This is a genomic window from Pantoea sp. GM_Pan_3 (assembly GCF_026541045.1).
GTDB classification, from domain to species: Bacteria; Pseudomonadota; Gammaproteobacteria; order Enterobacterales; family Enterobacteriaceae; genus Pantoea; species Pantoea anthophila.
In genome coordinates this window covers 1,025,135-1,081,418 of the sequence record NZ_JALNVA010000001.1, presented here as the reverse complement: position 1 = coordinate 1,081,418, position 56,284 = coordinate 1,025,135, and the positions used below count along the sequence as shown (strand labels likewise).

General features: G+C 57.3%; 56 protein-coding genes (2 of these 56 cut by a window edge). 26 read left to right on the top strand and 30 right to left on the bottom strand.

All coding sequences use genetic code 11. The annotated features are described in order from the left end of the window. Window positions 1-684 carry the 5' portion of a diguanylate phosphodiesterase gene (locus OXR04_RS05120; protein WP_267369390.1) on the bottom strand. Its footprint begins 528 nt before the window's first position, so only the first 684 of its 1,212 coding nucleotides appear in the window; the start codon lies at window positions 682-684; the stop codon falls past the left edge of the window. A 100-nt stretch (window positions 685-784) separates the two neighbouring features. Beyond that, complete coding sequence (locus OXR04_RS05115) at window positions 785-1,306, bottom strand: GNAT family N-acetyltransferase (protein ID WP_009090443.1); 522 nt, start codon at window positions 1,304-1,306, stop codon at window positions 785-787. Window positions 1,307-1,602: 296 nt separating this feature from the next. On the opposite strand from OXR04_RS05115, the gene OXR04_RS05110 reads away from it, so the two are divergent. Beyond that, entirely contained in the window at window positions 1,603-1,839 is a 237-nt protein-coding gene (locus OXR04_RS05110; protein ID WP_009090441.1) for a hypothetical protein, read from the top strand. 96 nt (window positions 1,840-1,935) lie between these two features. On the opposite strand, the gene OXR04_RS05105 is transcribed toward OXR04_RS05110, so the two are convergent. Genes OXR04_RS05105 through OXR04_RS05095 form a run of 3 tightly spaced genes read right to left on the bottom strand, consistent with a single transcriptional unit; the run spans window position 1,936 to window position 3,797 of the window. After that, window positions 1,936-3,096 carry an MFS transporter gene (locus tag OXR04_RS05105; protein WP_267369389.1) on the bottom strand — a complete coding sequence of 387 codons (1,161 nt, stop codon included), beginning with the start codon at window positions 3,094-3,096 and terminating at the stop codon, window positions 1,936-1,938. Beyond that, entirely contained in the window at window positions 3,096-3,635 is a 540-nt protein-coding gene (locus tag OXR04_RS05100) for a TetR/AcrR family transcriptional regulator (RefSeq protein ID WP_267369388.1), read from the bottom strand. The genes OXR04_RS05105 and OXR04_RS05100 overlap by 1 nt, the downstream gene beginning before the upstream one ends. A gap of 3 nt (window positions 3,636-3,638) precedes the next feature. Beyond that, entirely contained in the window at window positions 3,639-3,797 is a 159-nt protein-coding gene (locus OXR04_RS05095) for a hypothetical protein (protein ID WP_267369387.1), read from the bottom strand. 381 nt (window positions 3,798-4,178) lie between these two features. On the opposite strand from OXR04_RS05095, the gene OXR04_RS05090 reads away from it, so the two are divergent. Beyond that, a complete protein-coding gene (locus OXR04_RS05090; protein WP_009090436.1) occupies window positions 4,179-4,451 on the top strand; it encodes a hypothetical protein in 273 nt (90 codons plus the stop codon). 98 nt (window positions 4,452-4,549) lie between these two features. Here OXR04_RS05090 and OXR04_RS05085 read toward each other — a convergent pair whose 3' ends face one another. From OXR04_RS05085 to treZ, 4 genes are all read right to left on the bottom strand, one after another. Then, window positions 4,550-5,314, bottom strand: coding sequence for an SDR family oxidoreductase (locus tag OXR04_RS05085; RefSeq protein WP_009090434.1), 765 nt, complete (start codon window positions 5,312-5,314; stop codon window positions 4,550-4,552). A gap of 120 nt (window positions 5,315-5,434) precedes the next feature. After that, window positions 5,435-7,510 carry a glycogen debranching protein GlgX gene (gene glgX / locus OXR04_RS05080; RefSeq protein ID WP_267369386.1) on the bottom strand — a complete coding sequence of 692 codons (2,076 nt, stop codon included), beginning with the start codon at window positions 7,508-7,510 and terminating at the stop codon, window positions 5,435-5,437. Between the two features lie 50 nt (window positions 7,511-7,560). After that, window positions 7,561-10,089: a malto-oligosyltrehalose synthase gene (treY, locus tag OXR04_RS05075; RefSeq protein ID WP_267369385.1), complete on the bottom strand. Its 2,529-nt coding sequence runs from the start codon at window positions 10,087-10,089 to the stop codon at window positions 7,561-7,563. After that, complete coding sequence (treZ, locus tag OXR04_RS05070) at window positions 10,086-11,870, bottom strand: malto-oligosyltrehalose trehalohydrolase (RefSeq protein ID WP_009090428.1); 1,785 nt, start codon at window positions 11,868-11,870, stop codon at window positions 10,086-10,088. Before treZ ends, treY begins: the two co-directional genes overlap by 4 nt. Before the next feature lie 413 nt (window positions 11,871-12,283). Here treZ and OXR04_RS05065 point away from each other — a divergent pair, with 413 nt between their 5' ends. After that, the gene (locus tag OXR04_RS05065; protein WP_009090426.1) at window positions 12,284-12,577 is read left to right on the top strand and encodes a hypothetical protein; all 294 of its coding nucleotides are present in this window, start codon (window positions 12,284-12,286) and stop codon (window positions 12,575-12,577) included. Between the two features lie 36 nt (window positions 12,578-12,613). On the opposite strand, the gene OXR04_RS05060 is transcribed toward OXR04_RS05065, so the two are convergent. Next, a complete protein-coding gene (locus OXR04_RS05060; protein ID WP_009090423.1) occupies window positions 12,614-13,870 on the bottom strand; it encodes a mechanosensitive ion channel domain-containing protein in 1,257 nt (418 codons plus the stop codon). Window positions 13,871-14,084: 214 nt separating this feature from the next. Between OXR04_RS05060 and OXR04_RS05055 the strand changes: the two genes are divergently transcribed. Continuing rightward, window positions 14,085-15,743 carry a methyl-accepting chemotaxis protein gene (locus OXR04_RS05055; RefSeq protein WP_150029975.1) on the top strand — a complete coding sequence of 553 codons (1,659 nt, stop codon included), beginning with the start codon at window positions 14,085-14,087 and terminating at the stop codon, window positions 15,741-15,743. Window positions 15,744-15,828: 85 nt separating this feature from the next. Here the strand turns inward: OXR04_RS05055 and katE are convergent, their stop codons facing one another. Next, complete coding sequence (gene katE / locus OXR04_RS05050; protein WP_140028490.1) at window positions 15,829-18,093, bottom strand: catalase HPII; 2,265 nt, start codon at window positions 18,091-18,093, stop codon at window positions 15,829-15,831. A 410-nt stretch (window positions 18,094-18,503) separates the two neighbouring features. Between katE and zinT the strand changes: the two genes are divergently transcribed. Next, window positions 18,504-19,130 (top strand): metal-binding protein ZinT, encoded by a 627-nt coding sequence (gene zinT, locus OXR04_RS05045; RefSeq protein WP_230200820.1) that lies wholly within the window; start codon window positions 18,504-18,506, stop codon window positions 19,128-19,130. Between the two features lie 79 nt (window positions 19,131-19,209). Here the strand turns inward: zinT and OXR04_RS05040 are convergent, their stop codons facing one another. Beyond that, on the bottom strand, window positions 19,210-19,575 hold the full coding sequence (locus tag OXR04_RS05040) for an MmcQ/YjbR family DNA-binding protein (RefSeq protein WP_267369384.1): 366 nt from the start codon (window positions 19,573-19,575) through the stop codon (window positions 19,210-19,212). Window positions 19,576-19,676: 101 nt separating this feature from the next. Here OXR04_RS05040 and OXR04_RS05035 point away from each other — a divergent pair, with 101 nt between their 5' ends. Next, window positions 19,677-20,681 carry a UV damage endonuclease UvsE gene (locus OXR04_RS05035; protein ID WP_267369383.1) on the top strand — a complete coding sequence of 335 codons (1,005 nt, stop codon included), beginning with the start codon at window positions 19,677-19,679 and terminating at the stop codon, window positions 20,679-20,681. Here the strand turns inward: OXR04_RS05035 and OXR04_RS05030 are convergent. From OXR04_RS05030 to OXR04_RS05020, 3 genes are all read right to left on the bottom strand, one after another. Further along, window positions 20,678-21,541: an SDR family oxidoreductase gene (locus OXR04_RS05030; protein ID WP_058956549.1), complete on the bottom strand. Its 864-nt coding sequence runs from the start codon at window positions 21,539-21,541 to the stop codon at window positions 20,678-20,680. The genes OXR04_RS05035 and OXR04_RS05030 overlap by 4 nt on opposite strands. Window positions 21,542-21,612: 71 nt before the next feature. Then, window positions 21,613-22,461 (bottom strand): manganese catalase family protein, encoded by an 849-nt coding sequence (locus OXR04_RS05025; protein ID WP_167428248.1) that lies wholly within the window; start codon window positions 22,459-22,461, stop codon window positions 21,613-21,615. A 279-nt stretch (window positions 22,462-22,740) separates the two neighbouring features. Then, window positions 22,741-22,998: a biofilm development regulator YmgB/AriR family protein gene (locus OXR04_RS05020; RefSeq protein ID WP_033736266.1), complete on the bottom strand. Its 258-nt coding sequence runs from the start codon at window positions 22,996-22,998 to the stop codon at window positions 22,741-22,743. A gap of 551 nt (window positions 22,999-23,549) precedes the next feature. On the opposite strand from OXR04_RS05020, the gene OXR04_RS05015 reads away from it, so the two are divergent. Then, window positions 23,550-23,774 (top strand): hypothetical protein, encoded by a 225-nt coding sequence (locus OXR04_RS05015; RefSeq protein WP_009090413.1) that lies wholly within the window; start codon window positions 23,550-23,552, stop codon window positions 23,772-23,774. Window positions 23,775-24,423: 649 nt separating this feature from the next. After that, a complete protein-coding gene (gene umuD, locus OXR04_RS05010) occupies window positions 24,424-24,843 on the top strand; it encodes a translesion error-prone DNA polymerase V autoproteolytic subunit (protein WP_009090412.1) in 420 nt (139 codons plus the stop codon). A 160-nt stretch (window positions 24,844-25,003) separates the two neighbouring features. Here the strand turns inward: umuD and OXR04_RS05005 are convergent, their stop codons facing one another. Continuing rightward, window positions 25,004-25,930 carry a LysR family transcriptional regulator gene (locus OXR04_RS05005; protein WP_033736264.1) on the bottom strand — a complete coding sequence of 309 codons (927 nt, stop codon included), beginning with the start codon at window positions 25,928-25,930 and terminating at the stop codon, window positions 25,004-25,006. 159 nt (window positions 25,931-26,089) lie between these two features. Here OXR04_RS05005 and OXR04_RS05000 point away from each other — a divergent pair, with 159 nt between their 5' ends. The 12 genes from OXR04_RS05000 to OXR04_RS04945 all read left to right on the top strand — a co-directional run bounded on the left by OXR04_RS05000 (window position 26,090) and on the right by OXR04_RS04945 (window position 39,497). Continuing rightward, entirely contained in the window at window positions 26,090-27,178 is a 1,089-nt protein-coding gene (locus OXR04_RS05000; RefSeq protein WP_140925235.1) for a 4-oxalomesaconate tautomerase, read from the top strand. 79 nt (window positions 27,179-27,257) lie between these two features. Continuing rightward, window positions 27,258-28,499: an MFS transporter gene (locus OXR04_RS04995; protein WP_140925237.1), complete on the top strand. Its 1,242-nt coding sequence runs from the start codon at window positions 27,258-27,260 to the stop codon at window positions 28,497-28,499. A 74-nt stretch (window positions 28,500-28,573) separates the two neighbouring features. After that, complete coding sequence (locus OXR04_RS04990) at window positions 28,574-29,437, top strand: fumarylacetoacetate hydrolase family protein (RefSeq protein WP_267369382.1); 864 nt, start codon at window positions 28,574-28,576, stop codon at window positions 29,435-29,437. 55 nt (window positions 29,438-29,492) lie between these two features. Then, a complete protein-coding gene (gene citC, locus OXR04_RS04985) occupies window positions 29,493-30,566 on the top strand; it encodes a [citrate (pro-3S)-lyase] ligase (protein ID WP_267369381.1) in 1,074 nt (357 codons plus the stop codon). A gap of 24 nt (window positions 30,567-30,590) precedes the next feature. Next, complete coding sequence (citD, locus tag OXR04_RS04980; RefSeq protein ID WP_009090400.1) at window positions 30,591-30,884, top strand: citrate lyase acyl carrier protein; 294 nt, start codon at window positions 30,591-30,593, stop codon at window positions 30,882-30,884. Then, complete coding sequence (gene citE, locus OXR04_RS04975; RefSeq protein WP_009090399.1) at window positions 30,881-31,756, top strand: citrate (pro-3S)-lyase subunit beta; 876 nt, start codon at window positions 30,881-30,883, stop codon at window positions 31,754-31,756. The genes citD and citE overlap by 4 nt, the downstream gene beginning before the upstream one ends. Window positions 31,757-31,786: 30 nt before the next feature. Next, window positions 31,787-33,307 carry a citrate lyase subunit alpha gene (gene citF, locus OXR04_RS04970; protein WP_140925243.1) on the top strand — a complete coding sequence of 507 codons (1,521 nt, stop codon included), beginning with the start codon at window positions 31,787-31,789 and terminating at the stop codon, window positions 33,305-33,307. After that, window positions 33,304-33,858, top strand: a complete 555-nt coding sequence (gene citX, locus OXR04_RS04965) for a citrate lyase holo-[acyl-carrier protein] synthase (protein WP_267369380.1) — start codon at window positions 33,304-33,306, stop codon at window positions 33,856-33,858. Before citF ends, citX begins: the two co-directional genes overlap by 4 nt. After that, window positions 33,827-34,699: a triphosphoribosyl-dephospho-CoA synthase CitG gene (gene citG, locus OXR04_RS04960; protein ID WP_267369379.1), complete on the top strand. Its 873-nt coding sequence runs from the start codon at window positions 33,827-33,829 to the stop codon at window positions 34,697-34,699. The genes citX and citG overlap by 32 nt, the downstream gene beginning before the upstream one ends. A gap of 29 nt (window positions 34,700-34,728) precedes the next feature. After that, the gene (locus OXR04_RS04955; protein WP_267369378.1) at window positions 34,729-35,289 is read left to right on the top strand and encodes an alpha/beta hydrolase; all 561 of its coding nucleotides are present in this window, start codon (window positions 34,729-34,731) and stop codon (window positions 35,287-35,289) included. Window positions 35,290-35,355: 66 nt separating this feature from the next. Continuing rightward, on the top strand, window positions 35,356-37,965 hold the full coding sequence (gene acnB / locus OXR04_RS04950) for a bifunctional aconitate hydratase 2/2-methylisocitrate dehydratase (protein ID WP_140925251.1): 2,610 nt from the start codon (window positions 35,356-35,358) through the stop codon (window positions 37,963-37,965). Between the two features lie 98 nt (window positions 37,966-38,063). Then, window positions 38,064-39,497 carry an anion permease gene (locus tag OXR04_RS04945; protein WP_267369377.1) on the top strand — a complete coding sequence of 478 codons (1,434 nt, stop codon included), beginning with the start codon at window positions 38,064-38,066 and terminating at the stop codon, window positions 39,495-39,497. Between the two features lie 60 nt (window positions 39,498-39,557). Here OXR04_RS04945 and umuC read toward each other — a convergent pair whose 3' ends face one another. Beyond that, complete coding sequence (umuC, locus tag OXR04_RS04940; protein WP_111207385.1) at window positions 39,558-40,820, bottom strand: translesion error-prone DNA polymerase V subunit UmuC; 1,263 nt, start codon at window positions 40,818-40,820, stop codon at window positions 39,558-39,560. 427 nt (window positions 40,821-41,247) lie between these two features. Here umuC and OXR04_RS04935 point away from each other — a divergent pair, with 427 nt between their 5' ends. Beyond that, window positions 41,248-41,862 carry a TetR/AcrR family transcriptional regulator gene (locus tag OXR04_RS04935; protein ID WP_140925478.1) on the top strand — a complete coding sequence of 205 codons (615 nt, stop codon included), beginning with the start codon at window positions 41,248-41,250 and terminating at the stop codon, window positions 41,860-41,862. Window positions 41,863-41,936: 74 nt separating this feature from the next. Here OXR04_RS04935 and ycgZ read toward each other — a convergent pair whose 3' ends face one another. From ycgZ to OXR04_RS04910, 5 genes are all read right to left on the bottom strand, one after another. Beyond that, window positions 41,937-42,176 carry a regulatory protein YcgZ gene (ycgZ, locus tag OXR04_RS04930; protein ID WP_009090377.1) on the bottom strand — a complete coding sequence of 80 codons (240 nt, stop codon included), beginning with the start codon at window positions 42,174-42,176 and terminating at the stop codon, window positions 41,937-41,939. Window positions 42,177-42,393: 217 nt separating this feature from the next. After that, entirely contained in the window at window positions 42,394-42,666 is a 273-nt protein-coding gene (locus tag OXR04_RS04925) for a hypothetical protein (RefSeq protein ID WP_009090376.1), read from the bottom strand. Window positions 42,667-43,044: 378 nt separating this feature from the next. Continuing rightward, a complete protein-coding gene (locus OXR04_RS04920; RefSeq protein ID WP_009090374.1) occupies window positions 43,045-43,275 on the bottom strand; it encodes a YgdI/YgdR family lipoprotein in 231 nt (76 codons plus the stop codon). A gap of 15 nt (window positions 43,276-43,290) precedes the next feature. Further along, complete coding sequence (locus tag OXR04_RS04915; RefSeq protein WP_009090372.1) at window positions 43,291-43,524, bottom strand: YgdI/YgdR family lipoprotein; 234 nt, start codon at window positions 43,522-43,524, stop codon at window positions 43,291-43,293. Between the two features lie 384 nt (window positions 43,525-43,908). Further along, a complete protein-coding gene (locus OXR04_RS04910; protein WP_009090370.1) occupies window positions 43,909-44,112 on the bottom strand; it encodes a hypothetical protein in 204 nt (67 codons plus the stop codon). A 189-nt stretch (window positions 44,113-44,301) separates the two neighbouring features. Here OXR04_RS04910 and OXR04_RS04905 point away from each other — a divergent pair, with 189 nt between their 5' ends. From OXR04_RS04905 to pdxY, 4 genes are all read left to right on the top strand, one after another. Beyond that, window positions 44,302-44,616, top strand: coding sequence for an MliC family protein (locus tag OXR04_RS04905; protein ID WP_140925254.1), 315 nt, complete (start codon window positions 44,302-44,304; stop codon window positions 44,614-44,616). A gap of 25 nt (window positions 44,617-44,641) precedes the next feature. Next, the gene (pdxH, locus tag OXR04_RS04900; RefSeq protein WP_009090367.1) at window positions 44,642-45,298 is read left to right on the top strand and encodes a pyridoxamine 5'-phosphate oxidase; all 657 of its coding nucleotides are present in this window, start codon (window positions 44,642-44,644) and stop codon (window positions 45,296-45,298) included. Window positions 45,299-45,438: 140 nt separating this feature from the next. Further along, window positions 45,439-46,713: a tyrosine--tRNA ligase gene (tyrS, locus tag OXR04_RS04895; RefSeq protein ID WP_009090365.1), complete on the top strand. Its 1,275-nt coding sequence runs from the start codon at window positions 45,439-45,441 to the stop codon at window positions 46,711-46,713. A gap of 56 nt (window positions 46,714-46,769) precedes the next feature. Then, a complete protein-coding gene (gene pdxY / locus OXR04_RS04890) occupies window positions 46,770-47,630 on the top strand; it encodes a pyridoxal kinase PdxY (RefSeq protein WP_009090363.1) in 861 nt (286 codons plus the stop codon). 32 nt (window positions 47,631-47,662) lie between these two features. Here the strand turns inward: pdxY and gstA are convergent, their stop codons facing one another. Together gstA and dtpA are read right to left on the bottom strand one after the other, a co-directional pair. Then, window positions 47,663-48,268 carry a glutathione transferase GstA gene (gene gstA, locus OXR04_RS04885; RefSeq protein ID WP_009090361.1) on the bottom strand — a complete coding sequence of 202 codons (606 nt, stop codon included), beginning with the start codon at window positions 48,266-48,268 and terminating at the stop codon, window positions 47,663-47,665. 147 nt (window positions 48,269-48,415) lie between these two features. After that, window positions 48,416-49,912, bottom strand: a complete 1,497-nt coding sequence (gene dtpA / locus OXR04_RS04880) for a dipeptide/tripeptide permease DtpA (RefSeq protein WP_154928133.1) — start codon at window positions 49,910-49,912, stop codon at window positions 48,416-48,418. 578 nt (window positions 49,913-50,490) lie between these two features. Between dtpA and OXR04_RS04875 the strand changes: the two genes are divergently transcribed. Continuing rightward, window positions 50,491-51,186 (top strand): CTP synthase, encoded by a 696-nt coding sequence (locus tag OXR04_RS04875; protein ID WP_267369376.1) that lies wholly within the window; start codon window positions 50,491-50,493, stop codon window positions 51,184-51,186. 55 nt (window positions 51,187-51,241) lie between these two features. Here OXR04_RS04875 and OXR04_RS04870 read toward each other — a convergent pair whose 3' ends face one another. From OXR04_RS04870 to rsxC, 6 genes are all read right to left on the bottom strand, one after another. Beyond that, window positions 51,242-51,973: an HPP family protein gene (locus OXR04_RS04870; RefSeq protein ID WP_267369375.1), complete on the bottom strand. Its 732-nt coding sequence runs from the start codon at window positions 51,971-51,973 to the stop codon at window positions 51,242-51,244. 160 nt (window positions 51,974-52,133) lie between these two features. Further along, window positions 52,134-52,766, bottom strand: coding sequence for an endonuclease III (nth, locus tag OXR04_RS04865; protein WP_009090357.1), 633 nt, complete (start codon window positions 52,764-52,766; stop codon window positions 52,134-52,136). Next, window positions 52,763-53,467 (bottom strand): electron transport complex subunit E, encoded by a 705-nt coding sequence (locus OXR04_RS04860; RefSeq protein WP_009090356.1) that lies wholly within the window; start codon window positions 53,465-53,467, stop codon window positions 52,763-52,765. Before OXR04_RS04860 ends, nth begins: the two co-directional genes overlap by 4 nt. Next, window positions 53,460-54,092 (bottom strand): electron transport complex subunit RsxG, encoded by a 633-nt coding sequence (rsxG, locus tag OXR04_RS04855; protein ID WP_058956538.1) that lies wholly within the window; start codon window positions 54,090-54,092, stop codon window positions 53,460-53,462. The genes OXR04_RS04860 and rsxG overlap by 8 nt, the downstream gene beginning before the upstream one ends. A 3-nt stretch (window positions 54,093-54,095) precedes the next feature. After that, window positions 54,096-55,154, bottom strand: a complete 1,059-nt coding sequence (rsxD, locus tag OXR04_RS04850; RefSeq protein ID WP_058956537.1) for an electron transport complex subunit RsxD — start codon at window positions 55,152-55,154, stop codon at window positions 54,096-54,098. Continuing rightward, window positions 55,155-56,284: the 3' portion of an electron transport complex subunit RsxC gene (gene rsxC / locus OXR04_RS04845; RefSeq protein WP_267395030.1), read on the bottom strand. Its footprint extends 1,363 nt past the window's final position; only the last 1,130 of its 2,493 coding nucleotides appear in the window; its start codon lies beyond the right edge, outside the window — the gene reads right to left on this strand; it ends in the stop codon at window positions 55,155-55,157.

Genomic DNA, 56,284 nt, shown 5'->3' with positions numbered 1-56,284 from the left:
CTGAGCAAACGCGGTTTTTTTCGACTGCAGATCGGTCTGATAGAGCTGTTCACGTGACAGTCCGGCAAAATAATCCAGTGGCGGTTCACCCTGCGGGCCGCGCAGCAGTGCCTCCAGTGAAACGATTTCACAGGCAAAAGGATCGACGATCGGCTGAAACGCGAAGCTGACCTCATCCGTCGCCATCAGTGCGGCATCGCCTTCACGCTGCTCTGACTCGTCGCGGATAAAGGTCCAGCCGCTGGCAGAAGGGATCTCAAAATAGTTCTCTTTTTCCCGCGCTTCGACAAAGGTGCGCAGGAACTGCAGGGCGCGGTCGGAATAGGTCATCTGGTAGCGGGTGGTGCATTTCTCCAGCACCGCTTCCAGTACCGTCTCTTTATCGTGCAGACGGAGATCGAACAGTTCCATACCGACGTGACCAAACCGTCGCGCTGGCGCGTAGTCGCGCAACAGTTCAACCAGATTATGATGGCGCGGATCCTGGCAAATCCGGTTATAGACCGCTTTTACGGCCGCTTCCGGACCTTCCAGCAGCTGAAAAAAGTGTGTTCCATTGAACAACAGAATCCCGGTGACGCTGGATGATTTGTTGATTTTGTTCGCTTTTAATGCCAAATCATGCAGAAGCCCCAGTGACACATTTTCAGTGATGTGGCTTCTGTAGATGATTGTCGACAACATAAAGATTTCCGGGATTTTTTATTTTTTGTTAACACACCTTACCAGAAGGTTCTCCTGGGGAGAACGAGGGGGAGTGCGCCTTTCTTACTCTGGAACTATTTTAGTCGACAGGAAGCGCTGAATCACCTTTTCCCAGCGCACGCTGCATAAAAACCGTATCCAGCCAGCGGCCCTGTTTGAACCCGACCGAACGCAGGATGCCGGTCATCTCAAAGCCCGCTGCGCGATGCAGCGCAATGGAGCCCTGGTTCCCGCTGTCGCCTACGTTAGCGATCAGCTGACGAAACCCCGCCTGCTCTGCCCAGGCAATCGCATGATGTAACAGGCGTGACCCGACGCCACGCTGCTGAAATCCCGGATCGATATAGATCGAATCTTCCAGCGTGTGCCGGTACGCATGGCGCGGACGATAGGGGGCCAGATAGCAGAAACCGCGCACCTCACCGTCGCTGACGGCGATAAACCACGGCAGGCCCGCCTGCTGAATCTTGTGCATCCGCCCGGCGATTTCGGCGACATCAGGCGGAACCGTCTCAAAGGAGCCGGTGCCATTAAGAACATGCCAGGCGTAAATCTGCTGAATCGCCGGGATATGAACATCCTCTGCTGCAAAAATTTCCATTGTCACGCTCCGGTATTATCTTTAACGGCTTTACCCGGTGAAAAAACAACGGTATAGCGGGTCGTCAGGGGACGCAATGAAAATCTTGCGGGTGCGCATTCTCTCCTGTCGGCTCGCTTACCAGGATTAATCCTGGCAAATCGGAGGGCAGAATGCCAGGCAGCATGAAGGAGGCAATATCCGGGGGTATTAAGCCTTTTCTGAAAACCGCGCCAGCCGGATGATTCATTCCGGGGTTAGGGCTATTATCTCTGCGGTTTCGGTTGAGCTGATTTAATATCCGGGGGTGTGGCGTGATGCGATTTGTTGATTTTCTGAAAAGTAAGCAGGGGCTGCGCGCCGCGAGAAATCACTGCTTTGAATTAAATGGTGTGGTGCTCGGTCATTTCACTGCGCTATTTCTGCACGATAACCAGATTATTTTTACCAAAGATGGCAGGCATTGCGTCGTGCCTTATTATCTTGGTGCCGATGACGATTTAACTGAGCAGACGATTAATCCGCGCATTAATAATATCCGGGCGCTGAACTGATTAATTCCGCTATCGCCCGCCACGCTTAATAACCTCCGCGTGCGGAGGTCATATTAATTCGCCAGAAAATGTGCGTTATCCCTCTTTTCGCTCTGTTCACGGCTGCCGCCGATCGCGCTGTGGCGCTTTCACACGGCGCGGGGCAACAAACAGCAGCAGCAGGGCACTGGCAGCAAACAGCGTCAAAGCCGTAATGGCGCCCAGCGCGGCATAGAGCTGGCCAAACAGCAGCGATCCCACCACCTGACCTGCCGCCAGCATGAAGAACAGCATCCCGACACCGGTTGCCGGATCGTCAGCGGTGGCCTGTGCGCCCCAGACCAGTAACACCCCTGACAGCGTGACATAGCCCGCGCCACAACAGGCCACCGCCACCATTAAGCCCGCAGAGTCGCCCCGGCTCAGGGCCAGCACCAGCAGCGGCACGGCCATTCCGCACAGCGCGAGCCGGTAGACCCCATTCAGTCCGATACGGGCAGCCAGCGGGCCGGTAAGCACACCGGCAATGCCCGCTCCTCCGGCAATCAGCCAGAGCAAACGGGCGCTCTCCGCATCCACGCCGACGTGCTGACGCAGCAGCACCGATCCAAAACTCCACCAGGCCGCACTGATCAGGCCTGAAACAAGCGCAATGCCCATCAGCCGCCGCAGCGCGCGGCAGTACAGGCGCGGCTGCCCGTGACGCCTCTGCGGCCTCTGAGCAGCGGTGTGAGAGGATATGTGACGCATCACCGGCAGCGCACAGGCCAGAGCGAGCAGGGCGAAGAGCCCGCAGGCGGCGCGCCAGCCGCCCGGCAGCGTGCCGAGAATGATAACGGAGAGGATAATTCCTGCGCTGGTACCGGCATTGATCAGGGTGTTGATGCGTGGCTGGCGCGCCGCGGGCACACAGGCACTGACTGCCGCCGCCAGGGCGGGAGACGCCAGGCCGGAACTGAATCTGGCGATAAAGAGCCCGGCCGCCAGCAGCAGCGGCGAGGTGGCGAGGGCAAGCAGCAGCAGACCTGCCGTCGCACAGAGTGAGGCGAGTAGCGCCGTCAGCCGCGCACCGTAGCGCCGGGCCAGCGCCGCGGCGCTGAGAATGGTCAGACAGTAAGAGACAAAGCTGCAGGCAGAGAGCAGACCCGTCTGCTGCGGGCTTAACGGGATCGCTGCCGATATGGCGGGCAGCATCAACCCCCATGAAAAGCGGGCCATGCCATAAGTCACCGCGATCAGGCTGAAGCCGGTCAGAGCCAGGGCAGCAGGCGACCTCATCAGGAAGCCCCTTTCTGAAGCAGCAGCTGGCTGGCGATCTGCGCCGCATGCTGCGCGGCGGCGGGGCCGGTAATCAGCGCGGTGGTAATCGCCCCTTCAAAAAGCATCCAGATGGCATCGCTCAATGATCGATCTTCGGCACCGTGCAGGCAGGTTACACAGTCGGTGATGTAGCGGCGCATGGCGGCGCGGAATGCCAGCGCCTGCTCTGCCAGCGCCTGATCCCGTCCGGCATATTCTCCCCAGGCTTTAAGGAAGAAGCAGCCGTGCGCACCGTTTGCCCCGGTCCAGCTGGCCAGCACGCTAAACAGCTGCGCGATCGCCTCCGGCTGGTGGGCCGGCAGCAGCTCAGCCATAAAGCGCTGCTCACGCGCCGCCATCACCGCAGCGGTCATCGCCTCGCGTGAGGGAAAGTGATGATAGAAGGTTCGGGTGGAGACGCCCGCTTCGCGACAGAGCTGGTCGGTACTGGTGGCGTGGAACCCGTGGGTGTAAAACAGCCGCTCGGCAGCCTGAATGATGTCATCGCGTTTTTTCATCCTTTAAAAGTAAACCGTTCGTTTTACTTTTGCAAACCGGGCACGGCTGGATGCGTCCACCGGTATTGATAAATCCGCGAAGCCGGAGGATTTAGCGTTCCGCTTAAAGGCGCGCGCTCTGTCGCTTTCACACTTTTTCAGCTTCAGTTCATTAATACTCATAATTACCCCTGCGGGGGTAAGTGATTCCAGCGCTGCGTCTGATATGACCCGGACGGCAGAAGCGGATTTTCCGTAAGGTTTTTTTATTAAATATATGATATTTATAGATAATTATAGTTTTTCGCTGTTCTGGTATGCATTAGCACAGTAAATGCTTATGACGCGCTGAAGCGGCAGGCGGAGAGCGGCGGCGATAAATAGCTGAAGCGAGTGAAGCGGGTAAAAAGGGCATATTCTCAAAGTCAGTCCGCCCTCTGTAATAAAGTGGTTTTAGGGATAATTCTCAGTTAGTTTAATAAAGCTTCAGATTACAAATAAAATCTCTTACGAATTTTGGTTCGTTTTTTTAAGACACATACAGCAACTATCAGGATGACTACCATGCTCAAAGCCAGCTATTATTATCTGTGCCCGCGTCCCATGGGTGGATGGATTTTACACAAAGAAGGTTGCGTTAATCTGTCAAAGAACGATAAGCGCGTGTTTATTGGTTCGCTTTATACCCGTCAGCAGGCGCTGGCTGTGGCGAAAATACATCATGCCAATGCCATTCTCTGTAATGCCTGCCTGAGTACTTTTATTTGTCCGGGCAGCAGTACGGTAATTAAACCGGCACGCGCTGCCACGCCAACCCGTCATACGCCAAAACATTAAGCGCCGGGCTCTTTTTTCCGGGAAAGCAGATAAGGGCGGGAATAAAAGCGGGGTAGTCTGAATTAAAAAAGGGCAGCGTTAAGACGCTGCCCTGAGGATTATGCCTGTTTAGGCTGTCCGTTTGATGCGGTCAGCCCGCCATCGACCGGCAGATTGACGCCGGTAATATAGCTCGCCTCATCGCTGGCAATAAAGACAATAGCCCTGGCGATATCATCCGCCTCACCCGCGCGACGCAGTGGAATACGATCGTAAAAGCGCTCAAGCAGCGCCGGATCCTGTTTAGTATCTTCCGTCAGATCGGTAAAGGTAAAGCCCGGGCAGATCGCATTGATGCGGACGCCGTCCGCGCCGTAGTCCATCGCCAGAGCGCGGGTAAAGTTGGTGATCGCCCCTTTGGCGGCATTGTAGATGCTCATACCCCAGTCACCGCCCAAGCCGGAGACCGAGGAGATGTTAACCACGTTACCTTTGCTCTTCAGCAGGGCAGGCATGAAGTAGTGAACGCCGTGGAAAACCCCGTCCAGGTCGGTTTTCATCAGCGTTTTCCAGTCCTCAAGGTCTACTTCATGGATGCGGCCCTGGACAATCACGCCAGCATTATTCACCAGCACGTCAACCCGGCCATATTTGTTCAGCACGGTTTCTGACAGTTGTTTAACCTGGGCAGCGTCTGAGACGTCGCAGGCCGCTACCAGGTGGTCACCCGGCGTCAGTCCGGCCAGCGTCTCTTCGAGTTTCTGCGCGGTGCGTCCCACCAGCACCACTGACGCGCCTTCTTCTGCAAAGCGTTTTGCGCTCGCCTCACCAATGCCGGACCCGGCACCTGTCACAACCACAACTTTCTGCGTAAATCTGGACATTATGCCTCCTTATCAGCATCAATTTTCACGTTTAACAACCGGTTAAGCCTGGCAGTGATTGCCAGAAATTCAAGCGCAGCGTCAGAGGCGCTGCGCCTGAAGCCTTACCGTCATCCCTAATCAGGGACGTCTGAACAGTGCGAAGCTGCGTCCTTCCAGCTCAAAATCCTTCTCTTTGGTGATGACCAGACCGCGTTTCGCCACGTCGCTGGTGGTCAGCTCCAGCACCCAGCCCCCTTCACCAAACTGCGGGATGCGGAAGGGCACGTTGCCCTCAAACGGGTTAAGCAGCATCAGCACATCGTGCCAGATGCCCTCTTCGGTCTGCAGGTCGGGCCGCCCGATATAGACGCCCAGCGTGGAGCCTTCATCCCACTGCTCACTCTGCTGGAACCCGCCGCCGGCGTTGAACCATTTGATATCCATGCCGTCGCGCCAGTTCTCCCGACGCAGCAGAGGCTGCTGAGCACGCAGGCTCAGGATCTGGCGGGTGAACGCACGCAGCGCTTCGGCGGATTCCGGCAGGTTATCCCAGTGAACCCAGGAGATTTCACTGTCCTGGCAGTAGCCGTTGTTGTTGCCCATCTGGCTGCGGCCAAACTCATCGCCTGCCAGCAGCATCGGCGTGCCGTGTGAGAAGATCAGGGTGGCGAGGAAGTTGCGCTTCTGGCGCTCGCGTACGGCGTTGATGCCTTCGTCGTCCGTCGGGCCTTCCGCGCCATAGTTGTACGAGCGGTTGTCATTGTGACCGTCGTTGTTATCTTCGCCATTCTCATCGTTGTGCTTGTCGTTGTAGGAGACCAGGTCGTTGAGCGTGAAGCCATCGTGCGCCGTCACGAAGTTGACGCTGGCCCACGGGCGACGGCCGTGCTGATCGTAAAGATCGCCGGATCCCAGCAGACGGGCGGCAAAGTCGGTCGAAACGTTGTTGCCCTTCCAGTAGTCGCGCACCGTGTCGCGATACTGGTCGTTCCACTCTGCCCAGCCTGGCGGGAAGCTGCCCACCTGATAGCCACCCGGTCCGATATCCCAGGGCTCTCCAATCAGCTTTTTCTGTGACAGGATCGGGTCCTGCATCACGGCATCGAAGAAGCCGCCGCGCGGGTCAAAGCCATCCGGTTCGCGTCCCAGAATGGTGCCGAGGTCAAAACGGAAACCGTCGATATGCATCGACTCAGACCAGTAGCGCAGCGAATCGAGCACCATCTGCAGCACGCGCGGATGCGAGGTATTGACGGTGTTGCCGGTTCCGGTGTCGTTGATGTAGTAGCGGTGCTGTTCCGGCAGGGTCCGGTAGTAGGAGAAGTTATCGATGCCTTTAAACGACAGCGTCGGCCCCAGCTCATTCCCCTCGGCGGTGTGGTTGTAAACCACGTCGAGGATCACCTCAATGCCGGCATCATGAAAGGCGCGAACCATGTCGCGGAAGCCCTGAATGCCGCGCGGGCCGAAGTAGCGGGTCGCGGGCGCAAAGAAGCCCAGCGTGTTGTAGCCCCAGAAGTTTTTCAGCCCTTTATCCAGCAGATGCTGATCGTCCGGGAACCAGTGCACCGGCAGCAGCTCGACCGAGGTAATGCCTAAGCTTTTGATGTAGTCGACGGTCGCTTTATGGCCCATGCCGTCAAAGGTGCCGCGCAGTTCGGGCGGCAGCGCCGTGTTGAGCTGGGTAAAGCCTTTAACGTGGGTTTCATAGATCACCGTTTTCGGCCATGGCACGTTCGGACGGTTCCGGTCCTGCCAGTCAAACTCGTTGGGATCTATAACCCGGCACTTCGGTGTAAACGGCGCGCTGTCGCGGCTGTCAAAGGTGAGATCTTTATCGTCGTGATAGAGATCGTAGGCGAAGTGCGCCTCGTTCCAGGCGATGTCGCCCGCCAGTTCGCGGGCGTAGGGATCGAGCAGCAGCTTGTTCGGGTTAAAGCGATGACCATTCTCCGGGTCGTAGGGACCATAGACGCGATAGCCATACAGCGCACCTGGCTTCAGACCCGGCACATAGCCGTGCCAGATTTCATGGGTATATTCCGGCAGCTCCAGACGGGCGATTTCCGTTTTACCGCTGGGATCGTACAGACAGAGTTCCACCCGCTCGGCGTGGGCACTGAACAGGGCGAAGTTTACGCCCTGACCATCAAAGTTTGCCCCCAGCAAATGGCTGTAACCCGCCGTAATTTCAAAACGCTGACTGTTTGACATTGATGCCTCGTTATTCAGTGAACAGATTGACGCGTAACAGAAAAAAGATTTCAGCGTGCCACCAGCACGGCGCACCACTGCGATGCCAGGTCGCCCAGCGCCAGCGCATCGCCTGCATCGAGCGTGTTACCGCTCAGCACATCCTCATAATGGCGCTGACGCAGCCCGTCCGGCAGGCCGAGGCTGATCTCTGCCCAGCGCGCCGCAGGCGGCTGATCCAGGTTTTCCGGCAGGGCGTCAAAGACCCGGCGCGACACAATGACAATCACCGCCTGATCCCCATGGGTGCGGGCAAAAGCCAGCACCTTGTCCGGCTGCCCACCCCCGGCTTCCAGCGCCAGATAGTTGCCGTGGCGGAACAGGTCAGGTTGCTGCTGGCGCAGCGCCAGCAGCTTCACAATCGCCTGCTGATTAACCTGGCCACGCCGCCAGTGGGCCTCACTGCCGTCGTGCTGCGGCGCACTGAGCATGGCGGCCAGCGCGTCAAAGTCGGGCTCGCGGCGGTTATCGGGGTCGACCAGGCTGAAGTCCAGCGCCTCGCTGCCCTGATAAATATCGGGCACGCCCGGCGCGGTGAGTTTCACCACGGTCTGGGTCAGACTGTTGACCAGGCCCGCGCGGATAAAGGGCTGCAGCGCCTCGCAGAAGTCATTAAGGAAGGCGTGACTGGCGGGCGAGAGCAGGTGACGGGCATAGCCCAGCACCGCCTCTTCATAGGCGTCATTGTTGTCGGCCCAGTCGGTGCGCAGCTTGGCTTCACGCAGCGCTTTTTCCACGTAAACCACAAAGCGGGCTTCCAGCGCCGCCAGACCTTCCGCGTCGTCCGGTTGCAGGGTGGTCGGCCAGACTCCGGCCAGCGCTTCATAGAGCATCCATTCGACCGCCGGCTCCGGTGCCGGGCCATCTTTCAGCCGCACGACCTGATCCTGATTCATCTCCCGCCAGCGGCTCACGCACTCCGCCCAGCGCTGCGGCGCTTCGGTCAGGGTATAGAGCCGCGCACGCGCATCCTCACCGCGTTTGGTGTCGTGCGTTGAGGTACCCGACAGTGCATCGGGCTGATGTTCGCGCCGCGCCTGCATTTCGGCGTGGAACTGCGCCAGCGAGAAGTGACGCGCCAGCGGTTCAGCGCCGACCTCATTCAGCGCCAGCGCCATGTGCTGACGGAAGAACAGCGTATCTTCGACAGACTTCGCCATCAGCGGGCCGGTCAGCTGCTGGAAGCGGGTGCGGAACTGCGTGGCATCCTCGCGGGCCGCAGAGGCGACCTCTGCCCGCAGAATCCGGGTCAGAAAGTCGAGCGCCGCGCTGTCTGGTGCCGTGGCGCTGGCTTTCACCTGGCCGACCACCTGCTCCAGCAGCTGCTGGTCGGCAGGGGTCAGGCCCTCCGGGGTGCCGTAGGTGCGATAGACCGGGAACGCCACCAGCAGCTCGCGCAGCGCATTTTTCAGCTCAGGCTCCGGCTGTGGCGTGCCCTCTGCGTCGGCAATCGTCAGCGCCAGCTGGAGTAACCGGTTGAATTCACCGGCAAAATTACGGTTCGCCATCAACAGTTTGGCGGCGCGCAGCTCCGCTTTCATGTCCACGGTTTTGCCAATCACCGCCTGATAGGCTTTGCGCAGGCCACTCAGGCGATCGCTGTCGACCAGCAGGTTGGCGAGCGCCGCCATAAACTCATAGCCGGTGGTGCCGGAAACCGGCCACTCATCCGGCAGCTGTTCATCCTCACCCAGGATCTTCTCCACGGTGAGGTAGCAGTCGGGACCCGCCGCCTGGCGCAGCTGCTCCAGATAGCCGCGCGGATCGGCCAGGCCATCGACGTGATCCACCCGCAAGCCCTGCACCGCGCCGCTGTGAACCAGTTCAAGAATCAGCTGGTGCGCTGCGTCAAAGACCGTTTTGTCCTCCACGCGCACGCCCACCAGACCGGTCACCTCAAAGAAACGCCGGTAGGAGAGGTCGCGCGGCGCATCGCGCCAGGACATCAGTCGCCACGGTTGCTGGTCATGCAGGGCCGCGATCTCTGCGGCATCGCGCAGGGCGAGCACCGCCTCTTCCCGATCCTGCCAGGTCCGTGGGTCCAGCGGGTAGAAATTGTCAAAGTAGGCCAGCGCCGGCTTGCCGCTCTGCGGATCGCGCTGCACGCTGATCTCGCCATTCGCCAGCACCGCCTCAAAGGTGTCACCGAGGAACGGCAGTGTCAGGCGACGTGACCAGTCGATATCAAAATAGCTGGCGTAGCGACTCTGTTCGCCATGTTCGATTACGTCGCGCCACCACGGGTTCTCCAGCGACGCGGCCATATGGTTCGGCACAATGTCGAGGATCAGGCCCAGTCCGGCGGCCTGCAGCGCGGCGACCATCCGATCAAATCCTTCGCGTCCGCCAATGGCGGACTCGATCTCGTTGACGTCGGTGACGTCATAGCCGTGGGTGGACTCCGCGGTCGCGCTGAAGATCGGCGAGGCGTAGAGATGGCTGATCCCAAGCTGTTTCAGATAGGGCACCAGCGCCGCGGCGCGGTCAAAGGTCATGCCGTTGCGGAACTGGATGCGATAGGTTGCGGTTGGAATAGTCATGCGGTTTCTCCCTTAGCCAGACGCACCACGATAGAGTCAGGCGCGAGTTCAGTTGCGGCCTGCGGCCAGGCAAACAGGGTTTTACCCGGCAGATCGGGGATCGGTTGCGTGCGGTTGCTGACGTTCAGCGCCAGGGAGAGCGTGCCCGCCGGGAAGTCCCAGCGCACCGCGAGGAAGCCCTCTGACGTCGTGATCACCTGGCCGGCGTCCCCCCCGGCGCTCTGCAGCAGCGGCACGATATGCTGCTGACGCAGGCTGAGCAGCTGGCGCGTCAGTGCCAGCCACTGCTGGCCTTCCGGCGTCTCCCTCTTCTGCCAGTTAAGTTTCGACTGTTCAAAGGTGGTCACATCATTAGGGTCCGGCACGGTTTCACCGTGACCGGCATGGCCTTCAAATTCTCTGGCGCGGCCTTCGCGCACCGCTTTAGCCAGATCGCCGTGGAAATCGGTGAAGAACAGGAACGGCTGGGTTTCGCCATACTCTTCGCCCATGAACAGCAGCGGGATATGCGGCGAAACCAGCAGGGTGGCCAGCAGCACCTGAGTGCGCGCGGCGCCAGCCAGGCTGATGAGCCTTTCACCCTGCGCCCGGTTGCCCGTCTGATCGTGGTTCTGGATAAAGTCGACAAAGGCCACCGGCGGCTGGCTGCTGCTTTTCACCCCACGCGGTTCACCTGACTGCTTCGACACTTCGCCCTGATAGACAAAGCCTTCTGCCAGCGCCCGCGCCACCTGCTGCGCCGGATGATCGGCAAAGTCCTGGTAGTAAGCGTGATCTTCCCCGGTCGCCAGCACATGCACGGCGTTGTGGAAGTCATCGTTCCACTCCCCCGTGAACAGCGGAGCGTCGCCTTTTTCATCACGCGGATGAAGGAAGGTGACATTGCGGCAGTCTTCGGTGGTGAGATGGATAGGGCGATCGGTAATCGTCGAGCGGATACGCTCGGCAATCTCAATCAGCACATGCTTTTCGCTGGGATCGTCAATCTGATCGATGGCGTCAAAACGCAGGCCGTCGAGATTAAACTCCTGCAGCCAGTAGAGCGGCGCCTCCACTATGTAGCGACGTACCGCATCAACGTCATAGGCGATGCCTGCCCCCCACGGCGTCTTGCGCTCCTGATGGAAGAAGTCAGGCGAGAGCAGGGGCAGATAGTTGCCCTCCGGGCCGAAGTGGTTCAGCACGATATCGAGCACCACCGACAGACCGTGGCCGTGCGCTGCGTCGATAAAGGCTTTGAAATCATCGGGTGTGCCGTAGGCGGCGTGCGGTGCGTAGAGCAGCACGCCGTCGTAGCCCCAGCCGCGGTTGCCGCCAAACTGCGACACCGGGAGCACCTCGATCATGGTAATGCCGGTTTCCGCCAGCACCGGAAGCTTTTCAATCGCGGCCCGGAAAGTGCCTTCGGGGGTAAAGGTGCCGATGTGCAGCTCATACACCACTGACTCCGGCCACGGACGGCCGCGCCACGCGGTGTTCTGCCACTGATAAGCATCAGGATCGATCACCAGAGAGGGGCCGTTGACCTCCGCTTTCTGGGCGCGGGCGGCGGGATCGGGCACGGCTGTGCCATCGGCCAGCACAAAGTCATACTCCGCGCCGGCGGCCACACCGGCAACCTGCGTCTCAAACCAGCCGTCAGCCTGCGGGGTCATCTCTATGTCTTTACCGGAGAGGCGCAGCGTCACACGTTGCTGGCCGGTTGCCCAGAGGCGAAAACGCACCTCATCACGGGCAACCCGTTCAGCGCCCCAGCTTTTGGAAAAAGATTTGGATTCCATTCAGTTGCCTCATTTAGCCTGGAAATGCGCAATGGCGTCCATCGCGCGAAAAGGATGTTGATCATGCAAATGTCAAAAATCATAAACCTGCCAGCGAGACCAGGATGCCGGGTGGGCCGGCGCGTCTCTTCAGCCAGGAAGCTGGACTGGTATTCAGTGTGATGCGGTGGAAAAGGGCGGTGAGACCGCTTCCACGCGGCTACAGTGAATAATCATAGACTAAGATGTTGCCCTCGCCGGGCGGCGGAGGGGCTGGTGAACAAAATTTGCGTTTATGACGCTGAATCAGCGTGATCCGGGATGAGTGAAAGCGGGGGCGGCGCAGAAAAGGCTGACGGAGGGGGCGGATTCGCTATAAGCTCAGGCACGTCCGGACAGGCTCGCCCGTGACGCTGAATGTTTAAGGAGAGGATGTGAGGAAAAACGCCCTGTTAGCCGTGTTGCTGCTGCTTTCTGCCTGCTCTAACCGGGTCGGACACCGGCTGGACAATTCGCATCTGCAGCAGATTCATGCCGGTCAGACCACCAAAGCCCAGCTGATCGCCCTGTTCGGCCAGCCCGACAGTGAAACGCCCTACCCGGACGGGCAGCGGCTGCTGAAATGGACCTACAGTGAGGCGCGCACTCTGAATACCACCGAGGGGCAGACGCTGACCGTGCAGATGAAAAATGACAGAGTGCTGAACTATGCGCTGAGTAAAAGCTGAACCGCGCGGCAGCAGGGGCCGCCGCGCGTGGGGGGATTACTGTTCGCTGCTCTGCTGCGCGTCCCGGCTTCCGGGGTGCGGCTGAGCCAGCCGGGCGAAATCGGACCCCGCCGGATGCTGATAGATCTGCAGTTCAAACAGACGGGCCATCGAATAGATAAACTCAAAAATTTCCGCCTGGGTATTCTCATAATCCACCCACAGAATGGAGGAGGTGAAGCAGTAGATCTCCACCGGTAACCCATCCGGTGACGGTTTCAGCGGCCGCACCACGATATACATCTCTTTCTGAATATCGTGACGCTGGGCGAGCCAGGCGGTCAGGAACTTACGAAACACCATCAGATTGGTAATGCCGTTCTCCATAAACCAGCGGTCGCCCACAGCGCTGATGTCGCGCCCGTCCAGCAGCCCGGTAATCGCTTCGCTGGCGATGCGGATCTGGCTCATCGACTGCAACATCTCCTGATTCACAAAGGTGATCGACTTCTGATCCAGATAAAAGCTGCGCATGATACGGCGCGCACCGGAGGAGAACATCGCCTGCCAGTTCGTGTAGGTCTCGGTCAGGAAGTTCTTGGTCGGGATGCGCGAAATGGTGTTGTCCCAGTTGCGGATGGTGATGGTGTGCAGCGCAATATCGATCACCTCACCACTGATATTGTTATCCGGCATCTCAATCCAGTCGCCCAGCTGCAGCACGTCGTTGGAGGAGAGCTGAATATTGGCCACCAGCGACAGCAGCGTATGCTGAAAGATCAGCATCAGGACGGCGGCCACCGCACCCAGCGAGGAGATGATGATCGCCGGTGACTTGTTGGACATAATCGCCAGAATCATGATCGCGGCGATAATGTGCACCAGGATTTTACCGATCTGGATGTAGCCTTTAATCGAGTGATTCTTGCGCTTCGATTTGCGCGAATAGGAGCTGTTAACGATCTCCAGCACTTCGTTGAAGAAGATCGACAGATAGATAAAGAACAGGATGCCGCAGATGGTCTGCACGGCGATCTTCAGATGCTCCGGCAGGCCGGGCATGAACTGCAGGAAATTGTAGACCACAATGACCGGCACAAAATTGGAGAGCTTCTGCGAGAGGCGCACATCTTTGTCCAGCGGCACGCCCTGCTTGTGGCTGCTGAAGAAGACTTTCCTGACCACTTTGACGATGAAGAATTTGCAGATCAGGTGAGTGACCATCCCGGCCATAATCAGCAGCAGCAGGCTGAAGCTGGCCGACAACACGCTGTTTCCCTCAATAAAACGCATCAGACTCTGTATGTAATGCATGATAACCACGTGCAAAAAATGTAAGGGGCGAATTCAACCACAGCAGAGGGGCGGATGTTAAGCGGCGAATGCGCTCAGAGGCCTTCGCGGCGCTTTTTTTGTCCGGCTGAGTGTGCCTGGCATCACGCCGTGAAAAAGCTTTTCCATCAGGCACTCAGATAAACGCGGCGCTGGCCGATAACGCTACTATCTCCTCTGATATGAGCCTGCTCACATGATAAAAAATCTTAAAATAACGCACGGTATTCTGGCGGTGCTGGCCGTCTTCATCATTTTACTCACCCTGACCGGTTTCCTGTTCTACAACGGCATGGCAAAAGCCGATAAAAACTTCGTGGCCGCTGAGCAGCTGACGCTGCAGCAGCAGCACCTGAGCGATGCCGTGAAAACCCTGATCAAAACTCGCGTCACCATCAACCGTGTGGCGATCCGTTTCCTGAAGAATCAGCAGGACCCGAAATCGCTGGCGGCGATGGCGACGCTGCTGGAGCAGGCGGGGCAGTCTGCGGCGGCGGCCGACGCCGACTTCACCGCCTGGCAGGGGCTGACGCAGCAGGAGAAACAGAGCGACGCGCAGGCGACGCAGGTGAAGGCGGCCTATCAGCAGATGCGTGAAACCATGCTCGCCTCCATCACCTTTCTGAAGCAGGGCAACTATCCGGCTTACGGCAACCTGGAGGCGCAGGCCGCCCAGGATCAGCTCGACAGCGCCTATCAGGCCTGGCGTGCGCTGAACATCCAGCTGATGAAAGCGACCTCCGAGCATAATCAGCGCAGCCTGACGGATGCACTCTGGACGCTGCTGACCATCGGCCTGATTACCGTTGTGGTGGCCGCAGCGGTCTGGATCGGGCTGCAAAAACTGCTGGTTGGCCCGCTCGGCAGGCTGACCGGTTACATGCGTGCCATCTCGGGCGGTGATTTAACCTCCGCGATTCAGCAGGAAGGGCGCAATGAGATGGGGCTGCTGGTTCAGGAGCTGCAGCAGATGCGCGATGCGCTGGTGGTGACCATCACCTCGGTTGATGACGCTACCCGTTCAATCTTCACCGGTGCGGCGGAGATTTCCGCGGGCAGCAGCGATCTCTCCTCCCGCACCGAACAGCAGGCCGCCGCGCTGGAGCAGACCGCGGCCAGCATGGAGCAGCTCACCTCGACGGTGAAACTCAACGCCGACAACGCCCGCCAGGCGACCACGGTGTCAAAAGAGGCGTCAACCACAGCGGTGCAGGGCGGCGAGACGGTGGCCCGGGTCATCGCCAACATGGATCAGATCAGCGAAAGCTCCGGTCAGATCGCCGGGATTATCGCTATTATCGACAGCATCGCGTTTCAGACCAACATTCTGGCGCTGAATGCGGCCGTTGAGGCGGCGCGCGCCGGGGAGCAGGGCCGGGGATTTGCGGTGGTGGCGGGTGAAGTGCGATCGCTGGCTGGCCGCAGCGCCACGGCCGCGCAGGAGATCCGCGGCCTGATTGACCGCTCTGCTGAGCGGATCAGAACCGGTGCCGGTTACGCCGCGCAGGCGGGCAGCGCGATGGAGAGCATCGTGACATCGGTAAGCCGGGTCACGCAGCTGATCGAAGAGATCGCCGCCTCCTCGACCGAACAGACTCGTGGCATTGAGCAGGTCTGCATCGCCGTCTCAGAGATGGATGGCGTTACGCAGCAGAACGCCGCGCTGGTGGAGGAGTCTGCCAGTGCCGCCGCCTCGCTGGAGGAGCAGGCAAGTTACCTGCGTAAAACGGTCGCGGTTTTCAAAACCGGCACGCTGCACGCCGCGTTTTCAGCCGCACCGGTCGCGAAGGCGATCGCCGCGCCACAGCGTCAGCCTGTCGCCGTGGCAGACAACGACAACTGGCAGAGCTTCTGACGGGAACGCCTTTTACGTCAGGGTTCCGCTTTCTCCGCCATAAAAAAAACCGCCCGGGGGGCGGTTTTTTTATTCACTTAACGCATCAGGCCGGAACAGACTGCGCCTTCTGGCTGCGGGACCAGACGCGGTGCGCTTTCATCGCCTGCGTAAATTCAGAGGTCAGGGCGCTTTCCGCCGAGTCACCCTGCACGATGCCTTCTTCCTGATCGCCATCACCCAGACCGAACTGCGCTTTGAAGCGGCGCGCGTCGCCCACCAGGCCAATGACCTTGAGGTGCTTATAGGCTTCCAGCAGGAAGTAGCGGGCATCACCACTTAACAGCAGCGCATCGATGTTGCCATCCGGTACGATCACCGCATCAAAGGTCAGCGAAGGCAGACCGGCGAAGGTGGCGTCGATCGGCAGTACGGAACCATCGTCGGCACGCACCTGGCCCATGTGCGGCGCCAGAAGTTTGGCGTGCACACCTTCCGCTTTCAGCGCCTGCAGGATCGCCAGCACACCGTCCGCTTTCACGCCGTCGCTCAGCAGCAGTGCAACCTGACGGCCTTTGATCTCGCCATCCGGCACGGCATAGAGGCTCAGGCTGTCATCTTTGGTCAGGCCGTTGACCGGTGCCGGCGGCTGGATATTGCGCTGCTCGTCGGTCAGGGCGATGCCCAGATTGTCGGCCACACCCTGCGCCAGTTTGGTATCGATGCGCGCCAGATGATCCACCACGCGCTCACGAATATAGGCACGTCCTACTTTGCTCAGCTCAAACGAATAGGCACCGATGATGTGCTGCTGCTCAACCTCGGTCTGGCTCTGCCAGAACAGGCGCGGCTGGGCATAGTATTCGCCGAAGGAGGGGCTGCGCTCGCGCACCTTGTGGCCTTCGATCCGCTCCTGATAGCTCTCGAAGCCGCCGCCTTTCGCCGCCGGTGGGGTTTCACGCGGCCAGTTGTCGTTGATCGAGTTCGGCTCGTAGTTAGCCGGGTTGGTGTCGATGTCCTGACGATGCATCCCCTGACGCTGGAAGTTATGGTAAGGGCAGGTCGGACGGTTAATCGGGATCTCGTGGAAGTTCGGGCCGCCCAGACGACTGATCTGCGTGTCGGTATAGGAGAACAGGCGACCCTGCAGCAGCGGATCGTTGGAGAAATCGAGCCCCGGCACGATATGACCCGGATGGAATGCCACCTGCTCGGTTTCGGCAAAGAAGTTGTCCGGGTTACGGTTCAGCACCATTTTGCCGACAATTTCAACCGGCACCAGCGCTTCCGGGATCAGTTTGGTGGCATCGAGAATGTCGAAGTCAAATTTGAACTCATCCTCTTCCGGGATCAGCTGCAGGCCCAGTTCATATTCCGGGAAATCGCCCGCTTCAATGGCTTCCCACAGATCGCGGCGGTGGAAGTCCGGATCGCGGCCGGTCAGTTTCTGCGACTCATCCCACAGCAGTGAGGCTTTACCGGCCACCGGCTTCCAGTGGAAGCGGACAAAGGTCGCTTTGCCTTCGGCGTTAATCAGGCGAAAGGTGTGAATCCCGAAGCCTTCCATGGTGCGATAGCTGCGCGGAATGCCGCGATCAGACATCGCCCAGATGACGTTGTGCATGGTTTCCGGCTGCAGGGAGACATAATCCCAGAAGGTGTCATGGGCGCTCTGGCCCTGCGGGATTTCATTGTGCGGCTCCGGCTTAACGGCGTGCACAAAGTCAGGGAATTTATGCGCATCCTGAATAAAGAACACCGGGGTGTTGTTACCGACCAGGTCAAACACGCCCTCTTCGGTATAGAACTTGGCGGCGAAACCGCGGATATCACGCACGGTATCGGCAGAGCCAGCACCCCCCTGTACGGTGGAGAAACGCACGAAAACCGGGGTGGTCTGATTCGGATCGCTGAGGAACTGAGCTTTGGTCAGATCTTTCAGTGAGCGGTAAGGCTGAAAGTAGCCGTGTGCCGCTGAGCCGCGTGCATGCACGATACGCTCAGGAATACGCTCATGGTCAAAGTGCGTGATCTTCTCACGCATGATGAAGTCTTCCAGCAGGGTCGGACCGCGTGTACCGGCTCGCAGGGAGTTCTGGTCATTGGCGATGCGGGTGCCCTGATTGGTGGTCAGCGGCTGGTTCGTGCCGTTTTTACGGCTGGCTTCAAGCTGGTCGAGTTTGGCGTTGTGGGTCTGTGGCGCTTTAAGGCTGCCTGGGGCGGTAGGCTGCTTGCCTGGCGGAGTGGGTTCAGCGGGTGGCTGATGCGAACCATCTTTCGGCGCCAGCGAACCCAGACCCGGCTCTGACGACTCTGGTCCGGTGGTGGGCGCACGGTGGCTCAGGGGTTTCTTCTCAGTTTCTTTCGACATTAATCCATGCTCCGGCTGTTGTTTTATTTTCGACGACACTAAATATAGAACAACCTGAACAATGCTGAGGGTAAACGGGGCATTTAATCCGGATGGCTGCCTCTTTTTCGTCCGGCTGAAAACATACGCTTATCTCCGGGTACGCCTCGTCGCTTCGCTTATTCACCCCCTGTGCCGTCTGGCTTATCGGCGGGTCAGTGCCCGCCCGCCAGGCCATCCGCTCTGTTTTCCCTCCGCCGGCCTGGCCTGCCATCTCTCCCCGCTGAGGCGCTGAACCGGGGAGAGAACCATAAACAGATTTAATGTTGATAAAGCGGCAAATGGGTTGAATATGGAAATGTTATATCATAACATTTCATTTTGTAACTTTTACTGAGGGTCAGGTTGTGGTGAATCATGCAGGTAAATGGATAGGGATCGTAGCGGCGCTGTTAATCACGCAGCAGGTGCAGGCACACGGCAGTCACGCACATGGCAAACCGCTGTCAGCGCAGGAGCAGAAAGCCGCAGAAGGGGTCTTTGCTGACAGCGACGTGAAAGATCGTTCGCTTTCTGACTGGGATGGGCTGTGGCAGTCGGTCTATCCGCTGCTGCAGAGTGGCGAGCTGGACCCGGTCTGGCAGAAAAAAGCGCAGCAGGATCCCCATAAAACGGCCGCAGAATATAAAGAATATTATCGCAAAGGGTATGCCACCCGCGTCGATACCATCGGTATTGAAAATGGCGTGATGGAGTTCCACGTGGGCGACCAGGTCAGCGCCTGTCACTACCGCTATGACGGCTATAAAATCCTGACCTACAGCTCCGGCAAAAAAGGGGTGCGCTACCTCTTTACCTGTGAAGACGCGAACAGCCGCGCGCCAAAATATGTGCAGTTCAGCGACCATACGATCGGACCGCGTAAGTCCGCCCATTTCCATATCTTCACGGGCAACGACTCTCAGCAGGCGCTGCTGGCGGAGATGGAGAACTGGCCGACCTATTATCCCTACCAAATGATGAATGCTGAGGTGGTGGAGGAGATGCTGCACCACTAAGCGCGGGGTAAGATGGCTCACGGGTAACGGCGGGTCGGGCTCCTGTCCGCCGTCCTTCTCCTGACCCGTGGCCGCGCTGTCAGCCCACCCAGACCGGGCGGCGCGAAGCGGGGATACTCCTCACGACCCGGCGATAAGCCTCCTCCACCAGTTGCTGAATCAGGCCGGGCGAGAGGCCGTCACCGGGCGAGACTGTGATCCAGTGACGCTTATTCATGTGATAGCCGGGGGTAATAGAGGGGTAGATGACCCGGTGCAGCTCTGCCTGCTGCGGCTCACATTTCAGCGTGATGATGGGCACCCCGCGCAGTTCGGTCAGCAGCAAAAACACTTTTCCACACACTTTATATACCTGATGTTTCGGCCCGAACGGATAGCTGCATTCTGCGGCGGGCAGCCGCTCCGCTGCGTCGATGGCGATGCGCTGGATTTCATGGCCCTGCATAGCGTTTCTCCCTGTCACTCTATAGCCTGCCTCTGCGCCCCGCGACTGGCTGGTCGCCAGAGGCCTGTTACACTTCTGATAAGCATCAATCAGGAGCAGTCATGAAATTAGGCTTTGCATGTAAGTATCTCAACAGTGATGGCAAACAATTTTTCCCGTTTCGCGCCACCACCCGTAAACGGTTTCTGAGTTTATCGCATGATGAACGTTATCAGCTGCTCCATGAGATCAGCGTGACCAATCTGAATCATCTTTATCAGACGCTGGAGCAACTGGCTACCTTACCCGCGCCTCTCCGGATGATGCGTATCGGCAGCGATCTGCTGCCGCTTTACACCGTGCCCGAAGCCACGCCGCTGTTTGCGGCGTTTCTGCCCGAACTCCATCCGCTGTTTGCCCGCTGTGGTGAACTGGCGCGGGCAAACGATATCCGGCTCTCCTTCCATCCGGGCCAATACACCGTGCTGGCCTCCGATAATCCCAATGTGGTGACGCGCGCGCTGGAGGATGTGGAGTATCACACGCTCTGCGCCACGCTGATGGGCTACGGCAAACAGTTTCAGGATTTCAAAATCAACATCCATATGAATGGCAAGGCGGGGTTCGACGGATTTAAACGCGCCTTTAAGCAGCTCAGCCCGGAAGCGCAACGGATGCTGACGGTGGAGAATGATGAGATCTCCTGTTCACTGGATGACGTGCTGCAGGCGGCACCGCTCTGTCCGGTGGTGCTGGATATTCACCATCACTGGGTAAAAGAGAGTGAGTTTATTCAGCCAGACGATCCGCGTGTTGCCCGCGTCATCGACTCCTGGCGCGGCGTGCGTCCGGTGCTGCACTACTCGGTTTCGCAGGAGGGGATCATTCCGCCGGAGGGCTGGCCCGATCAGGCTGCGCTGGGGGTGAGCAAAAGCAAACTGCGGGCGCACTCTGATTACTTCTTTAACCCGACGCTGAATGGATGGGCGCTGTCGTTTCAGGATTTCGACATTATGTGCGAAGTGAAAATGAAGAATCTGGCGCGGGAACCGCTCTACGCCTGGGCGATAGCGCAGCAGCGGATAGCCGATCCCCTGGCAGAGTGTGCCAGGGAATCGTCCTGTTAAATAATCGCCACGCCGCCGGTGACGGCGATGGTTGCCCCTGAAATGTAGCTGCCTTCGTCACTGGCCAGCATCACATAGGTGGGTGCCAGCTCAGCAGGCTGACCGGCCCGCTGCAGCGGCACTTCGCTGCCAAAGTTTTTCACCTGTTCAACCGGCATGGTTGAGGGGATCAGCGGCGTCCAGATAGGGCCGGGCGCGACCGCATTGGCGCGGATACCTTTTTCAGCCAGCAGAGCGGCCAGTCCGCCGGAGAAGTTGACGATGGCGGCTTTAGTGGCCGAATAGGCGAGCAGCTTCGGTTTTGGCTGATCGGCATTGATTGAGGCGGTGTTGATGATCGACCCGCCCGCCGGCATATGCCGGGTGGCGGCTTTGGTCAGGTAAAACATCGCGTAGAGGTTGGTTTTCATGGTGCGGTCAAACTCTTCATCGCTGATCTCATCCAGCGACATACGCGTCATCTGAAAGGCGGCGTTGTTGACCAGGATGTTAACCTCCCCGAACGCCTCTACGGCCCGATCGACCAGCGCATTACAGTGAGACGCCTCGGTAATATCGCCGGGCATCAGCACGGCTTTGCGACCGGCGGCCTCCACCAGCCGGGCCGTATCCTGCGCATCTTCATGTTCATCGAGGTAGGAGATCAGCACATCGGCACCTTCGCGGGCAAACGCAATGGCGACAGCCCGGCCAATTCCGGAGTCGCCACCGGTAATAATGGCTTTTTTACCCGTCAGGCGGCCTGATCCCTGATAGCTCTCTTCGCCATGATCGGGCTGCGGCTGCATCGCGGCAGTGCTGCCTGGCCACGTCTGCTGCTGTTCGGCGAAAGGCGGCTGTGGACGCTGAGTGGATGACATGGATGTTCCTCCAGTAAAAGGGGCGAAACCTGTCAGGGCGTCACTCCCCGACAGGCGTGCAGCATGAGTGATTAAGGTTTCGGCGGCGTGATACCGTCAATCTGCTCTGCCTGGGCACCGGAACCCGGGCGGGCGTTACCGAGAAGCGGTTCGTCACCCAGAATATCGGGCTGCTGTTTCGCGCTGAACTGACCCTGACCATCGTAAGCCGGACCGCTGCTCCAGCGGCCTTCCGGCAGCGGTTTATCCAGTGAGGTGTTCAGGCAGTAGTAGGCGTGTTCCTGCGCCTCATTTTCCTGCGGGAAGCTGTTCGGGATCGGCAGTGAGGCGTTCAGTCCGCCCATCTCCTCAATCACCGCCAGCCACTGCTGCTGGTGCATGGTGTCCCTGGCGATCAGGAACGAGAGGAAATCCTTCATGCCTTTATCTTCGGTCATGTTGTAGAGACGGGTAGCCAGCACGCGACCGGTGGCCTCTGCGGTGACGTTGGCCAGCATATCCGCCGCGACGTTACCGGAGGCGTAAATGTGGCTCATGTCGAACGGCATCCCGTTGGCGTTCACCGGCATTGCGGCCAGGCCGGAAGAGAGAATATGGCGCGGGTTCATGCCGCCCAGAATCGCATTGACCACCGGATCTTTCGCGGAGGCTTCCTGGTAAGAGAGGGGGGCACCTTCCAGATTAAGCGCCACGGCGTAGCCCAGCATTTCGATATGGCTCAGCTCTTCGGTGGCAGTTGAGATCAGCAGATCGCGAATCCGCACATCACCGCGTGCGCCCATTGCCTGGAAAAAGTATTGCATCGCTACACGAATTTCACCTTCGACGCCGCCGATGGCCTGCTGTAACAGCATGGCAAACTCTGGATCGGGTTTCTCTACACGAACCGGAAATTGAAGTTTTGATGAATGATGAAACATGATTATTTTCCTCGTCTGTGTTTGCAGGAGATGCAGAAAAAGCCTGGACACAGATATCGGATAAATAAAGCGAACCGAGAGCAATTAACCGCAATTGATGGTGAAATAAGCGGCAAAAATGGTTAAATCTGGCACGATATCTGGCTGTAAGAGAGGGCGGAAAAGAGGGGGACAGAAAGGGGGGTTGCAGGACAAAAAAAAGCCCCTTATCAGGGGCAGATTCCGGACAGGAAACGCATCCATGCTAATTCGCGTTCCATCGTAACAGACACAGGTTTTTTAGCTGGCGCTGGCTGCCGGCGCACGCTGCAGAACATGTTCGAGAGCCTGACGGTAAACGTCCTGTTTAACCACGTCACGCTCACTCTCCAGGCGGTTAATCAGGCCCAGCACGACGTCTTTATCGGAAACGTGAGCTTTAGCGCGGGCGAGTTCAGCATGGACAGCCGCGATAACCTGTTTTTCAGTCGTCAGTGTCTTGCCAGAGTTCATGAAGTAATCAGAAATCTGAGACTCTGTATTCATCGTAGGTTGCATGTCAGGCCTCATAAGAAATTGGGGGTTGATGCGTCGATTCAGATCCGGTGACCGGCAGACGCAAAAAAAAATTGCATCTGAAGGTGGAAATCCACAACACCTTCAGATGCGGTGCAAAGCACCCTTCGTTACAAGTGATTTATCGTCACGCAGTAAAGTTATACAAGAATGAGAAACTTGTACAATGAAATCTGATAAAAGTGTACTGGTCGGAGGTGTTGGCGGGTTGAGTTTTCCGTGAAAATGGCAGGTTTTGTTCTTTTATGTGAGTAAATACAGTGGGTTAATTTATCATCCCGGCCAGCGTAACGGGAAGGGCAAGGCACCCGTTTATTTTGCGGCCACCCGGTAAAAACGTTACAACTGCCTTTTTTACGCCGTTTTTCTCCAGAAACCTGTACAACCTGTACAGGTTTCTGCGGTGCACAGGATCAGCGTGCAACGCGGCTGCTGGAATCCTGACCGTCCGGCCGGTCAGGACGCATAATTCACTTCACACGCCCGAGGCAGAAGACTAAGGTTGACCCCTAATTCATCACAAGGAAACAATCATGGTTCACGACTATTTCGCGATACCGCCTGCGGGCATCACTCAGGAGCAACACAAACGTTCGGTCGCCGTGGCGGCTGCCCTGTCAGTGGCAAAAGAGTCCGTCAGCGCCTCGACCTCGGCTACCGGCTCTAAAGCCTCCTGGGACCTGCAGGCAGTGGCCAATGAAATTGGCAATCTGGCCGACGCGATTCAGGATGCGCTGGAGAGCGACAGCGCGGTTTAAACGCTGACGGCGAGGCCACCGCCGCCGCTGAGACGGAAGAGAACAGGGCGGTGGCAGCGACCCGCACAGCCTGCGAACAGTCGCTGTCGGGCACTGCCGGAAAGGGGGTATCTCATCGCCCCCGGCTCAGACTGAATAGCGTGGCAGAGCCTGTGATCTGCTTATTTCCTTTCTCCCGACCGCTCCGCGCTTCTTGTTTTTGCGCACGATCACTCTCTTATCTGACCTCTTTTCATTCCCGGAATGATTCAGCGCACGCGGCTGAACATTCTCTTTTTCTGCCTGCGATAAATGTCCTTCAGCCAGCGTCACCGCATTAAGGCTGTCGCGCGTTGCCGTTTAAAAAAGCGGAATAATCAGGCTGCGTTGCCTGTTTAAATGGCCGCCGGGCGTGATCCGATTGTGCTTAAGTTAAAAAGTCAGCGGGTGAATTTATAAGAAGAATGAATGTAAGTCGCTCTCAGCGTTATTTTATCGCTGCGGAGAAAATCATCTGATTTCGCTTAATATCGCGGCAGCCAGAAAGAAAGATTAAAAAAAGTGTGTGGTTGTCAGGCGCTTTACTTAAAAACACCTCGTTTCGCTTGATTAAAAGGGGGATTCAATATTACTGTATTTATATACAGTAATCCGGAAGAGGAGAACAATGATGGAATTTATCAAACCTGCGGACATACGCGCCGCAATGGCCTTGCCGCTCTATATCGAACGTGTCCCGTGCGGATTTCCCTCCCCGGCGCAGGACTATGTTGAACAGCGTATCGATCTGAATACGCTGATGGTACAGCACCCCAGCGCCACCTATTTTGTCCGGGTCAGCGGCGAATCGATGATAGAGGCGGGCATCAATGATGGTGACATGCTGGTGGTCGACAGCTCTCTCACCGCCGGGCATGGGGACATCGTGGTAGCCGCCGTCGACGGGGAATTTACCGTGAAACGCCTGCAGCTTCATCCCTGCCTGCAACTGATGCCGATGAACACCAAATTTAAGCCCATCGCCATCCAGACTGAAGATGTGCTGGAAGTGTTTGGCGTCGTCACCTTTGTGATTAAATCGACGCACTAAGCATGTTTGCGCTGGCCTGACTGAATGCCGCTATCCGGCAGAAAGCATCGGTGCGCTGATGCAATGAGACAGGCGCGGAGAGCCCGCTTCAGCCGGACTCTCCGCGCCTGCACTAGCCTGGCAAGCACCACGGCACGCGCGTCACAGGCGAGGGCGACATTCATGTCGTGAATTGACCAATCCAGGGGTTATGGGTTTCCTGAGACCAGAGCTGTGACAGCCGTTCCCGGAACTTTTCCGCCGCCGGACTGAGTCCCGTCTCTCTGCGCTGAACCAGGCCCAGCGTGCGTCGGATCACTGGTTCAACCAGCGGACGGCTGACAAGAACAGGGTGTTCATCCATGGGCATCGCCAGGTTCGGCACCACCGCGACACCCAGGCCCGCCTCCACCATACCGAGTGACGTTGAGAGATGTCTGACCTCGTAAAACCAGTCGGGTTTAAAGGTTCCGCCCTCCAGCGCCTGGTCGATCAGCGATCGGTTACCGCTTGAGCGCCGCACACCAATCAGTCTTGAACCCGCCAAATCTTCCCAGGTCACCAGTGGTTTTTGCGCCAGCGGGTGATCGCGCCGGCAGGCGAGAACAAAGGGTTCATTGACTAGCGGGCTAAAATCGATGTTGGGATGTGTGATGTTTATCATATTTATGCCGAAATCTGCGTCGCCATTTAAGACGGCTTCGAGGCAGTCGCTGGCACTGTGTTCCAGAATCCGGATACGAATGTTGGGATAGAGATTGTTAAAATCTCTGATAGCGGAGGGCAGAAAGTAGAACGCCGCCGTGGGCAGGCAGGAGAGGGTAATCACTCCGCTCTGATGTGTTGCCATCTCCTTAATACTGAGAATCGAGCTTTCATAGAAGTCGATTAAATTCTTCGCTTTAGGTAAAAACTCTCTGCCAACCGCCGTAAGCCTGATATTTCTTGTCGTCCGTTCAAATAGCGTTGTTCCCAGGTTCTCCTCCAGTTTCTTAATTCTGCGTGTTAACGCAGGTTGTGAAATGTGAAGAAAGTGCGAGGCTCTTGTGAAACATCCAATTTCTGCAATTTTAACAAATGCTTGTATTCCCTGAAGCTCATGCTGCATGACCGTTCACGCCTTATTGTGATGAAGGTTTAACCACACTAACTCAGTGGGTATCTATGCGCAAAGAGTATTAATGACGCGAATATTGACATTAGAGTTATCGATGGCGCTGTGGAATTTTGATGCTGTTCTTATCACTATCAGAAATGAGAAAAGATCATGCTAAAGATTCCTTGCGTACTGATGCGGGGCGGGACGTCGAAAGGGCCGGTGATTCTGGCCAGCGATTTACCGGCCAATGTTGAAGAGCGTGACGCTGTGCTGCTGGGGCTGATGGGCGCAGGCCATGAGCTCGAAATTGATGGTATTGGTGGCGGAAGTCCCCAGACGAGCAAGGTGGCGATTGTCAGTCCGTCACAGCACCCGGATGCCGATGTCGATTATCTTTTCGTTCAGGTGATGGTCAACGAGCGACGGGTCGATACCACGCCTAACTGCGGCAATATGCTCTGTGCTGTCGGGCCTTTTGCGATTGAAAAAGGGCTTGTCAGCGCCACCTGTCCCGTCACCACCGTGCGAATTCGTAATCTTAACACCGGCACTCTGGTCGACGCAGAGGTGCAGACGCCTGACGGGCGTGTCACTTATGAAGGCGACACACACATCGACGGGGTTCCCGGCACCGCAGCGCCTCTGGGACTGACCTTTCTGAATTCGGCTGGCTGTAAGACCGGTAAATTACTGCCTACCGGTAACGTTATCGATCGTATCGACGAGGTTGAGGTGACCTGTATCGATATGGCCATGCCGATGATGCTCATTGATGCGGCTCAGCTGGGAAAAACGGGCTATGAAAAACCGGCAGAGCTGGAAGCGGACCGCGCATTTATGGCGCGCCTGGAGCATCTTCGTCGTCAGGCTGGCCGGGCGATGGGGCTGGGTGACGTCGCTGACAAAGTGATCCCTAAACCTGTCCTGCTGAGCAAACCCCAGGCGGGAGGGACGATTAGCGTTCGTTACTTTATGCCGCATGCCTGCCACCGCTCGCTGGCGATTACCGGGTCGATCGGCATTTCAACCGCAACGCGCATTGAAAACTCTGTCGCTCACCGCGTGATTGCCGGACAGCCAAAGATGCCATACACCAATATTATCGATATTGAACATCCCGGCGGGAAAATTTCCGTTTCATTAACCAATGACAGTCATGAAATAGAAAAAACGCGGGCCGCGGTTATCCGGACATGCCGCAAACTTTTCGAGGGCGTTGTCTGTGTGCCGGATGCTGTCATTCCAGCAGTTATTTAATTACTGACCTCTGATAAAAATAATAGCCGCGCAGGCGAGCTATCGCTTTCTGTACCCTGAAAATAATATTGAGGATGTTATGACTATAACGACCGATAAAAAAACAGACCCCATGAGTGAGGTCAAAGCTGGTGCTTACCTTCGCATCATTCTGGCCCTGGCTTTATCCGGGCTGGCCGAATTAGCCTCGCTGTTCTTTATTCAGCCACTGCTGCCGGTTCTGGCGGTGGAATATGACGTTCCTGTCAGTCAGGTGAGTATTATTCTCTCCGCCGAGACCGCCTTACTGGCGTTCGGTCTGTTATTTACCGGAACGTTATCCGACCATTATGGCAGAAAACGATTAATCATCGTTTCGCTGCTGGCAGGGGGGATATTGACGCTTCTCTGCCCGCTGGCGCAATCGTGGGCATTGCTGGTCGCTCTGCGCGCCGTTATCGGACTGGCACTCAGTGGTATTGCGGCGGCGGCAACCGCCTATATCAGTGAAGAAGTGGCGCCGGTGGTGGCTGGCGTTGTCACCGGTTACTTTGTGTTTGGCAACTCCATGGGTGGCATGTCCGGGCGTATTATTGCCAGTCAGCTGATTGAACATATTTCTATAAACACCATCTTCTATGGATTTGCCGCCAGCCTCATCGTCGTGGCGATCCTGGTTAATTTCCTGTTGCCCGCCTCACGCAATTTTAAGCCGACTGAAAATCTGAATGTATTGTGTGTGGTGAAGGGCGCGGCGGCACACTTTAAAAATAAAAATCTCTCCAGGGTGTTTATTCTCAGTTTTATTATTTTTGGTGTCTTTACCTCACTCTATAACTATCTGGCTTTTTTCCTGAAGGGCGAACCCTTCAATATTACGCCAGCCAATGCGGGTCTGATCTCCTTCAGCTTTGCCCTGAGTTTCTTTACTGCACCGCAGGCGGGCCGGTTTGCCGAAAAATATGGCAGCATGACGGTACTCAGAATGCTCTTTGCCATGATGGCGCTGGGCATGCTGCTGACGCTGGTGAATAACGTGGCCATCTTTATCGTCGGGGCGGTTATTTTCACGGGCTGTTTCTTTGGCTGTCATGCAATTGGTCTGCGCTGGGTCAGCAAAAATGCCACCCATGCGCGGGGGCAGGCGGTCGCACTCTATCTTTTCTTCTACTACATGGGCGGCTCAGTGATTGGCTTCGTCAACGGCTTTGTCTTCCATGGCACCGGCTGGCACGGAATGACCGCTTTCATTATCGCCCTGCTGGTCGTGGCTGCCGTAGTGGCCACGTCGCTGGCGGGTGGGGAACAAAAAAAGCTGGTGCCCGCCACGCCCGTGAAATAACCCCGTAAACACCTTCACGCCGTCTCTGGCGGCGTGAACCCGGACAGATGTGAACAGAAGAAGCAGGCTCTATTATGAAACTAACCAGTTACAGTCATCACGGCCGTAAAAGCTACGGCATCTTTACCGAGAACGGCATTATCGACCTGGGTAAAAGAATCGGTCATACCTGGCCTGATCTGAAAACCTTACTGCAGCAGGATGCCATCAACGTTGCCCGGCAATATCAGGATGACCCTGCCGACGTCAGGGTGAGTGAGATTACCTTCCTGCCTGTCATTGAAACACCCGAAAAAATCTTTTGTGTCGGCATGAATTACGCCGAAAAACGTCAGGAGTTTGCTGAAACCAGCGATGCGCCAACCCTGTTTATCCGGTTTCCTGACTCCCAGACCGGGCATGGAACGCCGGTCGTTAAACCGGCCTTATCCAGCGAGTTCGATTACGAAGGGGAGCTGGCCGTGATTATTGGCAAACCGGGCAGCAATATCGCGGTAAGTGAGGCGATGCAGCACGTTGCCGGCTACAGCTGCTATATGGATGGCTCCGTGCGTGACTGGCAGCACGCCTGGTTTACCGCCGGTAAAAACTGGCCGCATACGGGCGCCTTTGGCCCCTGTATGACGACGGCGGATGCCATTCCGGACCCGCATGCTTTGTCAATTCAGACCTGGCTGAACGGCAGGCTGGTACAGAATGATTCCACAGCCAGCATGATCCATAAAATTGCTGACCTGATTAGCTACATTACCACCTTCACTTCACTCAGTGCCGGAGACGTCATTATTACCGGCTCGCCCGGTGGCGTTGGCAAAAAGCGCACGCCGCCCCTCTTTATGTATGAAGGCGACCAGGTCGACGTGGTTATTGAAAATGTCGGGCACCTGACCAACACGATTGTGGAATCCGATCCGCAGCATCAGCGACTGGCGTCGTAGTTTCTGCCAGTGACAACGGAATGTGACCCTCAACGGTATTTTCAGGAGTAACCCGATGTATAGCGACCAGGCGCTGACGTTCGAAACGGTTGACACCCGCCACGTTACGCTGCGGGAAGAGATCCGCCTTTTTCTGGCAGGGAATGGATTAGGCATGGATGAGGATATTGAGCAGTTCGTTGTGGCGCGCTGCAAACGGGATCTGGTGGCCTGTGCAGGCATCGCGGGCAATACCTTAAAATGCGTCGCGGTGGAAAGCGGCTGGCGCGGAACCGCACTGGGGCTGAAGATCGTTCATGAAGCGGAGGTGCAGGCTATTCAGAATGGCGAGCATCAGCTCTTTCTCCTGACTACGCCAGAGAGGGTGAAAGCCTTCCGGGGATGCGGATTCTATCCGCTGGTGACGCTGGATAACCGCGCCACGCTGATGGAGAACACGCCGGTCGGCATCGATCACTACTGCAGAAAGCTACGTGATCATCATCGGGGTCAGGCCGATCACGTTGGTGCGATTGTCATGAATGCCAATCCGTTTACCTCCGGACATCGCTATCTCATTGAGCAGGCTGCACACTCCTGCGACTGGCTGCATATTTTTGTGGTCGAAGAGGATTTATCGGCGTTCTCCTTTCAGGAACGTTTCGCGATGGTCCAGGCGGGGGCACGGCATATTCCGAATGCCTCGGTTCATCCCGGCTCGCGCTATATTATTTCGCGCGGGACTTTTCCCGGTTATTTTCTGAAAGAGAAGCAGATCGTGAATGACGTCTTCGCTGCCATCGATCTCATCTTATTCCGTCGCTACATTGCGCCTGCGTTAAATATCACACAGCGGTTTGTCGGAACAGAACCCTTTTGCAAAGTTACGGCGCACTATAACCATGCGATGCATAACTGGCTCGAAGATGAGGCGATAATGCCAGACGCCATCATTAACGTGACTGAGATCGCCAGAATAACGGATGAAAATAATCTGCCAATATCGGCTTCTGCGGTAAGGGCGGCATTAAAAAGAAAGGATATGGATGCGGTTAAACGAATGGTGCCCGCCACGACGCTGCCTTTTTTAACCCGGTGGCTGTCACACCACGCTTTTACGCAGCCAGATTATGACCTGGCGAACGTCTGATAAATCAGTATTCAGGAAAATAAAATGAAAATAGTTAAGGCGGCTATTGCCGGCACGCTGGAATCCAGCGACCTGGTGGTTAAAGTCAGCCCCGGTGAAGAGGGGCTGGAAATTACGATCCGCAGTGAAGTTTTTAAACAGTTTGGCGAACAGATTGCCGCCGTGGTGAAAGAAACGCTGGCGGCACTTAATGTGACCCAGGGGGAAATTGTTATTGAAGATAAAGGGGCGCTGGATTGCGTTATTCGCGCCAGACTGCAGGCGGCAATATTGCGTGGCGCAGATCGCACCGATATCGTGTGGGAAAAAATATCATGAAAAAATTACGTCGCAGCATGCTTTTTTTACCCGGTTCAAGTGCCGCCATGCTCTCCACGGCTTTTATTTATCGCCCCGATTCAATCATGTTTGATCTGGAAGATGCCGTTTCATTAAAAGAGAAAGACAGCGCGCGGCTGCTGGTTTTTCATGCCTTACAGCACCCGATGTATAAAGAGATCGAAACGGTGGTCAGAATTAATCCGCTGAATACCCCCTTTGGGCTGAAAGATGTTGAAGCGGCGGTTCGGGGCGGCGCGGATGTTATTCGCTTACCGAAAACAGATACGCCGGATGATATTGATCAGCTGGAAAGTGAAATTGCCCGCATCGAGGCGGAATGTGGCCGTCCGGTGGGGTCAACAAAACTGATGGCGGCGATTGAATCGGCTGTCGGCGTGATTAATGCGGTCGCTATCGCCAAAGCATCGCCGCGTTTAATGGGCATCGCGCTGGCGGCCTTTGATTACGTGATGGATATGCAGACGGAGCGGGGCGACGGCGCCGAACTTTTTTATGCGCGCTGTGCGGTATTGCATGCGGCGCGTGGCGCAGGGATCGATGCGTTTGATGTGGTCTATGCCGACATTGATGATGAGGCGGGTTTTTTAAAAGAGGTGGAGCTGATTAAACGTCTGGGATTTAACGGCAAGTCGCTGATCAATCCCCGGCAGATTGAGATCGTACACAACGCCTACGCGCCCACGCAGGAAGAAGTTGATTACGCAGAGCGCGTGATTGCTGCAGCAGAAGAGGGGGATCGTCAGGGGCTGGGCGTGGTGTCGCTGAACGGAAAAATGATTGATGCGCCGATTATCAACCATGCCCGCGTCGTCCTTGACCGTAAAAACGCCTCCGGCGTCCGTCAGTAGCCCTTCCGCCCCGACTAACAGGATGAAATGATGAGCCATTTAACCCGAGCACTCCAGGCCCTCTCCGGCAGCGCATATCAGTATGAACGCTTTACCGGTGCCCATACCCACACCCCGCACCTCGCCGATCTCCGGCAGAAATATCAGCGCAAACTTTTCGACAGTATTGATGACGTTTTAGAACGCTGCGAACTGCGTGATGGGATGACCGTCTCGTTTCATCACGCCTTCCGTGAAGGGGATAAGGTGATTAATTACGTCATGGACAAGCTGGCCGAAAAAGGCCTCAGAGGGCTGACGCTGGCCTCGAGTTCGTTAATGACCTGCAACGCGCCGCTGATCGAACACATTAAAGCGGGCGTCGTGACCAAAATCTACACCTCCGGCATGCGTGGTGAACTCGCCGAGGCGATTTCACATGGGCTGATGGCGGAACCGGTAGAGATCCACTCGCATGGCGGCCGGGTTCATCTGATTGAGAAAGGGGAAATCAGCATCGATATCGCCTTTTTAGCGGTCTCCTGCTGCGACGAGTATGGCAATGCCAGCGGCAGCGGTGGGGCATCGCGCTGCGGTTCGCTGGGGTATGCGATGGTGGATGCCAGATATGCCAGAAAGGTGGTGCTGCTGACGGAAAGCATTGAGCCGTTTCCCCTGATGCCCGCCAGTCTGACCCAGGATCAGGTGGATTACATTGTCAGAATCGACAGCGTCGGCGATCCGGCAAAAATCAGTGTCGGCGCTGCCCGCGTCACCAGTAATCCGCGTGAACTGATGATTGCGCGCTCGGCTGCCGACGTGATTGAGCACTCCGGCTATTTCCGCGACGGCTTTTCGCTGCAAACCGGTTCGGGTGCCGCCTCGACAGCCTGCACCCGTTTCCTGGAATCACGCATGCGTAAACAGAACATTGTGGCCAGTTTTGCTCTGGGCGGCATTACCGGCACCCTTGTGGATCTGCATGAAAAGGGACTGATTAAAACACTGCTGGATACGCAGAGTTTTGATGGGGTTGCCGGCGCCTCGCTGGCGAAAAACCCGCATCACGTTGAAATCTCAACCAGCGTGTATGCCAACCCCTCCGCCAAAGCCGCCTGCTGCGATCGTGTTGATATTGTCATCCTGAGCGCGCTGGAAATCGATACGGATTTCAATGTGAACGTGCTGACCGGTTCCGACGGCGTGATGCGCGGGGCATCCGGCGGCCATTGTGACGTGGCCGCCGCGGCGAATCTGACCATCGTGGTGGCTCCGCTGATCCGCAGCCGTATTCCGACCGTCGTTCGTCAGGTGACCACACGGGTGACACCGGGAGAGAGCGTCGATGTTCTGGTCACCGATCACGGGATTGCCGTCAATCCCGCCCGACAGGAGGTGAAGGCGCGCCTGATGGCCGCGGGTCTGCCGGTGGTCGATATCGACACGCTTTATCAGCGCGCGCTGCTCATCTCGGGCGAGCCAAAGCCCATTGCGTTTACCTCCCGCATCGTCGGGGTGGTGCGCTATCGCGATGGCAGCGTCATCGACGTGGTCAGGCAGGTGAAAGCGTGAACCGTGTTGTGGCCCCGGCATCGTGCAGGCGTCTGGCGCTTGACGATGTGCTGAACGCCAGAGAGGCGCGCGCGCGTCGGCAGCAGGCGTGGCTGTGCCAGTATGGGCAGCCCGTGATTTCAGCCACGCTCGTCTGGCCGGGAGAGGTCAAAGATACCCCGCTTGCCCGGCAGGTCATGGCTGAGGCGAAAGAGGCGATTAATCAGCGGCTGCAACAGCACCGATGGCGAATCGCCAGGCAGGAGGCGGCTTTTCCCGTCACCGGCCCGGAGGCGCTCTGGTCCGTGTCGTCACCCGCCTGGATGATCAAGCATGTCATGGCCGATCTGGAGGATAACCATCCTCTTGGGCGTTTGTGGGACATTGATGTCTTTTGTCCCACTGCGGGCCTGGTCAAGCGCAGTGCGATACATCAGCCGATGCGCAGATGCTTTCTCTGTCATGAACCCGCCCACGTCTGCTCCCGTATGCGCCGCCATGCTCAGGATGAACTGGCGCAGAGAATTGAGGAGATAACCTATGACTATTTCAGCGGTCAGCGTTCAGTCTGAGCGCGCCGGGGATATCGCCTGGCTGGCCGCAGAGGCGATGGTCAAAGAGGCGAAGCTGACCCCCAAGCCGGGGCTGGTGGATCGCCGGAATAATGGGGCGCATAGCGACATGAATTTCATGCACTTTATGGCCAGTATTCGCGCCGTCGCACCCTGGTTTCCCCGTTTTTATGCCCAGGGGGTTGCCACCGCCGGTTTGCCTGCTTCCCAGACGTTACGGGCAATCAGACCCACGGGGCTGGCCTGTGAGCAGGCGATGTTTAAGGCCACGGGAGGCATCAACACCCATAAAGGCGGAATTTTCTCTCTGGGGCTACTGTGCGCTGCCGCAGGCCGGCTCGCTAAAAACGCGATAAGGCTCAGCCAGCACAGCCTCTGTCGGGAAATCCGCGCGATGTGCGCAGGTCTGGTCGGCAACGAACTCAGCAACCCCGGTCAGGCAAAAACCCAAGGCGAACAGATTTTTCAGGCGTTCGGATTAACTGGCGCGCGCGGTGAGGCGGAGAAGGGCTTTGACACCGTCAGGCGATATGGTCTGCCGCAGTGGGAAAACGTCCTGCGTGCGGGGGGATCGGAAGAGGAGGCCCTGCTCAGGATGCTGCTGGCTTTAATCGCCGCCAATCCCGACACCAATCTGGTTTCGCGGGGCGGTATGCGGGGACTGAGCTATGCCCGGCGCTACGCCACCCGACTCCTGAAAATCAGGGATCTCTCCGGTGAAACGCTCACAAAGGCGCTGAGACATATGGATAACGCCTTCATTCAGAAAAATATCAGTCCGGGAGGCAGCGCAGATCTTCTGGCGGTGGGGTGGCTCCTTTCCCATTATCCGGCGTCATGAAACCGCATGAACAGGGCGAGGAAAAAAGAATGACGATGCAACGGCTGCACCAGCTGAGCGAGCGGTTCACGGTGATTCTGGTGCCGGGGGTGCGCGACAGTGATGAAAGTCACTGGCAAAGCTGCTGGCATCGGCGTTTTCCTCACTGGAAACGGATACGTCAGCGAAACTGGCTGGCGCCCGATATTGATGGCTGGATCGCAGCGATACGACGGGAGCGCTTATGTGGCCAGCGCCCGGCGATTCTGGTCGGACACAGTTTTGGCGCGCTCGCCGCCTGCCGTCTGGTTCAGACGCAGACGCTGCCCGTGGCTGGCATCATGCTGGTTGCGCCCGCAGAGCCCGCGCTGTTCGGACTGGAGGAGCAGGTGCTGCCGGAAAAACTGCCCGTTCCCGGCGTGATGTTTGTCAGCCACAACGATCCCCTCATGCCATTTAAACGCGCCCGGTTCTGGGCGGAATGCTGGGGTGCACACCTTATCGACCTGGGTGACGCCGGGCACATTAATAGCGCGGCCGGCTTTGGGGAGTGGGAATTTGGCCTGGTGCAACTGGCCGCATTTGGCGAAGGCCTTGAGACCGATAATTAAAAGCAGAATGACGCACACTCTTTACTTCACGCAATTCAGACAGGTGATGTCTGTTTCGGAGAAACTATGTCAGACAGCTACAGTAAGCATGTACAGGAACGTGCTTTAAAAAATCTTCCTCCTGAGCCGCTTAATGCCGGGCAAACCCGCGCGTTAATTGATGCGCTGATATGTGCAGAGGGTGACGATAAAAACAGGCTCCTGGAGCGGTTAGCCCATTGCGTTCCGCCCGGCGTCGATCCGGCAGCCAGCGTTAAAGCGGATTTTCTTTATCAGCAGATTAAAACCGGTGACCAGGCGGGCATCATTCCGCCTCAGCAGGCGATTGAACTGCTGGGCACCATGCAGGGTGGATACAATATTCAGCCGCTGATCGATCTGCTGGATGACCCCCAATGGGCGAGCTGCGCGGCGCAACAGCTGAGTCACACCCTGCTTATTTTTGAAAAATTTAACGATGTGGCTGAAAAAGCGCAGCAGGGGAATCACCCTGCACAGGCGGTGATGCAGTCATGGGCGCGGGGCGAATGGTTTACACGCCGCCCGGCACTCCCGGAGACGATGACGCTCAACGTCTTCCGTGTCACCGGTGAAACCAATACAGATGACCTGTCTCCCGCGCCTGAGGCATGGTCACGTCCCGATATTCCGCTGCATGCGCTCTCTATGTTGAGCCATCCGCGCGAGGGGGTGGAGCCGGATGAGCCTGGCAACCGGGGGCCGATGACGCAGCTGGCGACACTGAAGCTGCAGGGCTATCCACTGGTCTACGTCGGGGATGTAGTGGGAACCGGCTCGTCGCGAAAATCGGCCACCAATTCGCTTCTGTGGCATATCGGCAGGGATATCCCCTGGGTGCCCAATAAACGCAACGGCGGCGTGGTGTTTGGCGGAAAAATTGCCCCCATCTTTTTCAACACGCTTGAGGACTCGGGCGCACTGCCTGTCGAAATGGACGTCTCCGGCCTGAAGACGGGCATGCTGATCGACCTTTATCCTTACCGGGGCGAAGTGCGCGACCACGCCAGCCAGCAGCTGATCACCCGATTCACGCTGAAAACGGCGGTGCTGCCTGACGAAGTGCGTGCGGGCGGGCGTATTCCGCTGATCATTGGCCGAAGCCTGACGGCCAGAGCACGGGAGTGGCTGGGACTGCCGCCTTCCGACCTCTTCCGGCAGCCTGAAGCCCCCGTACCGTCCACGGCAGGTTTTACCCTGGCGCAAAAAATAGTGGGAAGAGCCTGTGGTGTGGCGGGCGTGCGGCCCGGCCAGTATTGCGAACCTAAAATCACCACGGTCGGTTCGCAGGATACCACCGGCGGCATGACGCGCGATGAGCTGACCGATCTCGCCTGCCTGCGCTTTTCCACCGACCTGTTCATGCAATCGTTCTGTCACACGTCGGCGTACCCTAAACCGGTTGATGTGAAGCTGCATGAGACACTGCCAGAGTTTATCAGCCAGCGGAATGGCGTCGCGCTCAGACCCGGCGATGGCATCATTCACTCCTGGCTTAATCGCATGCTGATCCCCGATACGGTCGGCACCGGCGCAGACTCTCACACCCGTTTCCCATTAGGGATCTCATTTCCGGGCGGCTCCGGTCTGGTCGCCTTTGCCGCAGCAACCGGCATTATGCCGCTGGATATGCCGGAGTCGGTGCTGGTGCGTTTCACCGGCGACATGCAGAAAGGGATCACCCTGCGTGACCTGGTTCACGCCATCCCGCTTTATGCCATCCGACAGGGATTGCTGACGGTAGAGAAGAAAAACAAGATCAACATTTTCTCCGGCCGGATTCTGGAAATCGAAGGGCTGAGCAGCCTGAAAGCCGAACAGGCTTTCGAACTGGCGGATGCGTCGGCTGAACGCTCTGCGGCGGCCTGTGTGTTGCGTCTGGAAGAGGAGAATGTGGCGGAGTTTCTGCGTTCGGATATTGCGCTGCTGCGCTGGATGATAGAGCAGGGCTATCAGCACGCCGGGACCCTGGCGCGACGGATTGCAGAGATGGAAGCCTGGCTGGCTAACCCGTCGCTGCTGGTGGCCGACCAGGATGCTGAGTATGCGGCCATAATCGAGATAGACCTCACAGAAATCACCGAACCAATTGTCTGTGCGCCGGATGATCCGGATGATGCCCGCCTGTTGTCAGAGGTGGCCGGTTCGCCAGTTGAGGAGGTGTTCATTGGCTCCTGCATGACCAATATTGGCCATTTTCGTGCGGTCGGTAAACTCCTGTCGGACGTGAAGGATCTGCCTGCCAGGCTCTGGCTGGCGCCGCCAACCAAAATGGATGCGCAGCAGCTCTCCCGCGAAGGCTACTTTAACCGGTTTATTCAGGCGGGTGCCCGAATCGAACCTGCTGGCTGTTCTCTCTGTATGGGGAATCAGGCCCGGGTGCGGCAGGGCAGCCATGCTGTTTCAACCTCGACCCGTAACTTCCCGCATCGCCTGGGAACGGATGCCCGTGTTTTTCTGGCGTCGGCTGAACTGAGCGCGGTGGCGGCGATGATGGGTAAAATGCCGACGGTGGAGCAGTATCTTCGGCAGATGGAGAAGATTCACCCGCATCACGACGAGACGTATCGCTATCTTAATTTCGACCAGTTACCGCACTATCGGTCTGCGCACGATGAAAAGAGGGTGATTAAAACGTTTGCCGGGCAGAACCTGTAATCCGTGACGTTTAATCTAAGCGTGAGCCGCATCCGGGCAGACAGCAGAGGCAGAGTGGGACGTTTCTGTTGTTCCGGGTGCGGCACACAGGGAGGTGTATGTTGACCGCAAAAACCACAAAAATAGCGTTGCTCATTTTTATCCTTCTCTTACCCCTCGTTTTGCCGCCGCCCACCGGGTTAACCCGGGAGGCCGCGATACTGGCCGGGATCTATCTCGCGGCGATTGTCGGGTTGATCAGCAAGCCTTACCCTGAACCGGTCATCATGCTGGTCGCCGTGGCGCTCTCCTGTCTTGCCATCGCCCGGTTTGACGACTCTCCGGTGAAATCGCTGGATGTGCTGAGCGGCTATGCCTCCGGCACAACGTGGCTGGTGTTCAGCGCCTTTACATTGAGTGCAGCCTTTGTGACCACCGGACTGGGCCGGCGTCTGGCGTACGGGTTTATCCTGAAATTTGGCTCGACCACATTGCGACTCGGCTATGTCACCGCACTGCTGGACGTCATTCTGGCACCAGCGACGCCCTCTAACACCGCCCGCGCCGGCGGGGTCGTCTTTCCCATCATCAACAGCATCGCGCTGGTCTTAGGCTCCACGCCAGGCGAGACGCCGCGTAAAGCCGGGCGGTTTCTGATGGTGAATGTTTATATGGTCACCAAAACCACCAGCTACATGTTTCTTACCGCTTTCGCGGGCAATGCCTTAGCCCTCCAGTTAATTTCTGACATTTTTCACATTCAGATTAGCTGGGGTGGCTGGGCGCTGGCTGGCGTGCCGCTGGGGCTGCTGATGCTGGCGCTGATCCCCTTCCTGACCTATAAAATCGTGCGTCCGGAATTAAAAAAATTAGACAACGTTCACATCGCCACGGCCGGTCTGCAGGCGCTGGGGCCAATGAGTCCGAAAGAGAAAGGGCTTATCGTGGTGTTTATCGCCGCTCTGCTGGGATGGATCTTTTCCCGCCATCTGGGGTTAAACGAATCGGCGGTTGCCGTTATCGCGATGGTGGCTGCCCTGATCTTTAACATCATCAGCTGGAATGATGTGCTGCAGAATAAGGGGGGCTGGAATACCCTGATCTGGTACGGCGGCATTATCGGACTCAGCACGACGTTAAGCAAAGAGGGGGTTTTTCACTGGCTGGCAGAGGTGATGTCGGCACACCTGAACTTTCTGGGGCCGGAAAACAGCACGATTATCATCATTGTCCTGCTGAGCCTGGCGATACGCTATCTGTTCGCCTCAGGCGGTGCCTATGTGGCCGCGATGGTGCCGGTGTTAGCCACGGTGGGACTGGTCACCGGCGCGGCACCCGTCCTGCTTGCGCTGGCGATCCTCTTTTCTAACTCCTATGGCGGTAGCCTGACGCACTATGGCGGCGCGGCAGGCCCGATTATCTTTGCCGCGGGCTACAACGACATTAAATCGTGGTGGATCACGGGAACGGTGATTACCCTGTTAACCTTTATCCTGCATATGCTCATCGGCCTTCCCTGGTGGAGCTTCCTTTTGCAGCACGGCCTGCTGTAAACACGGTCAGGGCTTTGCTGGCGACACCGCGCCGGATCAGCCCTCGCTCTGCATGGCACGTTATTTTGCCACAGGGAGATCCTGATAACGGGTGGTGTAGGCGGGTGACAACATTTCCCGCTTCATCGCCCAGGGCTTCTGGACGCCCTGACCGGCAAACCATAACTTCGCTTTTCCGCTCTGATTAATGCCATCGACCACGCGCATCAGCGCTTCACTGCCAGGGCGGGGCTGAAACTCATCGAAAAGATTAAGTTGCGTCACGCCCTGATTAAAAAAGTCCCCCAGCATAACGCCTGCCTTCATATAGCGGCAGCCATCCAGCCAGATACGATCCAGCGCTTCGGCGGCCACGCGTATAATGTCGCGGGTATCGTTAGTCGGGATAGGTAACTGCGCCATAGCCTGATTACCATAAAAACCTTCTCCTTCAGCATGCGGACTGGTGCGGATAAACACGGCGACCTGTCGACAGAACTGCCGCTCCTCACGCAGTTTTTCCGCCGCCCTGACCGCATAGTTACACACGGCTTCCCGCATATCAGCATACGCTGTGATGCGTCCTGAAAAAGAGCGTGAGCAGATGATCTGCTGTTTCGCAGGCGAGAAGGTCTCCAGTTCCAGGCAGGGTTCGCCGCGCAACTCCCTGACCGTTCGCTCCAGCACCACGTTGAAATGTTTGCGAATAACCCAGGTACTCTGTTCCGATAAGTCTTTTGCCGTGATGATGCCCATGGCATTCAGTTTCCTGCTGAGACGTCTTCCCACACCCCAGACATCTTCAACCGGGATCAGGGCCATCAGCTTTTTCTGGCGATCCACATTAGAGAGGTCAACCACACCACGGGTTTTTGACCATTTTTTTGCGGCGTGATTCGCCAGTTTGGCCAGAGTTTTGGTCTGTGCAATGCCGACACCGACGGTAAGATGGGTATCCTGTTTGATGCGTGCACGGATCTCGTGCCCGACTTCTTCCAGAACGCGACAGTGGCGAACGCCGGTGAGGTCGACAAACGCTTCATCAATGGAGTAGATCTCAACGGCTGGCGAGATCGCCTCCAGCGTGGTCATGATCCGGTTACTCATATCAGCGTAAAGCGTGTAATTTGAACTGAAAACGTGGACGTTGAGCCGCTGCAAATCCTCTTTGATTTTGAAATAGGGTGCCCCCATTTTGATCCCCAACTGCTTTGCCTCGGCCGAGCGGGAGATAATACATCCATCATTATTACTCAGGATGCAGACGGGCTTGCCTCTCAGGTCGGGCCTGAAAACGGTTTCGCATGAGGCGTAGAAGGAGTTGACATCAACCAGGGCGAACATCAGCAATCGGCCCTGTTTAGCGGACTGTTAATCAGGGAGTGGCTGGCCAGCCGATAGCCAGCAGGGGCAGTGACACCGGCATGAGCGCGCGGTTGAGATGTCACGGGTCTGAAAAGGGGCATAAAGGTATCTTTGCGAATGCTGTATATAAATACAGTATTGCGAATCAGCGATGCTGGTCAAGTCACGCCATACCGATTCTTTTTAACTTTATGATATGAAAGTGCTTTTTATTGTTCGTGCTACAGGTGCGTGAAGGGGCTGCGGCATATCCCAGCCGGCACCGCACAATGTTCAGCTCCTCGTCAGATAAAGGATGCAGGCTGCATTAGCGCGACGCTTAATGCGCGTAGTGTACTTATCACTGCTGCCTGCGCTAGAATCCCCGGTTGATTTGACCGAAATGCACCTCTTCAGGCCGGTAATGATGATCACGACAGCGACAGCGCAAAAAAGCAGAGAGCGGGGACGGCCCAGAGAGTTCGATATCGAGCAGGCTCTGGATCACGCGATGATCGTTTTCCGGCAAAAGGGGTACCATGCAGCCTCCATCGGCGATCTGAGTGAGGCGATGAACCTCTCTGCAGGCAGTATCTATAAGGCGTTTAAAGATAAACGCTCACTGTTTCTGCTGGTCTTCGAGCGCTATCTGCTGCTGCGCAATGCCGATCTGCGCCGTCGTCTGGCCCCCTGCGTGAGCGGGCGGGAGAAGATCACCGAGCTGTTACAGTTCTATCTGGATTCGGCGCGGGCGACGGAGGGACGGCGCGGCTGTCTGGTTGTCGCCAGTGCCATTGCGTTGCAGACAATGGATGAGGCGCTGGCGCAGCGCATCAATGAAGTTGTGCAGCGCAATCAGCGCTTCCTGGTTTCACTGCTGGAGCTGGGGCAACGGGATGGCTCTATCGATAACACGCTGGACAGTGAAGCGGCAGCGGGTCTGATTCTCTGCATTGCGTTTGGTATGCGGGTGACAGGCAAGGTGGGCGATATGGTCAATGAGCAGCAGACGCTGGCACTGGCACTGAAGGTGCTGGGGTAACAGCGAGCCCGCTGTGTGACGCGACACCGCCCGGAGCATGTCCGGCACGCGGGGGGCTGAAACGCCCCCGAAGATTAACGGCCGAACAGCAGGCTGATGAGCGCGTGATAGTGGCGCTCTTCTTCCTGTGAAGAGGCTGTTTCAAGGCGGCGCAGCAGTTTGGTGCAGATCGATTTGCGATTCACGTTCTGACCGGCATTCAGAATTTCCACTACCACCTGTCCCAGCGTCTCTTGCTGTGAAGGCAGGCTTGCCGCATTAAAATAACGGGCAATGTCGTCTGCCGTTTGTGGCAGTCTCTGGTTCGGGTACATGGATCGTTTCCTGGCGGATAGTTCAGCATCTAACGAATAGGTACAAAGTTATACAATGTTGTCTGTGTTGTACAGCTATTTCGCCAGAAATCGTCTGCTTTTTATTCAGCACGGCTGCGCTGACAGTGGCAGGGTAAATGAGCGGAGCCGGCGCAGGGTGCAAAACCAGCAGGCGGGCGCAGACTGAATGCACCCGACAGCCTGGCCTGCAGCATAGCTAGCGGTAATCTTTCAGGAAAACCGGTGCCTGTCCGGTCTCAACCAGCCAGTTAAGTTCGGCTCGGTCGCGCGATGCGGCTTCGGTGAAACTTTTGAGCCAGTTTCGCGCATCGGCAATCTGGGCGACGCGTTCATCACTGCGCTCATGCTCGGCCATTTCACCCAGCTGGCGAATCAGTGAAACGAGCGTGATTTCCTGCTCTGTAAAAGCCAGATTAATTGCCGCTTCACCAAGAATCATATGACCGACGTTTTTGTCATAATACACCATATGTTATCTCCTGATTAATGAGCCATACGCCAGTTTAGTTAAAGGCGTCTCTGACTAAAAGAGCAGAAATAGCAGGTCAAAACGATCGGTCTTTTCCCAAAATAAATGGCACCTCAAAGCGAAGCGCTAACCTGTTAATATCCCAGCATAAAAAATTTCAGACACCTCTGTTCATAAAATAACTGAGCGATTTTGACGATTAAACAGAGAGGGAGATGCCTGAAATTCAGATAAGCCAGCGACTCTGGCCAGGCACAGGGTCACATTAAAGCGCGTCTGTTTCAGCAACAGAGAAAGGAGAAGGGGTTTATAAAAAGAGGCGGACGACTGACAGACAGAATAAAGCCGCCCGAAGGCGGCTTTATTCCACAGAGAGCGTTATTTATTCGGTACTTCGGAAACCGCTTTAACGTCGGCTTTATTAATCTGTTGCTTCACGCCGTTTGCATCGGTGTAAGCCAGCAGGCCTGCATCAGATTCTGACGGTTTGCCATCACTAATAATGGTGCGTCCATCGTTAGTCTGAATCGCATAGCTGGTGCGGGTGCAGCCAGTTAACACAGTCATACCAATCAATGCGGCGAGCGGTAAAATCAGCGCTTTTTTCATCTTATTCACCTTATATTAGTTATCGAGTTCACTCATATTACTGATCTCATTGCGATTGATTTGCTCAGTTTTTCCTGTCTGAGCATCGCGATAAGAAACCAGACCGGTATCTGAATCAATCTGCGGTTTACCATCGGTCACGATGGTGCGGCCATCAGTGGTCTTAATCGATTGATTGGAAGAGCAGCCTGCCAGTGTGCCTAAAGAGAGAGCCAGCAATGCGATAGCTGACAGGGATTTCATTTTCATTTTTTGTTCTCCATGAATTCATATCCAGACGTTTACAGCATAGACGCCTTTATAAATTTTGCTGGCCCTGACCCGCTCCGTTGCGTTTTTTTTAAGCAAAAACAGTGGTCGCTGTGATTATTTCCGACGCTGAGTCCGGGAAATAGCATTTATTGCAACTTTGTATTGTCGGCACGGACGTTTTGCGGCGCTGGCATCCCGTCACAATAAGCACAAAGCCAAAGGCGAAAATAAGATCGGAGATAAGGGCCGCTATTTTGTTAATGCCCGGACCGTCAGCAGGAGAATAGATCGCAGCGCGGAACGCGGGCGCCGGGGAGAGCTCTCCTGCAGAGGAGGATGAGTGGCCCGAAGCCGGTGCGATCCCGGGCCAGAGAGAGGCTATCAGAGGACAGAGTCTTCGCCCGCTTTGGCGGCCGCTTTTTCCGCCTTCATGGCGCTGACCGGATCGGAGGCGCTCAGCCAGCGGTCAAACTTCTGGTAGGTGTCGATAAAGGTCTTAAAGTAGCTGCTGGCAATGGTGGCATTCTCTTTGTGATTCATAAACGCCACGGCCAGCTTGAATGCATCTTCGTTATCAAATTTCATGTTGGTTTCCCTCGCTTAAGATGCATAGAGCGTAGCCTGATAACGCGACCTCTGCATTCAGACAACCGCCTGAAAAGCGACAATAATTCTCTCTGCCCGACGCCATTCATCCGATTGGCGCGGATTCCCACTTACTTCACGCCAAATCCTTCTTATAATGCCAGCTTCACTTGTGAAGGGGACCCGCTTATGTCGAAAGGATTAATCGTTGCCGCTGTGCTGCTGCTGTCGGGTTGCAGCCTGTTGCATAAACAGCCGCCAGCGCCGCAGACGCTGCACTATCGCTGTGGGACGCTGCCGCTGACCGTGACGCTGGATGAGAGTCAGCAGCAGGTCAGTTTCATTATGGACGGCCAGCCGCTGACGCTGAAGCAGACCGTATCGGCGTCCGGTGCCCGTTACAGCGATGGCACCTATGTTTTCTGGTCTAAAGGCAACGGCGCATTTATTGAACGGAACGATAAAATTGTCGTGAACGATTGTGAGCTGCAACCTGCCAGCTGACTCTTTATCTGAAAAGGCGAGCATTATGAGCGACAGCGAAACGCTACACACCATTGCCCATCTGCGGCGTGAATATACCCGCGGCGGATTACGCCGGAAGGATCTGCCGGACGATCCCGTCGTCCTGTTTGAACAGTGGCTGAGCCAGGCGTGCGAGGCAAAACTGCCCGATCCGACGGCCATGACCGTCGCAACCGTGGATGAACAGGGCCAGCCGTGGCAGCGCATCGTGCTGCTGAAGCACTTCGATGCGCAGGGCATGGTGTTCTATACCAACCTCGGCAGCCGCAAGGCGTTACAGCTGGCAAACAATCCGCGCATCTGCCTGCACTTCCCGTGGCACTACCTGGAGCGTCAGGTGATGGTGCTGGGCGAAGTGGAAAAACTCTCGCCGCTGGAGGTGCTGAAATATTTTCACAGTCGTCCGCGTGACAGTCAGATCGGGGCCTGGGTGTCGAAGCAGTCGAGCCGTATTTCGGCGCGCGGCATTCTGGAAGGGAAGTTCCTTGAGCTGAAGCAGAAGTTCCAGCAGGGCGACGTGCCGCTGCCCAGTTTCTGGGGCGGCTATCGGGTGAAATTTCATACGCTGGAGTTCTGGCAGGGGGGCGAACATCGCCTGCACGATCGTTTCATCTACCAGCGCGATCACGATGGCTGGAAAATCGACCGTCTGGCACCCTGAATCTGCACGATTCCCCCCTATCAGCGCTGGCACAGAGAGCGTCAGCGCTTTATGCTATAGCCCTGATTTTTTTCGATTCCGCATCCCGGCGGAAAGCTGTGTACCAGCCTAGGTGCAGTCTGATCAATTTGGAGTCAGTAATGACCAGCAGTAACCTGATACAACAATTGCAGGAGAGGGGCCTTATCGCCCAGGTGACGGATGAAGAGGCGCTGACAGAGAAACTGGCGCAGGGGCCAATTTCGCTCTATTGCGGCTTTGACCCCACAGCCGACAGCTTGCATTTGGGCCATCTGGTACCGCTGCTCTGCCTGAAGCGTTTTCAGGATGCCGGCCACAAGCCGGTGGCACTGGTCGGTGGCGCAACCGGCCTGATTGGCGACCCGAGCTTCAAAGCCGCAGAGCGTAAACTTAATACCAGCGAAACCGTCGGTGAATGGGTTGAAAAGATCCGCCAGCAGGTGGCTCCCTTCCTCGACTTCGATTGCGGCAGCAACAGCGCAATCGCCGCCAATAACTACGACTGGTTTGGCAGCATGAACGTGCTGACCTTCCTGCGTGATATCGGCAAGCACTTCTCCGTCAATCAGATGATCAATAAAGAAGCGGTGAAGCAGCGTCTGAACCGTGACGATCAGGGCATCTCCTTTACCGAGTTCTCTTACAATCTGCTGCAGGGCTATGACTTTGCCTGCCTGAATGAGCGCCACGGCGTCTCGCTGCAGATTGGCGGATCGGATCAGTGGGGTAACATCACCTCCGGTATCGACCTGACCCGTCGTCTGCATCAGAACCAGGTGTTTGGCCTGACCGTGCCGCTGATCACCAAATCTGACGGCACCAAGTTCGGTAAAACCGAGGGCGGCGCAGTCTGGCTGGATGCGAAGAAGACCAGTCCGTACAAGTTCTATCAGTTCTGGATCAACACCGCGGACGCAGATGTCTATCGCTTCCTGAAGTTCTTCACCTTCATGAGCATTGAAGAGATCAACGCGCTGGAAGAAGAGGACAAAAACAGCGGCACCGCGCCACGTGCGCAGTATGTGCTGGCTGAGCAGGTCACGCGTCTGGTGCATGGCGAAGCGGGTCTGTCGGCGGCGAAACGCATCACGGCCAGCCTCTTCTCCGGCGCCGTGAGCGATATGACCGAAGCGGATTTCGAGCAGCTGGCGCAGGATGGCATGCCAACCATCACCCTGAGCGCTGAAGACGATCTGCAGCAGGCGCTGGTGAAAGCGGAGCTGGTGCCGTCACGCGGTCAGGCTCGCACCATGATTGGCTCCAACGCCGTCTCTCTGAACGGTGAAAAGCAGTCTGACGCGGAATACCGCTTCAGCGACAGTGACAAACTGTTTAACCGCTTCACGCTGCTGCGTCGCGGTAAGAAACATTACTGCCTGATTAACTGGCAGTAAGATTTCAGGGCCGGTCTCCGGCCCTTTTTTATGGCAAGGCAGGACAGGGCAAACAAGTGAAAAATATTTTAGCGATTCAGTCGCACGTTGTTTTTGGTCACGCCGGGAATGCGGCGGCTGAGTTTCCGATGCGCCGCCTGGGTGCAAACGTCTGGCCGCTGAATACCGTGCAGTTTTCCAACCATACGCAATATGGCCACTGGACCGGCACGGTGATGCCAGCAACGCACTTAACCGACATCGTGAAAGGCATTGCGGACATCGACCGTCTGAAAACCTGTGACGCGGTGCTGAGCGGCTATCTCGGCTCGGCGGAGCAGGGCGAGCAGATTCTGGAGATTGTCCGTCAGGTCAAAGCGGCTAACCCGAACGCCTGGTACTTCTGCGATCCGGTGATGGGCCATCCGGAGAAAGGCTGTATCGTCGCCCCGGGCGTGGCAGAGTTTCACTGCAAAATGGCGATGCCTGCCAGCGACATCATCGCGCCGAACCTGCTGGAGCTGGAGATGCTGAGCGAACGCACCGTCACTGATGTGGACGCGGCGGTGGACGCAGCACGGGCGCTGATCGCTCAGGGGCCGCGCGTAGTGCTGGTGAAACATCTGGCGCGTGCAGGGCGTCGCAGCGATCGCTTTGAGATGCTGCTGGTGACGGCAGAGGATGCCTGGCACATCAGCCGTCCGCTGGTGGACTTTGGCGTCCGTCAGCCGGTCGGCGTGGGGGATCTGACCAGCGGACTGCTGCTGGTTAATCTGCTGCACGGTAAATCGCTGCAGGATGCGCTGGAGCACGTCACCGCTGCCGTTTATGAGGTGATGCTGAAAACCCATCAGATGGGTGAGTATGAGCTGCAGCTGGTGGCGGCACAGGATGCCATCGCCCATCCTACCCAGCACTTCGCGGCTGAAAAGCTGTAACGCATCAGGGCCGGTCATCCGGCCCTGTTCACTCAGGCTAATCCTTCGGCCCTGAGTGCCGCCTGCACCGCAGGCCGCTCTGCAACCCGCTCAAACCACGCCTTCAGCGCCGTATACTCAGACAGATCCAGTCCCAGCGCGTTTGCCCAGCGCGTCACCACGAAGAGATACGCATCGGCCACGCTGAAGTGCAGCCCCATCAGCCACTGTCTGTCACGCAGTGATTCATCGACAAAACGAAATTTTGCTTCCAGCTGGCTGCGGGTCTGCGCTTTTACCTCGTCAGAGTAACCCGGCCGGAACAGCGGCCCGAAACTTTTATGCAGCTCGCTGCCAACGTAACTGAGCCACGCGACGGTCTGGTAGCGCGTCAGGCTGCCAACCGGTGCCAGCAGGTGGCGATCGGGTTTGAGATCCGCCAGGTACTGCACAATGGCGACACCTTCCGTCAGCACGGTGCCATCGCTGAGCTGCAGGGCGGGCACCTGACCTTTGGGGTTAATCTGGCGAAAGTCGTCGCCGCGTTCGGTGAGCTTTGTAGCCAGATCAACGCTGACCTGGGTGAAGTCGAGCCCGCATTCGCGCATGACAATGTGAGGTGAGAGCGAACAGGCACCCGCTTTGCAAAACAGTTTCATAACCCGGTCTCCTTGTGGCAATGGGGTTACTGCATAGTAAATGCTCAGAGCAGAATTGCCAGTGACAGGGATCAGGGAATGATCAGGGGGAGACGTCAGCCATAAAAAAGCCGGGCAGAGCCCGGCTGAGAGATGACAGGGTGGCTGTCAGGCCTGCACATCCCGGGCTTTTGCTTCAGGGTCCTGCGTCATGCGGTTCAGCAGCGGCGCAGTAATCAGCATCAGCACGGCGATCACTGCCGTAGTGATACCAATCTCCTGGAACACACGGCTGTAGGTTGCCAGTGAAATCAGCGGATCGGTCACGTTTTCAGGCACAGCCATCAGGTTAGCGACTTTACCGGCAATCACCGCCGCACCGGCGGTGGTCAGGAACCAGGAGCCCATGATAAAGCCCATCAGACGCTGAGGCACCAGCTGCGCGACCATCGCCAGGCCGAGACCGGAGATCATAAGCTCACCGATACTCTGCAGCGCATAGCTCAGGATCAGCCAGTTCACAGAAACGATACCGGCGTCGCTGGCAAACTTCGCGCCCAGCGGCAGCACCAGGAACGCGGCGGAGCAGAGCACCATACCAAAGGCAAATTTGTGCGGCATCGGCAGCTTATCGCCCAGTTTGTTGTAGAGCGACGCCAGCAGCGGGCTGGCCAGCATGATCCAGAACGGGTTCAGCGCCTGGAACTGCTCCGGAGCAAAGGTAATGCCGAAGATAGTGTGCTCAACGTTACGGATAGCGAAGAAGTTCAGAGAGGTCGGCATCTGCATGTAGAGCACGAAGAACAGAATCGCTTCAACCATCAGCAGGAAGGCCACGATCATCTTACGACGCGCTGCGCCCTGCAGCGCAAAGGCTTCTTTGGCAAACACCAGCACGATGCCCAGTGCAATCACCGCCAGCACCACACGTGCAATCGCCTGGTGATGCAGCATCCAGTTTGCCAGTGCGACCAGCACCACGACGCCCACGAGGGTCATCAGCAGTTTACCGACCTGCAGCGGCGCAAAGTCCGGTTTAGAACCGTAATCTTTGACCATGCGTTTGCAGAACAGGAAGTTGAACAGGGTGATGACCAGACCGATGACGCAGAGGGAGAAAGCGACGCTGTAGCCATATTTTGCGGCTAACCACGGTGTCAGCATCATCGAGAACAGCGAACCGATGTTAATCGACATGTAGAACATGGTGAACGCACCGTCGAGACGCGGGTCATCTTTCTCATAGCAGGTCGAAAGCAGCGAAGAGGGATTCGCTTTAAACAGGCCGCTACCCACGGCGATGGTGGCCATACCGAGATAGACGATACTGACGTTGTGGCCGGAGAAGGCGACCAGCGCATAACCCAGCGCCAGCACCAGCACACCCAGTACGATGACGCGTTTGGTACCCAGCACCTTATCACCGAGCCAGCCGCCGATGGCGACCAGACCATAAACCAGCGCACTGAATGAAGAGAACAGGGTAATAGAGTCTGATTCAGACAATCCCAGCTGCTTCACCAGGTAAACCGCCATAATGGCCTGCAGGCCATAGAAGCCAAAACGTTCCCATAACTCAATCGAAAAGATTAAGTAGAACGCCTTTGGCTGTTTAAACGCATTGAGGCTGACAGCCTCATCAGTGTGTTTGTTTGCAGTTGACACTTGTACCTCAGTTTTGTCACATCCTGTTTCGGGACAGGAATTAAGTCTGCGTCATGTGAGTGTTCCATGCGCAAAATTGTTATCAGAAGGGAGGAGCGGCGACTAATTTGGCTGATTACGGGCAGCAGGGCAAGAGTTTTCTGACACCCCGTGTAACCTGATAATGTCAGGTTAAAAATCTTACAATAAACGATGAGGCAGATTTTAATATTGATCTGAAATATCACTTCAGTATAAAAATGCCAAATGAGGGCGGCTTACTGGATGAAATTAATATTAACTGCTAATGACGCCTTATGCAGATTAAACGTTTGCCGGATGATAATTCAGCAGCACTAACCGGCAGAAGATGGCTATTTCCCAGGCGATCTGCCGAAAATTAAAACGTTAAGCCTGCCGCATTGATGAAAAAGCGTCCGGCTGGCGATCCGGGACACAAAACGGCGATTTATTTCAGAAAGTAAAACAAGAAATCGATTGCGCGGGGCTGGCGGGTACGAAAACCCGTATTGCTGAGCGCGCTCGACAGAATATTCACATTCCTGTAGCCTCTCAATTTCCCCTTACAGGAACTCGCTATGTCCTCCTCCCTGCGTTTATCACTGGTCGGTGATTACCGCGCCAGTGCGGTTGCCCATCAGGCTATTCCCCTTGCGATTGAACGTGCCGCCCGTCGGCTGAACATCACTGCGGAAGCAGAATGGATCCCCACAGAACAGCTTAGCGAGGCGCATCTGGCGCAGAGCGATGCTATCTGGGTCGTGCCGGGCAGTCCTTATCATAATGACGCGGGTGTCTTCGACACCATTCGCTGGGCGCGGGAAAGCGGCAAACCTTTCCTGGGTTCCTGCGGCGGATTTCAGTATGCGGTTATCGAATATGCGCGCAATGTGCTGGAGTGGCAGGATGCGCGTCACGCCGAAACGGAGACGGGCGGGCGACAGGTGATTACGCCACTGAGTTGTTCGCTGGTGGAGAAGCGCGGCACAGTAAGATTTGAAGCGAACTCCCGTATCGCCCTGGCCTATGGGGCGCTCAGCAGCGATGAAGGCTATCACTGCAACTTTGGCGTCAACCCGGCATTCAGTACCGCACTGGGCGAGAACACGCTGCGCATTACCGCCTGGGACGAGGCGGGTGAGGTGCGCGGCGTTGAGCTGTCCGACCATCCTTTCTTTGTCGCGACGCTGTTTCAGTCAGAGCGCGCCGCCCTGCAGGAGAAGGACGCTCCGCTGGTGGTCGCGTGGATGCAGGCCGCGCTGGCGCAGCGCTGACAGGCTTTATCAGGTGACACCGTCACGGACAACCGGGCGGGCGCGATGATAACCGTCAGTGATTCAGCTGGCGGCGCTGCGCGATCTGTTCAGCGCGCAGCAGCAGGGCCTGCAGATCCTCTTCATCAATATCCAGCAGTTCACCGCCCTGCATCGCCTGATGCAGATCGGCGCGGGTCAGCGGCACAGGCATCGCCACCGGCTCAGGTTTACTCTCTGCGGGAGCCAGCGGATGCGGATAGCGGCGACCGGCCAGATTATTAAACAGCAGCGCCAGCAGCGCCAGCGTCAGGGAGTTGAGCAGAACCGGCGTCAGAACAAACTGATAGCCCAGCTGCTGCACCGCAGGTCCGCCCAGAATGGCGGTCAGCGCCACCGCGCCGCCAGGCGGATGCAGGCAGCGCAGCTGAAACATCAGCAGGATCGCCACACAGGCTGCCACGCCGCAGGCGATTGCCGGATCGGGGATCAGCAGGCTGACGGTCACGCCCGCCAGCGCTGACAGGCTGTTGCCGCCGACGATGGCCCACGGCTGCGCCAGCGGACTGGCGGGCACACCAAACAGTAACACGGCCGAGGCGCCGACCGGCGCGACAAACCAGAGGTTCAGCTCACCCAGCATCCAGTGGCTCAGCAGGCTGGTCAGCATCAATCCGCAGCCGGCGCCCAGCGCGGCGAACAGGATATGCTTTTGCGTGACCGCCAGCGGGTGCGGCCAGAGTCGCGCCAGGAACTGGCGCAGAGGATGCCTCGCAGCAGGAGGCCGTTCATTCGTTGCTTTACTCACCGGGTCATAACATTTTCTTATCGTCAGGGGCGGCGATTTTCCATCATCAACAGCGAGGTAACAACCCGATAAACTGTGACGTTATTCAGAACGGCAGGGAGGGCGGTGGCAGAGAGAGAAGCAGAAAGCAATCAGACGATAAAAAACCCGCCGCAGCGGGTCAGTCCGTTTTTTCAGGATACTCGCAGAGATCCTCAATCAGGCAGGAGCCACAGCGCGGTTTGCGCGCCACGCAGGTGTAGCGGCCGTGCAGAATCAGCCAGTGATGACAATCGACCTTATACGCCGCCGGAACCACTTTCAGCAGCTTCTGTTCGACCTCTTCCACGTTTTTACCGGGAGCAAACCGGGTGCGGTTGCTGACGCGAAAGATATGGGTGTCGACAGCGATGGTTGGCCAGCCAAAGGCGGTGTTGAGCACCACGTTGGCGGTTTTGCGGCCGACGCCTGGCAGCGCTTCCAGCGCCGCGCGATCTTCCGGCACCTCGCCGTTGTGCTGTTCCAGCAGAATGCGGCAGGTCTTGATGACGTTTTCCGCTTTGCTGTTAAACAGGCCGATAGTTTTGATGTAGGACTTCACGCCATCCACTCCCAGCGCCAGCATGGCGGCAGGGGTGTTGGCCACCGGATAGAGTTTCGCGGTGGCTTTATTGACGCTGACATCGGTCGCCTGCGCGGAAAGCAGGACCGCAATCAGCAGTTCAAACGGCGAGCTGAAGTGAAGCTCGGTGGTCGGATGCGGATTATGTTCCTGCAGACGCCGCAGGATCTCGGTGCGTTTCGTCTGGTTCACACGGCTTTCCCGGCTGCGCCCTGCGGTGCGGCGCTGGCTGCGGCTTCAGCACGCAGTGCCGCGCGCTGCTTCATCTTCTGATCGATCAGGTATTTGCCCGCCAGCATCATGCCGAGGCCAATAAACGCGCCAGGCGGCAGCATGGCCAGCAGCATCGGCGAATCAAAATGGACCACTTCAATGCGCAGCGATTTTGCCCACGGCCCCAGCAGCTGATCGGCGCCGTTGAACAGGGTGCCGCTGCCGATAATTTCGCGCAGCGAGCCCAGCACCACCATGGCGCAGGTCGCGCCCATGCCGATGGCGAAACCATCGAGCGCCGCCAGCGGAATGCTGCTTTTAGAGGCCACGGCTTCGGCACGGCCCACCACGATGCAGTTGGTCACGATCAGCGGGATAAAGATCCCCAGCGACTGATAGAGTCCATAGGCATAGGCGTTAATCAGCATCTGCACGCAGCTCACCACCGAAGCGATGATCATCACGTAGATCGGGATGCGGATTTCCGAAGGGACCCAGCGGCGCGAGGCGGAAATAAAACTGTTGGTCAGGGTCAGCACCAGCGTGGTCGCCAGCCCCAGACCGAGCGCATTGGTGGCCGTTGCGGTGACCGCCAGCAGCGGACAGAGGCCCAGCAGCTGCACCAGCGCCGAGTTGTTCTTCCACAATCCGCCAACCAGCAGACTTTTAGCTTCACTCATTTGCGTCTCCACATTGCGGTAACGAAGAAAGTTTCTCCGGCAGCGTTTTCATTAACAGCGCGGTGCGTTTGGTCGCATTGACCACCGCGCGCGGGGTAATGGTGGCGCCGGTAAACTGATCGAACTCGCCGCCATCTTTTTTCACAGCAAAGGCCTTATCGCCGGGTCCCTGAACCACTTTGCCGTTAAAGCTGTTGATCCAGTCAGAAATCCGCAGTTCGATCTTGTCGCCCAGGCCGGGCGTTTCATGATGTTCAATCACCCGCACGCCCAGTACTTTACCCTGGAAATCGGCACCGACCAGCATCTGTATGGCACCAGAATAGCCGTCAGGCGCGGTGGTCTCCAGTGCGGCAGCCACCGGCCGATCGCCTTTGCGCGCCAGATAGAGGTGATGGGGCGCGCTGTTACCCAGTGCCGGATCGGTGACAACGTAACAATCCTGCTGAATGTTATTGTCATAAAGCGTGGTCGGAACCACCTGATCCAGCAGGTTTTTCTGCTGTAACTGCGTCTGATGTTCGACCGTGGGTTTGGTCACGGTGTTTACCACGGCGGTCGCCGCGGTGGTGATCGCGGCAAACATCGCCAGCGTTACCCCATTTTTACGAATCGTCTCCAGCATCGCTTAATCCTTCTGATGGCCGTAAACGCGCGGCTGGGTGTAGTAGTCGATAAGCGGCACGCAGATATTCGCCAGCAGCACGGCAAAGGCGACGCCATCGGGATAGCCGCCGAAGCTGCGGATCAGCCAGACCAGCAGGCCAATCAGCGCACCATAAATCAGGCGGCCCCGGTTAGTGGTTGAGGCTGTTACCGGATCGGTCGCAATAAAGAACGCGCCCAGCATGGTGGCACCGGAGAACAGGTGGATCAGCGGGCTGTTGAGCGAGTCCGGTGAAAAGAACCAGCCCAGCGTGGCGCAGACGGCCAGTGACAGCAGCATCGCCGCAGGAATATGCCAGCGGATAGCATTTTTCCATAGCAGGAACAGGCCGCCCGCCAGATAGCCGACGTTGACCCACTGCCAGCCGAGACCCGCCAGCACGCCGCTGTAAATCGGCTGGGCCAGCAGGTGTTCAGCGCTGTGACCCGCGCGTAAGCCGGTTTTAAAGGTATCCAGCGGGGTCGCCTGGCTGATGCCATCCACACCCATCTGCAGCTGCTGCATGGTATCGCCCGCCAGAGTATGCCCGCGGAAAACCATGCTCAGGCTGTCGAGCAGGCTGGGTTTGATCGCCTGAAGGGTATCGGGCGGCAGCCAGCTGGTCATCTGCACCGGGAAGGAGATCAGCAGCACCACATAGCCAACCATTGCCGGATTAAAGGGGTTCTGACCCAGCCCGCCATACAGCTGTTTCGCAATGACCACGGCAAAAAGCGTACCGACGACCACCAGCCACCAGGGTGCCAGCGGTGGCAGGCTGATGCCGATCAGCACGGCGGTCAGCAGCGCTGAGTTATCTGCCAGCGTGCTGGCAACCGGCGCTTTGCGCAGCCGCAGAATCGCCGCTTCGGTCAGCCAGGCGGTGAGCGTCGCCAGTAAAACCTGTAACAGGGTGCCGTAGCCAAAGAAATAACACTGTGCGGCAAAACCGGGCAGTGCAGCCAGCACCACCAGCAGCATGATATTGCCGGTGCTGCGGCGATTGTGGGTGTAAGGAGAACTTGCGATACGAAAAGCCATTTAATCCTCAAGCGTCGTAGACGACTGCGCTTTACGCGCTTTGGCACGGGCGATGGCGGCAGCAATAGCGGCTTTGCGCGCATCATCGGGTTGATTCAGTTCAGGTGCCTGTTCAGGTTCGGCATTCGCATTGTTTGCCTGCTCCTGAGCCTGCTCCGCTTTCTCCACCGCAAAATGCGCGGCGGTCGCCAGCGCGGCGGCGTCGCGTGACGCGGCGTCCGCCTCCTGTTCCGCCTGTGAGGGCTCAGGGGCGCTGTCGGTGGCGGGCGTAGCGGGTTCAGCGTGCTGCGCCTGCGCGGCTTTCTTCGCTTTGGCGCGGGCAATGGCGGCCTGCACGGCGGCCTTACGCGGATCGGTTTCAGCCGGTGCGTCTGCGGCGCCGTCGGTGACAGCCTGCGTGGACGCTTCAGCATTCTCGGCCTGCGCGGCTTTCTTCGCTTTGGCGCGGGCAATGGCGGCCTGCACGGCGGCCTTACGCGGATCGGTTTCAGCCGGTGCGTCTGCGGCGCCGTCGGTGACAGCCTGCGTGGACGCTTCCGCATTGTCCGCCTGCGCGGCTTTCTTCGCTTTGGCGCGGGCGATGGCGGCCTGCACGGCGGCTTTGCGCGGATCGGTTTCAGCCGGTGCGTCTGCGGCGCCGTCAGTGACAGCCTGCGTGGACGCTTCCGCATTGTCCGCCTGCGCGGCTTTCTTCGCCTTGGCGCGGGCAATGGCAGCCTGCACGGCGGCCTTACGCGGGTCGGTTTCAGCCGGTACGTCTGGCGTGACTTCAGCAGCCGGTTGCGCTGTTTCAGCCTCCGGCTGTGCCGCTTTCTTCGCTTTAGCGCGGGCAATCGCCGCTTCTACCGCCGCTTTACGTGGATCGGTGGTCTGACGCGTGACCGGCTGGGTTTCAGCCTGCGCCTCGGCCTGACGCAGACGCGCCTGCGCATGGCGGGCTTCACGCTGCGCCTCAAGCGTCGCTTCATCCGGCTGGGCAGCCTGACGCGCGTTCACCCGCGCTTTTGCGGCGGCCAGTTCGCCGTTATCCGTACGAGCCACACGCTGCTTCGCCTCTTCGTGGCGTGCTTCGCGGGCCTGCTTTTCACGCTCCAGTCGCGCCTGACGCGCTTCAAAGCGCGCTTTCGCTT

What these genes read in the sequence shown, in the direction of transcription:
- OXR04_RS05115 (WP_009090443.1), bottom strand. Translation starts at nt 1,306, where the DNA reads ATGGAAATTTTTGCAGCAGAGGATGTTCATATCCCGGCGATTCAGCAG.
- OXR04_RS05110 (WP_009090441.1), top strand. Translation starts at nt 1,603, where the DNA reads ATGCGATTTGTTGATTTTCTGAAAAGTAAGCAGGGGCTGCGCGCCGCG.
- OXR04_RS05105 (WP_267369389.1), bottom strand. Translation starts at nt 3,096, where the DNA reads ATGAGGTCGCCTGCTGCCCTGGCTCTGACCGGCTTCAGCCTGATCGCG.
- OXR04_RS05100 (WP_267369388.1), bottom strand. Translation starts at nt 3,635, where the DNA reads ATGAAAAAACGCGATGACATCATTCAGGCTGCCGAGCGGCTGTTTTAC.
- OXR04_RS05095 (WP_267369387.1), bottom strand. Translation starts at nt 3,797, where the DNA reads ATGAGTATTAATGAACTGAAGCTGAAAAAGTGTGAAAGCGACAGAGCG.
- OXR04_RS05090 (WP_009090436.1), top strand. Translation starts at nt 4,179, where the DNA reads ATGCTCAAAGCCAGCTATTATTATCTGTGCCCGCGTCCCATGGGTGGA.
- OXR04_RS05085 (WP_009090434.1), bottom strand. Translation starts at nt 5,314, where the DNA reads ATGTCCAGATTTACGCAGAAAGTTGTGGTTGTGACAGGTGCCGGGTCC.
- glgX (WP_267369386.1), bottom strand. Translation starts at nt 7,510, where the DNA reads ATGTCAAACAGTCAGCGTTTTGAAATTACGGCGGGTTACAGCCATTTG.
- treY (WP_267369385.1), bottom strand. Translation starts at nt 10,089, where the DNA reads ATGACTATTCCAACCGCAACCTATCGCATCCAGTTCCGCAACGGCATG.
- treZ (WP_009090428.1), bottom strand. Translation starts at nt 11,870, where the DNA reads ATGGAATCCAAATCTTTTTCCAAAAGCTGGGGCGCTGAACGGGTTGCC.
- OXR04_RS05060 (WP_009090423.1), bottom strand. Translation starts at nt 13,870, where the DNA reads ATGCATTACATACAGAGTCTGATGCGTTTTATTGAGGGAAACAGCGTG.
- OXR04_RS05055 (WP_150029975.1), top strand. Translation starts at nt 14,085, where the DNA reads ATGATAAAAAATCTTAAAATAACGCACGGTATTCTGGCGGTGCTGGCC.
- katE (WP_140028490.1), bottom strand. Translation starts at nt 18,093, where the DNA reads ATGTCGAAAGAAACTGAGAAGAAACCCCTGAGCCACCGTGCGCCCACC.
- OXR04_RS05040 (WP_267369384.1), bottom strand. Translation starts at nt 19,575, where the DNA reads ATGCAGGGCCATGAAATCCAGCGCATCGCCATCGACGCAGCGGAGCGG.
- OXR04_RS05035 (WP_267369383.1), top strand. Translation starts at nt 19,677, where the DNA reads ATGAAATTAGGCTTTGCATGTAAGTATCTCAACAGTGATGGCAAACAA.
- OXR04_RS05030 (WP_058956549.1), bottom strand. Translation starts at nt 21,541, where the DNA reads ATGTCATCCACTCAGCGTCCACAGCCGCCTTTCGCCGAACAGCAGCAG.
- OXR04_RS05025 (WP_167428248.1), bottom strand. Translation starts at nt 22,461, where the DNA reads ATGTTTCATCATTCATCAAAACTTCAATTTCCGGTTCGTGTAGAGAAA.
- OXR04_RS05020 (WP_033736266.1), bottom strand. Translation starts at nt 22,998, where the DNA reads ATGCAACCTACGATGAATACAGAGTCTCAGATTTCTGATTACTTCATG.
- OXR04_RS05015 (WP_009090413.1), top strand. Translation starts at nt 23,550, where the DNA reads ATGGTTCACGACTATTTCGCGATACCGCCTGCGGGCATCACTCAGGAG.
- umuD (WP_009090412.1), top strand. Translation starts at nt 24,424, where the DNA reads ATGGAATTTATCAAACCTGCGGACATACGCGCCGCAATGGCCTTGCCG.
- OXR04_RS05005 (WP_033736264.1), bottom strand. Translation starts at nt 25,930, where the DNA reads ATGCAGCATGAGCTTCAGGGAATACAAGCATTTGTTAAAATTGCAGAA.
- OXR04_RS05000 (WP_140925235.1), top strand. Translation starts at nt 26,090, where the DNA reads ATGCTAAAGATTCCTTGCGTACTGATGCGGGGCGGGACGTCGAAAGGG.
- OXR04_RS04995 (WP_140925237.1), top strand. Translation starts at nt 27,258, where the DNA reads ATGACTATAACGACCGATAAAAAAACAGACCCCATGAGTGAGGTCAAA.
- OXR04_RS04990 (WP_267369382.1), top strand. Translation starts at nt 28,574, where the DNA reads ATGAAACTAACCAGTTACAGTCATCACGGCCGTAAAAGCTACGGCATC.
- citC (WP_267369381.1), top strand. Translation starts at nt 29,493, where the DNA reads ATGTATAGCGACCAGGCGCTGACGTTCGAAACGGTTGACACCCGCCAC.
- citD (WP_009090400.1), top strand. Translation starts at nt 30,591, where the DNA reads ATGAAAATAGTTAAGGCGGCTATTGCCGGCACGCTGGAATCCAGCGAC.
- citE (WP_009090399.1), top strand. Translation starts at nt 30,881, where the DNA reads ATGAAAAAATTACGTCGCAGCATGCTTTTTTTACCCGGTTCAAGTGCC.
- citF (WP_140925243.1), top strand. Translation starts at nt 31,787, where the DNA reads ATGAGCCATTTAACCCGAGCACTCCAGGCCCTCTCCGGCAGCGCATAT.
- citG (WP_267369379.1), top strand. Translation starts at nt 33,827, where the DNA reads ATGACTATTTCAGCGGTCAGCGTTCAGTCTGAGCGCGCCGGGGATATC.
- OXR04_RS04955 (WP_267369378.1), top strand. Translation starts at nt 34,729, where the DNA reads ATGACGATGCAACGGCTGCACCAGCTGAGCGAGCGGTTCACGGTGATT.
- acnB (WP_140925251.1), top strand. Translation starts at nt 35,356, where the DNA reads ATGTCAGACAGCTACAGTAAGCATGTACAGGAACGTGCTTTAAAAAAT.
- OXR04_RS04945 (WP_267369377.1), top strand. Translation starts at nt 38,064, where the DNA reads ATGTTGACCGCAAAAACCACAAAAATAGCGTTGCTCATTTTTATCCTT.
- umuC (WP_111207385.1), bottom strand. Translation starts at nt 40,820, where the DNA reads ATGTTCGCCCTGGTTGATGTCAACTCCTTCTACGCCTCATGCGAAACC.
- OXR04_RS04935 (WP_140925478.1), top strand. Translation starts at nt 41,248, where the DNA reads ATGATCACGACAGCGACAGCGCAAAAAAGCAGAGAGCGGGGACGGCCC.
- ycgZ (WP_009090377.1), bottom strand. Translation starts at nt 42,176, where the DNA reads ATGTACCCGAACCAGAGACTGCCACAAACGGCAGACGACATTGCCCGT.
- OXR04_RS04925 (WP_009090376.1), bottom strand. Translation starts at nt 42,666, where the DNA reads ATGGTGTATTATGACAAAAACGTCGGTCATATGATTCTTGGTGAAGCG.
- OXR04_RS04920 (WP_009090374.1), bottom strand. Translation starts at nt 43,275, where the DNA reads ATGAAAAAAGCGCTGATTTTACCGCTCGCCGCATTGATTGGTATGACT.
- OXR04_RS04915 (WP_009090372.1), bottom strand. Translation starts at nt 43,524, where the DNA reads ATGAAAATGAAATCCCTGTCAGCTATCGCATTGCTGGCTCTCTCTTTA.
- OXR04_RS04910 (WP_009090370.1), bottom strand. Translation starts at nt 44,112, where the DNA reads ATGAAATTTGATAACGAAGATGCATTCAAGCTGGCCGTGGCGTTTATG.
- OXR04_RS04905 (WP_140925254.1), top strand. Translation starts at nt 44,302, where the DNA reads ATGTCGAAAGGATTAATCGTTGCCGCTGTGCTGCTGCTGTCGGGTTGC.
- pdxH (WP_009090367.1), top strand. Translation starts at nt 44,642, where the DNA reads ATGAGCGACAGCGAAACGCTACACACCATTGCCCATCTGCGGCGTGAA.
- tyrS (WP_009090365.1), top strand. Translation starts at nt 45,439, where the DNA reads ATGACCAGCAGTAACCTGATACAACAATTGCAGGAGAGGGGCCTTATC.
- gstA (WP_009090361.1), bottom strand. Translation starts at nt 48,268, where the DNA reads ATGAAACTGTTTTGCAAAGCGGGTGCCTGTTCGCTCTCACCTCACATT.
- OXR04_RS04875 (WP_267369376.1), top strand. Translation starts at nt 50,491, where the DNA reads ATGTCCTCCTCCCTGCGTTTATCACTGGTCGGTGATTACCGCGCCAGT.
- OXR04_RS04860 (WP_009090356.1), bottom strand. Translation starts at nt 53,467, where the DNA reads ATGAGTGAAGCTAAAAGTCTGCTGGTTGGCGGATTGTGGAAGAACAAC.
- rsxG (WP_058956538.1), bottom strand. Translation starts at nt 54,092, where the DNA reads ATGCTGGAGACGATTCGTAAAAATGGGGTAACGCTGGCGATGTTTGCC.
- rsxD (WP_058956537.1), bottom strand. Translation starts at nt 55,154, where the DNA reads ATGGCTTTTCGTATCGCAAGTTCTCCTTACACCCACAATCGCCGCAGC.